The organism is uncultured Shimia sp., from assembly GCF_947493595.1.
Lineage (GTDB): Bacteria > Pseudomonadota > Alphaproteobacteria > Rhodobacterales > Rhodobacteraceae > Shimia.
The window spans coordinates 1-57,671 of sequence record NZ_CANLRL010000011.1 but is presented as its reverse complement, the minus strand read 5'-3'; the positions used below and the strand labels follow the sequence as shown (position 1 = coordinate 57,671).

At 54.7% G+C, this 57,671-nt stretch carries 53 protein-coding genes (1 of these 53 running past the window's edge); 30 read left to right on the top strand and 23 right to left on the bottom strand.

All coding sequences use genetic code 11. The features are described from left to right. Together Q0955_RS19540 and iolG are read left to right on the top strand one after the other, a co-directional pair. Positions 1–361: the end of a class II fructose-bisphosphate aldolase gene (locus Q0955_RS19540; protein ID WP_299428122.1), read on the top strand. Its footprint begins 470 nt before the window's first position; the window shows 361 of its 831 coding nt (coding positions 471–831); its start codon lies beyond the left edge, outside the window; it ends in the stop codon at positions 359–361. Next, complete coding sequence (gene iolG / locus Q0955_RS19535; RefSeq protein WP_299428119.1) at positions 362–1,351, top strand: inositol 2-dehydrogenase; 990 nt, start codon at positions 362–364, stop codon at positions 1,349–1,351. Positions 1,352–1,440: 89 nt separating this feature from the next. Here the strand turns inward: iolG and Q0955_RS19530 are convergent, their stop codons facing one another. Further along, entirely contained in the window at positions 1,441–2,619 is a 1,179-nt protein-coding gene (locus Q0955_RS19530; RefSeq protein ID WP_299428116.1) for a phytanoyl-CoA dioxygenase family protein, read from the bottom strand. A 79-nt stretch (positions 2,620–2,698) separates the two neighbouring features. On the opposite strand from Q0955_RS19530, the gene Q0955_RS19525 reads away from it, so the two are divergent. Continuing rightward, entirely contained in the window at positions 2,699–3,751 is a 1,053-nt protein-coding gene (locus Q0955_RS19525; protein ID WP_299428113.1) for a LacI family DNA-binding transcriptional regulator, read from the top strand. Positions 3,752–3,855: 104 nt separating this feature from the next. On the opposite strand, the gene Q0955_RS19520 is transcribed toward Q0955_RS19525, so the two are convergent. From Q0955_RS19520 to Q0955_RS19500, 5 genes are all read right to left on the bottom strand, one after another. Then, positions 3,856–5,007: a Gfo/Idh/MocA family oxidoreductase gene (locus Q0955_RS19520; protein WP_299428110.1), complete on the bottom strand. Its 1,152-nt coding sequence runs from the start codon at positions 5,005–5,007 to the stop codon at positions 3,856–3,858. Then, positions 5,007–6,062 carry a sugar phosphate isomerase/epimerase gene (locus Q0955_RS19515; protein ID WP_299428107.1) on the bottom strand — a complete coding sequence of 352 codons (1,056 nt, stop codon included), beginning with the start codon at positions 6,060–6,062 and terminating at the stop codon, positions 5,007–5,009. Before Q0955_RS19515 ends, Q0955_RS19520 begins: the two co-directional genes overlap by 1 nt. Before the next feature lie 70 nt (positions 6,063–6,132). Continuing rightward, positions 6,133–7,086, bottom strand: a complete 954-nt coding sequence (locus tag Q0955_RS19510) for a substrate-binding domain-containing protein (RefSeq protein WP_299428104.1) — start codon at positions 7,084–7,086, stop codon at positions 6,133–6,135. A gap of 120 nt (positions 7,087–7,206) precedes the next feature. After that, on the bottom strand, positions 7,207–8,208 hold the full coding sequence (locus tag Q0955_RS19505) for an ABC transporter permease (RefSeq protein WP_299428194.1): 1,002 nt from the start codon (positions 8,206–8,208) through the stop codon (positions 7,207–7,209). 11 nt (positions 8,209–8,219) lie between these two features. Next, positions 8,220–9,725 (bottom strand): sugar ABC transporter ATP-binding protein, encoded by a 1,506-nt coding sequence (locus Q0955_RS19500; RefSeq protein ID WP_299428191.1) that lies wholly within the window; start codon positions 9,723–9,725, stop codon positions 8,220–8,222. Between the two features lie 207 nt (positions 9,726–9,932). Between Q0955_RS19500 and Q0955_RS19495 the strand changes: the two genes are divergently transcribed. Next, the gene (locus Q0955_RS19495) at positions 9,933–10,961 is read left to right on the top strand and encodes a LacI family DNA-binding transcriptional regulator (protein ID WP_299428101.1); all 1,029 of its coding nucleotides are present in this window, start codon (positions 9,933–9,935) and stop codon (positions 10,959–10,961) included. Positions 10,962–11,010: 49 nt separating this feature from the next. Further along, a complete protein-coding gene (locus Q0955_RS19490; protein ID WP_299428098.1) occupies positions 11,011–11,151 on the top strand; it encodes a hypothetical protein in 141 nt (46 codons plus the stop codon). Between the two features lie 236 nt (positions 11,152–11,387). On the opposite strand, the gene Q0955_RS19485 is transcribed toward Q0955_RS19490, so the two are convergent. Together Q0955_RS19485 and Q0955_RS19480 are read right to left on the bottom strand one after the other, a co-directional pair. Next, on the bottom strand, positions 11,388–12,461 hold the full coding sequence (locus Q0955_RS19485; RefSeq protein ID WP_299428095.1) for an extracellular solute-binding protein: 1,074 nt from the start codon (positions 12,459–12,461) through the stop codon (positions 11,388–11,390). After that, positions 12,458–14,362: an ATP-binding protein gene (locus tag Q0955_RS19480; RefSeq protein WP_299428092.1), complete on the bottom strand. Its 1,905-nt coding sequence runs from the start codon at positions 14,360–14,362 to the stop codon at positions 12,458–12,460. The genes Q0955_RS19485 and Q0955_RS19480 overlap by 4 nt, the downstream gene beginning before the upstream one ends. A 478-nt stretch (positions 14,363–14,840) precedes the next feature. Here Q0955_RS19480 and Q0955_RS19475 point away from each other — a divergent pair, with 478 nt between their 5' ends. Continuing rightward, complete coding sequence (locus tag Q0955_RS19475) at positions 14,841–15,473, top strand: tyrosine-type recombinase/integrase (protein ID WP_299428089.1); 633 nt, start codon at positions 14,841–14,843, stop codon at positions 15,471–15,473. Between the two features lie 639 nt (positions 15,474–16,112). Here Q0955_RS19475 and ugpC read toward each other — a convergent pair. From ugpC to urtA, 11 genes are all read right to left on the bottom strand, one after another. Beyond that, entirely contained in the window at positions 16,113–17,162 is a 1,050-nt protein-coding gene (gene ugpC / locus Q0955_RS19470; RefSeq protein WP_299428086.1) for a sn-glycerol-3-phosphate ABC transporter ATP-binding protein UgpC, read from the bottom strand. Continuing rightward, positions 17,162–18,430, bottom strand: a complete 1,269-nt coding sequence (locus tag Q0955_RS19465; protein WP_299428083.1) for a hypothetical protein — start codon at positions 18,428–18,430, stop codon at positions 17,162–17,164. Before Q0955_RS19465 ends, ugpC begins: the two co-directional genes overlap by 1 nt. Further along, on the bottom strand, positions 18,427–19,635 hold the full coding sequence (locus tag Q0955_RS19460; RefSeq protein ID WP_299428079.1) for a carbohydrate ABC transporter permease: 1,209 nt from the start codon (positions 19,633–19,635) through the stop codon (positions 18,427–18,429). The genes Q0955_RS19465 and Q0955_RS19460 overlap by 4 nt, the downstream gene beginning before the upstream one ends. Further along, positions 19,632–20,873: a sugar ABC transporter permease gene (locus tag Q0955_RS19455; RefSeq protein ID WP_299428076.1), complete on the bottom strand. Its 1,242-nt coding sequence runs from the start codon at positions 20,871–20,873 to the stop codon at positions 19,632–19,634. The genes Q0955_RS19460 and Q0955_RS19455 overlap by 4 nt, the downstream gene beginning before the upstream one ends. An 81-nt stretch (positions 20,874–20,954) precedes the next feature. Continuing rightward, positions 20,955–22,307: an extracellular solute-binding protein gene (locus tag Q0955_RS19450; RefSeq protein ID WP_299428073.1), complete on the bottom strand. Its 1,353-nt coding sequence runs from the start codon at positions 22,305–22,307 to the stop codon at positions 20,955–20,957. Next, positions 22,304–23,386, bottom strand: coding sequence for a LacI family DNA-binding transcriptional regulator (locus Q0955_RS19445; RefSeq protein ID WP_299428070.1), 1,083 nt, complete (start codon positions 23,384–23,386; stop codon positions 22,304–22,306). Before Q0955_RS19445 ends, Q0955_RS19450 begins: the two co-directional genes overlap by 4 nt. Positions 23,387–23,673: 287 nt before the next feature. Further along, positions 23,674–24,369: an urea ABC transporter ATP-binding subunit UrtE gene (urtE, locus tag Q0955_RS19440; protein WP_299428067.1), complete on the bottom strand. Its 696-nt coding sequence runs from the start codon at positions 24,367–24,369 to the stop codon at positions 23,674–23,676. Between the two features lie 3 nt (positions 24,370–24,372). Beyond that, on the bottom strand, positions 24,373–25,113 hold the full coding sequence (gene urtD, locus Q0955_RS19435; protein WP_299428064.1) for an urea ABC transporter ATP-binding protein UrtD: 741 nt from the start codon (positions 25,111–25,113) through the stop codon (positions 24,373–24,375). Beyond that, positions 25,110–26,339, bottom strand: coding sequence for an urea ABC transporter permease subunit UrtC (urtC, locus tag Q0955_RS19430; RefSeq protein WP_299428061.1), 1,230 nt, complete (start codon positions 26,337–26,339; stop codon positions 25,110–25,112). Before urtC ends, urtD begins: the two co-directional genes overlap by 4 nt. 3 nt (positions 26,340–26,342) lie before the next feature. Then, complete coding sequence (gene urtB, locus Q0955_RS19425; RefSeq protein WP_299428058.1) at positions 26,343–28,298, bottom strand: urea ABC transporter permease subunit UrtB; 1,956 nt, start codon at positions 28,296–28,298, stop codon at positions 26,343–26,345. Between the two features lie 67 nt (positions 28,299–28,365). Then, positions 28,366–29,646 carry an urea ABC transporter substrate-binding protein gene (gene urtA / locus Q0955_RS19420; protein WP_299428055.1) on the bottom strand — a complete coding sequence of 427 codons (1,281 nt, stop codon included), beginning with the start codon at positions 29,644–29,646 and terminating at the stop codon, positions 28,366–28,368. A 550-nt stretch (positions 29,647–30,196) separates the two neighbouring features. On the opposite strand from urtA, the gene Q0955_RS19415 reads away from it, so the two are divergent. The 7 genes from Q0955_RS19415 to ureG all read left to right on the top strand — a co-directional run bounded on the left by Q0955_RS19415 (position 30,197) and on the right by ureG (position 35,136). Further along, a complete protein-coding gene (locus Q0955_RS19415; protein WP_299428052.1) occupies positions 30,197–30,868 on the top strand; it encodes an urease accessory protein UreD in 672 nt (223 codons plus the stop codon). A 1-nt stretch (position 30,869) separates the two neighbouring features. Further along, entirely contained in the window at positions 30,870–31,172 is a 303-nt protein-coding gene (locus tag Q0955_RS19410; protein WP_299428049.1) for an urease subunit gamma, read from the top strand. 178 nt (positions 31,173–31,350) lie between these two features. Continuing rightward, a complete protein-coding gene (locus Q0955_RS19405) occupies positions 31,351–31,683 on the top strand; it encodes an urease subunit beta (protein ID WP_299428188.1) in 333 nt (110 codons plus the stop codon). Beyond that, on the top strand, positions 31,658–33,418 hold the full coding sequence (ureC, locus tag Q0955_RS19400; protein WP_299428046.1) for an urease subunit alpha: 1,761 nt from the start codon (positions 31,658–31,660) through the stop codon (positions 33,416–33,418). The genes Q0955_RS19405 and ureC overlap by 26 nt, the downstream gene beginning before the upstream one ends. Before the next feature lie 11 nt (positions 33,419–33,429). Then, entirely contained in the window at positions 33,430–33,882 is a 453-nt protein-coding gene (ureE, locus tag Q0955_RS19395) for an urease accessory protein UreE (protein ID WP_299428043.1), read from the top strand. Continuing rightward, positions 33,866–34,510, top strand: a complete 645-nt coding sequence (locus Q0955_RS19390) for an urease accessory protein UreF (RefSeq protein WP_299428041.1) — start codon at positions 33,866–33,868, stop codon at positions 34,508–34,510. The genes ureE and Q0955_RS19390 overlap by 17 nt, the downstream gene beginning before the upstream one ends. Then, a complete protein-coding gene (gene ureG, locus Q0955_RS19385; protein WP_299428038.1) occupies positions 34,507–35,136 on the top strand; it encodes an urease accessory protein UreG in 630 nt (209 codons plus the stop codon). The genes Q0955_RS19390 and ureG overlap by 4 nt, the downstream gene beginning before the upstream one ends. Positions 35,137–35,660: 524 nt before the next feature. Here ureG and Q0955_RS19380 read toward each other — a convergent pair. After that, positions 35,661–36,671, bottom strand: a complete 1,011-nt coding sequence (locus Q0955_RS19380) for an IS110 family transposase (RefSeq protein WP_299428035.1) — start codon at positions 36,669–36,671, stop codon at positions 35,661–35,663. Between the two features lie 997 nt (positions 36,672–37,668). Between Q0955_RS19380 and Q0955_RS19375 the strand changes: the two genes are divergently transcribed. Beyond that, the gene (locus tag Q0955_RS19375; protein ID WP_299428032.1) at positions 37,669–38,388 is read left to right on the top strand and encodes a LuxR C-terminal-related transcriptional regulator; all 720 of its coding nucleotides are present in this window, start codon (positions 37,669–37,671) and stop codon (positions 38,386–38,388) included. Here Q0955_RS19375 and Q0955_RS19370 read toward each other — a convergent pair. Then, positions 38,370–39,137, bottom strand: coding sequence for an aldolase/citrate lyase family protein (locus tag Q0955_RS19370; protein ID WP_299428029.1), 768 nt, complete (start codon positions 39,135–39,137; stop codon positions 38,370–38,372). The genes Q0955_RS19375 and Q0955_RS19370 overlap by 19 nt on opposite strands. A 139-nt stretch (positions 39,138–39,276) precedes the next feature. Here Q0955_RS19370 and Q0955_RS19365 point away from each other — a divergent pair, with 139 nt between their 5' ends. From Q0955_RS19365 to Q0955_RS19315, 11 genes are all read left to right on the top strand, one after another. Further along, a complete protein-coding gene (locus Q0955_RS19365; RefSeq protein WP_299428026.1) occupies positions 39,277–40,188 on the top strand; it encodes a proline iminopeptidase-family hydrolase in 912 nt (303 codons plus the stop codon). Further along, entirely contained in the window at positions 40,188–41,003 is an 816-nt protein-coding gene (locus Q0955_RS19360; RefSeq protein ID WP_299428023.1) for a carbon-nitrogen hydrolase family protein, read from the top strand. Before Q0955_RS19365 ends, Q0955_RS19360 begins: the two co-directional genes overlap by 1 nt. Positions 41,004–41,120: 117 nt before the next feature. Further along, on the top strand, positions 41,121–41,948 hold the full coding sequence (locus tag Q0955_RS19355; RefSeq protein ID WP_299428020.1) for an alpha/beta hydrolase: 828 nt from the start codon (positions 41,121–41,123) through the stop codon (positions 41,946–41,948). Beyond that, a complete protein-coding gene (locus Q0955_RS19350) occupies positions 41,948–43,039 on the top strand; it encodes an ABC transporter substrate-binding protein (RefSeq protein ID WP_299428017.1) in 1,092 nt (363 codons plus the stop codon). The genes Q0955_RS19355 and Q0955_RS19350 overlap by 1 nt, the downstream gene beginning before the upstream one ends. Positions 43,040–43,102: 63 nt before the next feature. After that, complete coding sequence (locus Q0955_RS19345) at positions 43,103–44,836, top strand: iron ABC transporter permease (protein WP_299428014.1); 1,734 nt, start codon at positions 43,103–43,105, stop codon at positions 44,834–44,836. Beyond that, the gene (locus tag Q0955_RS19340; protein WP_299428012.1) at positions 44,829–45,902 is read left to right on the top strand and encodes an ABC transporter ATP-binding protein; all 1,074 of its coding nucleotides are present in this window, start codon (positions 44,829–44,831) and stop codon (positions 45,900–45,902) included. Before Q0955_RS19345 ends, Q0955_RS19340 begins: the two co-directional genes overlap by 8 nt. A 9-nt stretch (positions 45,903–45,911) precedes the next feature. After that, positions 45,912–46,571, top strand: a complete 660-nt coding sequence (locus Q0955_RS19335) for a GntR family transcriptional regulator (RefSeq protein ID WP_299428009.1) — start codon at positions 45,912–45,914, stop codon at positions 46,569–46,571. An 873-nt stretch (positions 46,572–47,444) separates the two neighbouring features. Further along, a complete protein-coding gene (locus Q0955_RS19330) occupies positions 47,445–48,029 on the top strand; it encodes a sigma-70 family RNA polymerase sigma factor (RefSeq protein WP_299428185.1) in 585 nt (194 codons plus the stop codon). Next, the gene (locus tag Q0955_RS19325) at positions 48,026–48,661 is read left to right on the top strand and encodes a ChrR family anti-sigma-E factor (RefSeq protein ID WP_299428006.1); all 636 of its coding nucleotides are present in this window, start codon (positions 48,026–48,028) and stop codon (positions 48,659–48,661) included. The genes Q0955_RS19330 and Q0955_RS19325 overlap by 4 nt, the downstream gene beginning before the upstream one ends. A gap of 178 nt (positions 48,662–48,839) precedes the next feature. After that, complete coding sequence (locus Q0955_RS19320) at positions 48,840–49,355, top strand: fasciclin domain-containing protein (protein WP_299428003.1); 516 nt, start codon at positions 48,840–48,842, stop codon at positions 49,353–49,355. Positions 49,356–49,498: 143 nt separating this feature from the next. After that, a complete protein-coding gene (locus Q0955_RS19315; protein ID WP_299428000.1) occupies positions 49,499–49,969 on the top strand; it encodes a hypothetical protein in 471 nt (156 codons plus the stop codon). An 11-nt stretch (positions 49,970–49,980) separates the two neighbouring features. Here Q0955_RS19315 and Q0955_RS19310 read toward each other — a convergent pair whose 3' ends face one another. Both Q0955_RS19310 and Q0955_RS19305 read right to left on the bottom strand, forming a co-directional pair. Continuing rightward, entirely contained in the window at positions 49,981–50,706 is a 726-nt protein-coding gene (locus tag Q0955_RS19310) for an SDR family NAD(P)-dependent oxidoreductase (protein ID WP_299427997.1), read from the bottom strand. After that, positions 50,703–51,476 carry a DUF1365 domain-containing protein gene (locus Q0955_RS19305; RefSeq protein ID WP_299427995.1) on the bottom strand — a complete coding sequence of 258 codons (774 nt, stop codon included), beginning with the start codon at positions 51,474–51,476 and terminating at the stop codon, positions 50,703–50,705. Before Q0955_RS19305 ends, Q0955_RS19310 begins: the two co-directional genes overlap by 4 nt. A gap of 122 nt (positions 51,477–51,598) precedes the next feature. On the opposite strand from Q0955_RS19305, the gene Q0955_RS19300 reads away from it, so the two are divergent. From Q0955_RS19300 to Q0955_RS19280, 5 genes are all read left to right on the top strand, one after another. Then, positions 51,599–52,942, top strand: coding sequence for an FAD-dependent oxidoreductase (locus Q0955_RS19300; RefSeq protein ID WP_299428182.1), 1,344 nt, complete (start codon positions 51,599–51,601; stop codon positions 52,940–52,942). Next, on the top strand, positions 52,881–54,038 hold the full coding sequence (locus Q0955_RS19295) for a cyclopropane-fatty-acyl-phospholipid synthase family protein (protein ID WP_299427992.1): 1,158 nt from the start codon (positions 52,881–52,883) through the stop codon (positions 54,036–54,038). Before Q0955_RS19300 ends, Q0955_RS19295 begins: the two co-directional genes overlap by 62 nt. Positions 54,039–54,122: 84 nt before the next feature. Then, a complete protein-coding gene (locus Q0955_RS19290; RefSeq protein WP_299428179.1) occupies positions 54,123–55,349 on the top strand; it encodes an MFS transporter in 1,227 nt (408 codons plus the stop codon). Next, the gene (locus tag Q0955_RS19285; protein ID WP_299427989.1) at positions 55,346–55,906 is read left to right on the top strand and encodes a DUF3833 domain-containing protein; all 561 of its coding nucleotides are present in this window, start codon (positions 55,346–55,348) and stop codon (positions 55,904–55,906) included. The genes Q0955_RS19290 and Q0955_RS19285 overlap by 4 nt, the downstream gene beginning before the upstream one ends. A 693-nt stretch (positions 55,907–56,599) precedes the next feature. Then, on the top strand, positions 56,600–57,601 hold the full coding sequence (locus tag Q0955_RS19280) for a histidine kinase dimerization/phospho-acceptor domain-containing protein (protein WP_299427986.1): 1,002 nt from the start codon (positions 56,600–56,602) through the stop codon (positions 57,599–57,601). The last annotated feature ends 70 nt before the right edge of the window (positions 57,602–57,671 follow it).

Below are 57,671 nucleotides of genomic sequence, written 5' to 3'. Positions count from 1 at the left end.
CGCCAGGGACACTGGCGTTGACGCAATGGCGATTTCCGTCGGAAATGTGCATCTGCAACAAGATAAGGAAGGCGGTTTGGATGTTGCGCGCATCAACGCCATTGAAGCGCTGACCGATGTGCCATTGGTGATCCATGGCGGTTCCGGAGTGCCCGTGGCCCAACGACAAGCCTTGGCGCGCGGCTCCAAGATTTGCAAATTCAACATCGGAACGGAACTGCGTATGGCTTTTGGCGACGCGATGCGTGCGGCAGTAAACGCCGATCCAGCACGCTTTGATCGCGTGCAAATCCTGAAAGAGACCCACGATCCATTGGTGGCCAAAACCCGCCAAGTCTTGCGCAGCTTCAAGGGGGCATAGATGACACGTATCGGACTATTAGGTTGCGGCCGGATCGGCCAGGTGCACGCCCGATCCATCGCACAGATCGAAGGCGCCACCGTAACCGCCGTGGCCGACGCCTTCCCGGCGCCAGCTCAGGACTTGGCCAACCGGACAAACGCCAAGGTCATGGATGCCATGGAGCTGATCAACAGCGCGGATGTCGACGCGGTTGTCATAGGTACGCCAACTGACACCCACTACGATCTCATTCACGCCGCCGCCAAAGCGGGCAAAGCTATCTTTTGCGAGAAACCTGTGGACCTGTCTTCTGACAGAATTCGCGACTGCAAAGCTGTTGTCGAAACCGCGGGTGTGCCCTTCCTGACGGCCTTCAACAGGCGGTTTGACCCAAACTTCGCTGACTTGCGGGCGCGGCTGCAGCAAGGCCAGATTGGCGACTCAGAAATCATCACCATTCAATCTCGCGACCCCTCCCCGCCCCCGGTCAGCTACATCCAAAGCTCCGGTGGCATTTTCCGCGACATGATGATCCACGACTTGGACATGGCCCGCTTCCTGTTGGGAGAGAACCCCGTTCGCGTTTATGCTATCGGGTCTGCGCTCGTGGATCCCGAAATTGGCGACGCAGGTGATGTGGATACCGCCGCTGTCACGCTCTCCACAGCCAGCGGCAAAATCTGCCAGATCACCAACTCGCGTCGCGCCAGCTACGGGTACGATCAACGGATCGAAGTGCATGGATCACGTGGCATGTTGCGTGCCGAAAATGTGCACGAAACAACGGTAGAAATGGCGACCGAGGCTGGATTCGCACGGGCGCCGGTGCAACACTTCTTCTTGGAGCGGTATGAAGCGGCCTATCGTGCCGAAATGGCGCATTTTGTTGCCGCTGTGGAGAACAACACGCCACCAGCACCAAGCATTGAAGACGGTTTGCAAGCGCAGTTACTGGCGGATGCTGCAGATCAGTCCCTGAAAACTGGCGCGCCGGTTGATCTCATCTGACATTAAGTGAGCTTTCGCAGAAATCAAACGGGGCATCGTGTGAAACTCACGATGCCCCGCTCTGGTCCAATCTAGACACTCTGTGTCTCTCAGGGCGCCAGTTTCAAAGCTTTCATTTGCGTAAGCCTTGCACAGAACTGCTCTACACTCAGTCCTTCCTCAATAGCGCGCTGAAAGAAAGCGGCTTGTGTTTCTGGCGCCAGCCCATTTGACGGCGGATCGCGGTCCAGATTTGTCGGAAACGAGTAGCCCTCTGCGGTAGCTGCAATGGCTGCGGAGAGTTCAGTTTGTGTCAAAGTCCCTTCTGAGGAAGCCCGCACGGCATGAGGAAACACCAAACGGCACATCTTCTCTCGGTCAACAGTCTCCATAGCTCGCCCGAAGGCGGAAGACACTTGCAGCAGATTCACAAACCGATGGATATCCGCGCTACTGTTTGCCCCCGCCGCGTGAAACAGAGCTGGATTAAAAAACACTGCATCGCCCTTAGACAGCGGAAGCTGTACACAACGCTCCTCAAATACTGCCCGAAAGTCCTCACGCCGCCAGGCGGCATAGCCAGGCTTGTAGGTTTGCGAAAACGGCAACAGCTTGGTTGGGCCGCTTTCCAACGGCATGTCACAATGGGCCACTCCACCTTGAAGGGTTAAAACCGGCGACACCTCATGCACATGCGCTGGATAGGCTGCGCTCACATCTGCCGTTTGAAACCCAAGGTGATAATCGCGATGGGCCTGCTGCGCCGCACCGCCGGGATGCACCAGATTAACCTGTGCCGTCATTTGATAGTTTGGCCCCAGCCAAGCCTCACACACGGCCGCAATCGCCGGATTGGCAAAGTAGCGCATGAACACAACAGGGACAGCCTCGCAAAGCTTTTGTAGCGAGTTCCAGATACGATCATTGGCACCGGACGCTGCAAAGTGATCCGCGCCTCCTCCTGAGTTTTGCTTTTCCTGCTCAATAATACGTTCGTAAATCTCAGTGGCCTCATCCAGTACGCGAGTGTCACGATACGCCCCTTTCAGCACGACAATGCCGGCCCCACTTCGCAATACCCGCGCCCACTCCGCCATCACGGATCGGCGGCTCTCACCTTCTAAGGCGGCCTGAAGCTTACCGCCGTCATAGACGGGAATGTTCTTTTCGATTGCCATCGCCAGCGGCACGTTTTCCGGGCGTGTCACCTGCTCAAGACATGTTTCAAAGTCTCTCACGTCGCATTTTTGTGGATCGTAGAATCCGGTTAAGTCATAAGTGTGCGCCATGCTGTTTCCTCCCTATTTGCACTCATTTTAGCGGGAGTGAGGATTGATTTTCGGCCTCAAACACATCAAAAAAACATCAATGACCCATCGCTTTCCCATCAAAGAAATTGCACGGCAAGCTGGCCTAGGCACCGCAACCATCGACAGGGTCCTGAACAATCGCGCCAATGTCAGTGCCCAGACCAAACAACGTGTAACCGCCGCAATCGAAGAGCTGACGGCACAAGAAGCACAGCTTGCCGCACGCGGGCGGCGCATGTTCTTTGACTTCGTGATCGAGGCCCCCGCGCGTTTCAGCCGCGAGGTCAAATCCGCAACTGAGGCCGTTTTGCCCCACATCAGTTCAGCAGTCTGTCGACCGCGCTTTCTGTTGCAGGAAATCATGCAAGAGGCCGAAGTTATCGCCGCGCTTGAGCGCATTCACAAACGGGGCAGTCATGGCGTGTGCCTGAAAGCCAAGGACACTCCCGCAATACGGTCCGCGGTGCACAAACTTCACGCGTCTAGGATTCCCGTGGTCACTTTGGTCACGGACCTCGGCGGCGGCGACAGGTTAGCTTACGTGGGCTTAGACAATGCAGGCGCCGGACGTACAGCCGCCTATCTCATTTCCAAAACTCTTGGGGACCGGTCCGGAACTGTTTTGGCAACCCGCAGCCACGAACACTTCGTGGGAGAGGAGGATCGCGAAATCGCTTTTCAAAAGGCCTTATTGCGGCTCAGTCCAAACCTGCGGGTTGTTTCTCTACAAGGCGGCGGCGGGATCGATTCAGAAACGGCAAGCCAACTCACTCAGAAACTGGAGAACGTCGTAGACCTGCAGGCTGTTTACTCAATGGGAGGCGGCAATAAGGCGATCCTTGAAAATCTTGAGCACTGTAGATTGAAACCACTCGTGTATGTGGCGCATGACCTGGATCGAGAGAACAAAGAGTTGCTGGTCAAAGACAAGATCAGCTTCGTTCTCCACCATGATCTGCAACGCGACATTCGCGCCGCGTTCGACCACTTTCTTGCCTTTCATGGGCTTATCGGAGACCCCGCAATGCAGGCGATTTCGACAACCCAAGTCCTCACGCCGATGAACGTGCCGGCAGATTTGCGACCTGAAGACCTCATCAGCCGATGCTGAGGGCAACCGCCTCACCAGAAACTCCCGGCTGCGGTCACCCGGAATGTCCCGCGTCCTGCACGCTTTCTCACCTTCGGTGAGATGACGAATGAAGTCATACGATCCTATTTGAGAGACACCCACGCCGAATTCCGCGCCGAGCTGCGCACACAGGCATCAATGAATCGCATGCCCGCCATGCCCTCCTCTAATCCGGGTAACGCAACGTGTTTGGAGCTTTGTTGACCGGTGCGTCCCGCCCGGATGCACTCCGCAGCCTCGAGGTAGATATTGGCAAAGCCCTCAAGATACCCCTCCGGATGACCACCGGGGGTGCGTGTCAAATGGTCCGGCTGCCCAGCAGCGCCCGCTCCGGCCCGCGTGAGTAGTCGGGTCGGTTCGCCAAAAGGCGTGTAGCGCATCACATTGGGGTTTTCCTGCCCCCATTCTATGCCGCTCTTGGAGCCGTAGACCCGCAACCGCAGCGCATTTTCGTTGCCTGGGGCAACTTGTGAACACCACAGCATGCCCCGCGCACCCTCCGCAAACCGCAGCATCACATGGGCGTTGTCATCCACTTGCCGCCCGTCAACAAAGCTCTGAAGGTCCGCACAGAGACTTTCCGGTGTCAGGCCAGTCACGAAACACGCAAGATTGAAGGCATGGGTGCCAATGTCCCCTGTGGACCCGCCTACCCCGGAACGCGCGGGATCAGTACGCCAGCTGGCCTGCTTGTTGTCTTCGGGCTGGGCCTCTGTCAGCCAGTCCTGCGGATACTCAACCTGCACCACACGAATGTCGCCCAAGTCTCCATTGACGACCATGTCCCGCGCTTGTCGGATCAGCGGATAACCAGTGTAGTTGTGGGTCAAAACAAACAGCGCGTCCGATTTCTCCACCGCTTGTGCCATCTTGCGCGCATCCGCCAAAGTGGAGGTCAATGGTTTGTCGCAGATCACATGGATACCGCGCTTCAGAAACTCCCGCGCCGCGGCCATATGCACATGGTTGGGTGTGACAATCGCCACAGCCTCAATGCCTTCTTTTAGTCGCGCCTCGCGGATCGCCATGGCTTTGAAGTCATCATAGGTCCGGTCTGGAGCAAGCCCCAGAGCTTTCCCCGACGCCTGCGCTTTTTCAGGCGTAGAGGACAGTGCGCCCGCAACAAGATCAAATTGCCCATCAATTCGCGCCGCGATGCGGTGCACAGCGCCGATAAAGGCATCGTTACCGCCGCCGACCATGCCCAACCGGATCGGTCTTTCAAACTCACTCATCACGAAATCCCCAGCATACGTTTGTTGGCGTCGTCATCGGTGCCACCATCGGCAAAATCGTCAAAGGCCGTTTCGGTCACGCGAATGATATGATCGCGCACAAACGCCGCTCCTTCGCGGGCGCCGTCTTCCGGGTGTTTCAGGCAGCATTCCCATTCCACAACGGCCCAACCATCAAAGTTGTTGGCCGCCATTTTACTGAAGACCTTGCCAAAATCGACCTGACCATCGCCAAGACTGCGGAACCGCCCAGCGCGATCTACCCAGCTTTGATAGCCCCCATAGACGCCCTGCTTACTGGTCGGATTGAACTCGGCATCTTTGACGTGGAACATCTTGATCCGGTCGGCGTAGTCATCGATATGGCCGACATAGTCCAAACACTGCAGCACGAAGTGGCTGGGGTCATAGAGCATGTTGCACCGCGCATGGTTGTCGACCCGTTCAAGGAACATCTCAAAGGTCACGCCATCGTGCAGGTCTTCGCCTGGGTGGATTTCATAACAAATATCCACGCCCATTTGATCCGCATGGTCCAGGATCGGCCGCCAGCGTTTTGCCAATTCGTCAAAGGCTGTGTCGATCAATCCCGGGGGCCGCTGTGGCCAGGGGTAAATATAGGGCCACGCCAAAGCGCCAGAAAATGTCGCGTGTGATGCGATGCCCAGATTGTAACTCGCGGTGATCGCCAGCTTCACCTGCTCCACGGCCCAAGCCTGCCGCGCCTTGGGATTGCCACGCACCTCTGGGGCGGCAAAGCCGTCAAAAGCTTCGTCATACGCCGGATGCACCGCGACCAACTGGCCTTGCAAATGTGTGGACAATTCTGTGATTTCGACGCCATTTTCGCGCGCTACGCCAACCAGCTCTTCGCAATAGCTCTGTGAACTGGCCGCGCGAGCGAGATCAAATAAGCGTCCGTCCCAGCTGGGCACCTGCACGCCCTTGTAGCCACAATCAGCGGCCCATTTGGTGATGCTGTCCCAGGAATTGAACGGGGCGTCGTCGCCAGCAAACTGCGCCAGAAACAGTGCGGGACCTTTGATTGTCTGCATGATTTTTCTCCTGTTTGAAGAAGAGGCCCCTTGGGAGAAAGGGCCTCTTCTCGGGTACCCGAATGGCGCTTTAGAACGGCGAATCCGGGAAGTAGAAGCTCGCCGCGTTCTCAGGTGTAATCAGCGTCGCACCGAGGATGTAGCGCCCAGCCACAGGGCCATTGGATTTGAACGCGGACACGGTCACATCCATCGCGGTGGCAATCATCGCCGGCGGATAGAGCACGTCGACCGGCACCAGTTCGTTGCCATCCATGATGCCTTTGATGGTCTCTTTCATGCCGGCGCCGCCGACAACAAACATGCCATCGCCATCACGGCCGGCCTGTTTCAACGCGGCAACAACACCAATCGCGATGTCATCATCCTGCGCCCAAACCGCGTCGATGTCTGGGAAGCGCGACAGGAAGTCCTGCATCACTTCGAAACCGTCATCACGGTTCCAGTTAGCGTGCTTGTGGTCCAAAACGTTGATGCCGGAGCCTTCGATTTCGGCCATGAAGGCATCAAAGCGCTCGTTGTCGATCAGCGTTGGAATGCCGCGCAGCACCACAATATTGTCGCCATCTTTGAGGCGGGTTTTCATATACTCCGCCGACACACGGCCCAGCTCCGGGTTGTTACCCGCAACATAGATGTCCTCAATGCCCGGCTGGCTTAAGCCACGATCCACAACTGTGATTAACGCGCCGGATTTTTTGACATTCAACACCGGATCGGTGAGCGGCTCACTTTCAAACGGCAGCACAACAAGTGCATCAATGCCATGCACAGACACAAGATCCTCAAGTGCACTTGCTTGCGCGGATGGATCTGGCGAATTCACCAGGATCAGATCCACATCCGGATAGAGTGCCTCCAGTCGTTCTTCAGCCTTTTCAGCATGCCAGTTCATACCAGCTGCCCAGGCGTGGGTTGGTGTTGGGTAGCTCACGCCGATCTTGATGGTATCGGCACTTGCCCAGCCGGTGAGGGCGATGGTGGCCGCAGTGGCCAAGGCCCCAAATTTGGTAAAGGTCTTCATGGTTTCCTCCCTAAAAGGTCTTTGACTTCCCTGTGATTTGGACGCACCTCTCCTCTCCGGTGACGTCCGGTTCTTTCGCGCAAAGCTCTGCGAGAAACTCTTTGTGTGGTGTGTCGGCGTTTAGTCTGCCGACTTATTGCGGCCCCAATCTCCGCGTTGCAGCCAGACGGCCACGATGATGATGAGGCCCTGCATGGTCCCGTTGAGATAGTTGGAGATCATGTCAGTGAAGTTCAGAATGTTGCCGATTGTGGTCAGGATGAGAGCGCCCAGAATGGTGCCGCCAATCCGGCCATAACCGCCCTTGAGCACGGTGCCGCCAATGATCACCGCGGCGATGGCTTCCAGCTCCCACAACACACCGGTTGAGGACGATGCGGAACCAAGGCGCGGCACATAAATGATGGTGGCCAGCGAGACGCAAAGACCCTGGATCACATAGGTCAGCGTTTTTACACGGTCGACTTTGATGGCCGAGTATTTTGCCACGCTCTCGTTGGAGCCAATGGCGGTACAGTAGCGGCCAAACGCTGTTCGGTTCAGCAGGAACCACCCTGCAATGGAGACAACGATGAACACCCAAACCGGAATAGGCAGGCCAAAGAAGCTGTCGTAGTAGACCGGGCGGTACACGCCACGGATGTCATAGTTGAGAGACAACGTGCCGCCGTCCGCAAAATAGGTCACCAGCGAGCGATAGATGCCCATGGTCCCCAGGGTCACAATGAAAGCTTCGATTTTGCCTTTGGTGGTCAAAAAACCGTTCACAAGGCCCGCGCCGAGGCCAAGAATGATGGAACATCCGCAGCCGATCAGCACCGTGGTGACCCCTGTGCCAAAGGTGTCCACCGCACTGTTCATCACGATGATCATCACCCCAGCGATGACGGCAGCCATCGAGCCTACGGATAGGTCAATCCCACCAGCGGTGATCACGAATGTCGCGCCAACCGCAATGATGCCAATGAAGGCTGAGCGCGTCAGCAAGTTGGTGATATTGCCCTCGCTCAAGAACGCTGGATTGAGCAGAAACCCAATTAAACAGAGGATGAGCAATGCAATGGCAGGGCCGGCGGCCTTAAGGTCAAAACCGCGCAACAGTGAAGGTTTGGCTGAATTCATGGTTGTCTCGGTCATTGTTGATGCTCCCGCTTCAGTCCTGCGGCGTAGCGCACGATTTCTGTTTCGTTGATATGATCGCCGGTCACGACCCCGGTGATTTCGCCCTCGCGCATCACCACCACACGGTGGCACAGGCCAATGATCTCCGGCATTTCAGAGGACACCACGATCACCGACACACCTTCAGCTGCGATTGCCGCAATGAAGTGATAGATTTGCTGTTTGGTGCCCACATCGATGCCCCGAGTTGGCTCATCAATGATCAAAACCCGCGGATCACATTCCATCACCTTGGCCAGCAACAGCTTTTGCTGATTGCCGCCGGACAGATCGCCAACCCTCACGTTGGGATCACGGGCCCGAATATCAAAGCGGCGAATGGCCCGCTCCAGTGCGGCGTCTTCCGCTTTGCGATCCACGCTCAGCCCTTTGACAAACTTCGGCAATGCAAAAAGGGACAGGTTGGGGCGCATCTTTTGTCCCAGCAACAGGCCTTTCTCTTTGCGGTCTTTGGTCAGGTAGACAACACCCGCGTCTCGCGCCTCTGCCACAGATCCAAATTGTGCGGAGGATCCATCAAAGGTGATGGCGCCACGCTCGCGCGGGATCAGGCCGCAAATGGCCTCAAAAACCGCTGTACGCCCGGCGCCGATCAACCCTGAAAACCCGAGGATTTCCCCTCTCCTAAGGTCAAAGCTGACATTGTGTACGCCGGGCGCCACCAGATCACGCACCTCAAGCACGCGATCTGCATCCACATCCACTTCGTTCATCGGCGGGTAAAAGTCGCTCAACTCGCGCCCCACCATCATTTGCGCCATTGTGTCTGGTGTCACGTCGCTTGCCGCGTGGGTGCCAATCCATTGCCCGTCCCGCAGCACGGTCACTTGATCGGAAATCGCACTGACTTCGGCCAGCTTGTGGGAGACAAAGACAATCGCGGTGCCGCGTGCCTTCAAGCGGCGCACCTGCGCGAAGAACAACTCGGTTTCCGCTTCGGTCAAAACCGCAGTTGGCTCGTCCATGATCAGAACGCGCGCATCGCGACTGATGGCTTTGACAATCTCAACCATCTGCTTTTGCGCAATCGAGAGATCAGAAATGCGGTCTTCAGGCGAAATGTCGAGGCCGATGTCATCCAGATAGCCGCGCACCATGGCGCGCATCGTGGCCCTATCCAACACGCCCCGGCTCATGATTTCGCGCCCAAGGAAAATGTTTTCCTCAACGGTCATCTGCTCGGCGAGATTGAGCTCTTGGTGGATCAGAACAATCCCCAAAGCCTCCGACTGACCATTGCCGGGCAACTCGGTGTCCACGCCGTCCAAGCGGATATGGCCAGACGTAGGCTGTAGGAACCCGGACAGGATTTTCATGAATGTCGACTTGCCCGCGCCATTCTCTCCAATAAGCGCGTGCACCTCTCCGGCGCGAATGTCCATGCTGACGCTGAACAGAACCGGGACCGAGCCAAATGACTTACTGATCCCGTCCGCCGACAAAATCGGCACACCTATAGACTGGCCATCCGGCACGTCGTCTCCTCCCTGAATTTTCACCCCACTCTGGGGGGTGTTGATTGATTTATGTAAACGTTTTCATTACCCATGTAAACCTTTACATCATGCACTGTAAACCTTTTCACGATGCCGCATTGCGGCTATAAGGCTTCTAACCGCCTTGTGCGCATAAACAAAAACACCAAACCAACAGGCGCGCCAAACGTGTCATTGCCACCCAAGAAATCTGCCACAATCGAGGACGTCGCCAAGCTTGCCGGTGTCTCCATTGCCACGGTCAGCCGCGCGATTCGGAACCCAGAAAAGGTGGCGGAGAGCACGCGCAAGAAGGTGACCAATGCCATCGCGCGCACCGGCTACACCGCCAATGTGATGGCGCAGAACCTGCGCATGAAACGCTCCAAAATGGTCATGGTGCTAACACCCTCCATTGCCGACCCGAATTTCCCAGGGGTCCTGATCGGCCTGGAAAAGGAAGCACACGCCCGCGGCTACGGCGTGTTGATCGGCAACACCGAGGGCGCGATTTCGCTGGAAGAGAACCATATGCGCTTTCTGGCAACGGGTGTGGCGGATGGGCTTGTTCTCCTAACCGGCCACCTGCCCGTCGCAGGCGCGCCGCAAGATCCGGTTACACAATTGCCCCCTCTGGTCGCTGTGGGCCGCCCATTGGAAACCGCCGAGACCGATTTTGTCGGTGTGGACGACGTGGCCGCCTCCAAAATGGCAACCGAATATCTGGTGTCTCTTGGCCATCGCCGCATCGTGTTTGTCGGCGGTGGCACCGGCGACGTGCTCTCCGATCTGCGCCACGAAGGCTATCGCAAAGGCCTGGCAGAATGCGCCGAAGAACTGGCCGATTGGCGCATCGAGGGCGATGGCAGCAGCGAAGGCGGCCGTGCTGCCGTGGAACGCCTTTTCATCAAGGACACCCTGCCCACAGCCTTCTTCTGCTTCAATGACAACACCGCCATTGGCGTGATCGCCGCCTTGCGCCTGCGTGGGTTTGATGTGCCACGCGATTTTTCCGTGATTGGCTTTGACGACATTCCCTTTGCCAGCAACATCACTCCGGCCCTGACCACGATCCGCCAACCGCGCAACAAGATTGGCGAGCGCGCCATGGCGATCCTTCTGGATGGGTTGGAAGGGCAAAGCACTGAGAAGGCCAGCGAACGACTGCACGGCGATCTTGTCGTCCGGGAAAGCTGCGGGCCTGCCGGGCGCAAATAGAACGGCCCGTTACCGGTCCACCTTCAATCCACTGGGCACCGCTTCCGGAATGCGGCTTAGCCAAAGCACGTCAGGCAATGTCAGCTCAGCCGCTTTCCACGCGGTGCGCACCTGGCGGATCGAGGTGATGCCGGATCATCCGATCCCGCGTCGGATACGCGCCATTGTGTCCGTAAAGCACAGTGACTGAGCATGGGCGTCCTGAAGCGATAAGCATCCACTGGGTCATCGGCTTCCCCCATCCACCCATCTCGCGTGTAAGGATCGAGCTTTCGGATGACAAATGGACGGGAATGTTAATACCGTTACCGCTGTCGTCTCAACTCAGACGGCTCTCAAACCGCTTTTCCAATTGGTGAACGCCCATTTGTGGGATAACTGTCCTGAAAAGAAGACGCAGATGTACTTCCTTTTGCTTCTTGCCCGCTACATTCCGAGCTGCAACTGGCGCCATCTCTTGTCGAGTGCTTCCTTTTCCGCTCCCGTAAACTGAGGCGCCAAATACAAGACCTCACGGATGTCCTCGGGCAGTGAAAGGGCCGGGTACTCAAATAGGGAGCTGTCTACGACATCCACAATCTCTTCCGAACTGATCGCGCCAAATAGATACTCAACCCCTAAGGCCAGGTTCTGTCTATTCATCAGGTGATTGATCGTCTTGTTGGCCAGCTCCAAATGTTTGGCATCGATCGGCATCACAATCACATCCGCCCAAATATTGGTCCCCTCCTTAGGGATCACATATTGAAAGCCCCCCTCTCCTTCGAGCATCGGCCCCAATCCCTCAGAGCTCCAAGTCAACGAGAGACAGATCTCCCCGTTCATTAGATCGTCATATTGCTCGGTGTTGAAGTCTGCGATGTAGGGCTCAATCGCAGTTAAAACTTCAAAAGCGGCGGCCAAATCTTCAGGATCTTTTGAGCGTGGGTTCTTTCCCAAATAGGCCAGCGCTGCGGCCACAACCTCTTCGTTTGAGTCCACTATTGTGATGCCGCAATCAGCCATGCGCTTGGCGTTCTCGGGATCGAAAATCAACGCCCAGCTGTCAGTTGGCGCGTCGGGAATGCGCGCCGCAACCTCTTCAATGTTATAAGCGACCCCAGTGGTTCCCCACATATATGGTACCAGGTAATCTCGCGCTTCGGGCACATTGGAAAACAAGAGGTCCTCCAAATATGGCAATGGCTTCACAATATCCGGAAAGTTCTCTGGAACAAGTTTTTGAACGCCACCACTTGCTATAATGCGCCCAACAGTCTCGCTGGATACGACAACAATATCATAACCGGTGCCGCGCGCGATAAGACGTGCCTCCGCCTCATTGGCATTTGCGTAGCTGTCAATTTCGATGCCAAAACCGGTATCCTCTTCCCAAGTTTCCAACACATCTTCGGCGACATAATCGGACCAGTTGTACACCAGCACCTTGTTGTCATGCGCCAAAGCGGGAAACGCGCCGACTCCAAAGCCGCAAGACAGAGAAAAAAGCGTTGTGGTCATGCGCATTGAGACGATCCTTCGGATTGGTTTGCTTGCTTGAAACAGTCGAGCCGCTCGAATTCAGCAATCAAAGCGGCCTTTTTTAGTGGCTTCGAAAGATAGCCGGACATGCCAGACGACAGCCCTTCCTCTCGATGCTCGTTCATGGCGTTGGCAGACAGCCCGACAATTGGTGTCGGTGGCGCTCCCTCCAACTTTTGATAGGCGCGAATGGCACGCGTGGCGTCCAGCCCATCCATGTTGGGCATACGGACATCCATCAAAACGAGGTCGAAACGCCCTGCTTTGAATTTGTTCAGCGCATCTGTCCCGTCAACGGCCGTTTCCACAGTCAAGCCCAGACCAGAGACCATTTTACTGGCGACCAGCAGGTTCACCTTGTTGTCATCCGCAAGCAGAACATGACCGGCCCACCGGCCTTCAAGCAGAGGTTCAGTGTGCGGCTTTAGCGAGCCCACTTTGCAGGTCACCGGACATTCGACGGTGAACGTAGACCCTTGCCCCAATTGAGACACCACTGAAAGCTCACCACCAATTTGTTCACAAAGCTTTTGGGCAATGGATAGCCCCAAGCCAGTGCCGCCGTATTTTGTTGTTGTAGAGCCGTCTGCCTGAGTAAATTGCTCAAAGATCTTCGACTGTGCATCTTCAGAAATACCAATCCCGGTATCCTCAACAGAAATAGACAGGCGCCCTTGGTCCCCGGGCTGTTGTAAGTGATGACGCTTCAAAAACACGGTTATCGCACCGTTGTCTGTAAATTTCAGCGCGTTATTCACCAGGTTGAGCAGAATTTGACGAACCGGTTTCCCGTAACCAGTGCACAGCCAGGGTTGTGCATCCGTTGGTGCCTCGAGGCTAAGTTTGATGCCCTTTCGGTGTGCTTGTGCTGAGAACAGTTCCAGGACTTCTTCACACATTTTCCGGGCATCATACGTCTCTTCGGTAAGCTCAACCTTTCCTGCTTCAATCTTGGCCAAATCCAACACGTCATTGATGATCTGCAGCAATGAGTTGCCGCTTTTCACGACCAGCTCAAGCATATGCTTGCGCTCAGGATCTGCCTCGCTTTCATGAAGCAATTCACTCACACCCATAACGCCATTAAGCGGCGTTCGAATTTCGTGGCTCATCGTTGCCAAAAAGGCCGATTTGGCTTGCGATGCGGCTTCGGCTTTTGCGCGATCATCCTCGGCTGCGCGCCGCGCTGTTACGGCCTCTTTGCGGGCGGATTCAGCCTCTTTTCGACTGGCTTCCAGCGCCGCGTGAGACCGCAAAACAAACCGCTCCATCGGCCGTTGCACAAAGGCGATCGTGATAAAAACGCCAAAGGCTCCAAGCACCAATGCCACTCGGGTGTAGAGTTTTTGTTTGGCGCCAGCTTCTTCTGCTGACGAGACCTCCAGCTGGTAAAGCTCCATGAACACGGGCAACGTTCGAGCACTCAACTCTTCTCCCAACTCTCCAGCCCGAACTTTCCTTCTGACCGGTGTCTCTGTATCACCAGCAATTCCCGCAATCTTCAGGATTTCATGAAACTCGGTGATGGGATTCAACGAAGATTGCGTGAGAACGCGTTTGCTTTCTCCGTCAAACAAACCACGCGCAAGCCTATCTTCAATTTCGCCGAGAGCGGCAGCTCCAACTCTGGAATTTCGCCTTAGGTTGCCTTCTGCAATATTCGCGCTCTGAGCACGTTCAGGATCGCTCAAATCAGAGAATGCCAGCGAAAGCTCGGAAGTGGAAACCAACAACTGCCCTAAGACCTGCGCGTTAACCGAGCTGCCCATGACGCCCTTGTGCCCCACCGAAGAAACGACAAAAGCGGAAATCCCTGCCGCGACAAGGATAGCCAGGGCAAGGCTACTGCGAAGGCGCAAATAACCGCGAATGGTCTTCATAGTCCGTAGGTCTCTCAGAGAGCAGTTATTCGGCGAGCCTAACTTCGAAAAACTAATAGTTTCCTATCCTGACTAAGTAACTGTCTATTTAGTCAGGCATGAGAAGAATGGCGATACCCTCTTGGGGCTGACAGCCGTCGCAGGATGTGTGCGGCGCCAACTACCATTATCGCTCGTTCGCGAGACTTTGCAGAGTCCGCTTGCTGCGAAAGGCTGCCAATTATGCATCTTGCGGCGTCAGTCGAATTGGGCTTGGAGCCGTCATTGGCCACGATCAGGATCAATGTCCGCCTCCGGAAAATCGCACAGACTTTGCAAAGTCAGCTATCTGCGCATTGCTGCCGTTTGTACCATGCGCAGCATCAGTCAGAATGGGATCGGAGCGGACCTCGGAGGCCGTGCAGAATCCTGTGATATGGTAGCCAGGTCAACCTCGGGTTGTCGCCGTGGGAGGGAGTGGCGGACCGGAGGATCCACCATGCAAACACCAAACTTACCCGCTATTCGAGCATGTCGCCCTGCCTGGAACAAAGGCCGCATTGTTGGACAGAAACGTCCGCTACTGCCCAAGCATGTCTGGGCAATTCGCGTTCGACTTGAGATCGCTGAAAATCATCGCGACCTAGCTTTGTTCAATCTTGCCATCGACAGCAAGCTTAGGGGGTGCGATCTGGTCAAACTGATGGTGGCGGACGTTTTCGCCGCGGGTCAAGTCAAGGAGCGGGCCTCGATAATTCAAAGCAAAACGCAGAAATCTGTCCGCTTTGAGATTACCGAGGGAACACGGAAGTCTATTTTGAGATGGATGGAAGAGCCGCTTGTGATCGGCTCCGAATTCCTTTGGCCGGGGCGATTTCACGAACGGCTTCATATTTCGACCAGGCAATACGCGCGCCTTGTCCGAGACTGGGTGAAATCGATAGGGCTGGAGCCGAGCGCGTATGGAACTCAATCAATGCGACGGACGAAGGTTGCACAGATCTACCGGAAGACCGGTAACCTACGGGCTGTTCAGCTCTTGCTTGGACACACCAAGATGGACAGCACAGTCCGATACCTCGGTGTAGAACTGGAAGATGCGTTGTCGATCTCCGAGGCGGTAGAAATCTAAATCACAGGGCCGCCCTCACAGACGGCCCTAAGCCGCCGTTTACCGGGTCCCTAAGTGCTGCATTGCAGCTTTCCTTAAGCTGCCGTTGGCGCATTGGTGCAGCAATTTAGTGGGTTCGAGGTCGGCAATGCGGACCAAGGCGCCATTGATCTCAACTTACACAATGACAGCTTTCAGCCCAAAGCGGAAATGGCCAGCTGAAACGCCGGACTGTAAGGAGAATTTTGCCGCAAGCTGAACGATTGACCGGAATCCGCCCCAATGTGCCGAGCGAAGTGAACGGCCCAACCCGGACGTTGAACGGTATGTGGAACGTTGTATTTCGGCGTTCCAAAAGCTGCCATTCAATACAAGTTGCAGAATTACAAATCGCGCAAGATCCCGCGCGGAATTGCAACTTGATCAAGTCAGGTCTTTATCATCGGTTCCTAAAGTCAGCACCTAAGCAGACACCATTTTCACGGCAACCCTTGAAAGGTGCGATGTGCTCAAAGGGCGGTCGTTCTGCAACTTTTACACCTTGGTTTCAACCAGTCCTTAGCTGATAGTAAACGGGTTAAAACTCTAGTCTCTCGTGCTTATCGACCGGCATAAATCCTTTTCGGTGACATTGACGCGGCGTAGATGCGGGCTCTGAATTCAATCCACCGCTCTTCCCTCTCTATCGAAGAAATGAATTCGGTCAGTCGGGAAACTCAAGCCAACTCTGTCGCCTGATTTCAAACTCGTTTCTCCAGAAACGCGGGCCGTTAATTTCCCAAACGCGCCACAGTCCAAGATGACAAAACAGTCAGCGCCAAGATACTCGACGACATCAATCACACTGTCCAACGCGCCCTCTCCAACAGACATAATTTCCATGTGTTCAGGGCGAATGCCAAGCTGGGTAGCTTCGCCCGCACCGTGATAGTCGCCGCCACGCCCGCCAGGGAGGCTATACGAAGACCCTTTTACGCTGCATGGAATGACATTCATCTTTGGTGAGCCAATAAACTGCGCCACAAATAGATTGGCCGGACGTTCATAGAGTTCGCGTGGCGACCCGACCTGGGCAACTGTGCCGAACTCCAAGACCACGATCTTGTCCGCAAGCGTCATGGCTTCGACCTGATCGTGCGTCACATAGATCATCGTTGATCCAAGGGATTGATGAAGTTTGGCAATTTCGTAACGCATCTCCACACGGAGCGCCGCGTCCAAATTCGACAATGGCTCATCAAATAAGAAGGCCGTTGGGTCGCGCACTATTGACCGCCCGATCGCAACCCTCTGACGTTGGCCGCCAGACAGGTCCTTGGGGCGTCGATCGAGGTATTGCTCCAGCTTCAGCACACTGGCTGCATGATTGACTTTATCGTCGATCTCAGTTTTGGGGGCGCCTGCAGTTTTGAGCGAAAACCCCATGTTGTCACGCACGCTCATATGCGGATAGAGCGCATAACTTTGGAACACCATTGTCAGGCCACGTTTTGCCGGTGGCTCGGCCGTCACGTCGCGACCGTCGATCCTAATGGCCCCGCGTGAGGTCTCCTCTAAGCCGCCGATCATCCGCAGCAATGTGGATTTTCCGCAACCGGACGGACCGACAAAAATGACAAATTCGCCGTCCTCGATGTCAAGATCGATGCCTTTGATGACTTGGACATCGCCAAACCATTTTTCGACGCCTTCAAGTTTAATCGATCCCATTAGAACGCTCCTTTTGGACGTGACGGTGAGGCCCAGCCCAGCCATACAGCCGCAGTCCAGGTGAATGTGCCTCCACCTGCGGCGTCTCCTGTAAGAGGGTCGAAATACTCGGCAAATCCATGTTCGCGGATCAAGTCAGCCGTGGATGTGCGCAGGCTTTCTGCTCTTTCAACAAGGCCGCAGTCCTGTAAGCCAATCCCGATGAGCGCGTTCATGATGCCCCACGTAGGCCCTCTCCAATAGCGTTTGGGATCAAACCGGTCGGAGCTTGGGTCGTGGCTGGGAACCGGATAGGTGCAGACCGACGTGATGCGGTCATATTGCGCTTCCATGGCGGGTTTTTGTATCCCGGCATACCAACACAGAAAAGAGGCGTTGGATACGCAATTGGCCCATTGGCCCGAGCGGACATCACGGGCATCATAGCTGCCAAGATCGGCGTTCCAGAGCGTCTCGGCACCCGCTTCCAAGATGGCGATCGCAGCTTCGATTTCGCTGACGTCTTCTTTCAGTATACGGCCTAGCGCCGCTAGGTCACGCTGTGCGCGCAAAAGCGTGAATGTCATAGTCGGGTCGGCCACGCGAAAGGGGTTTTGCTCCAGCAAGGCAGCTTCATCCCAGTTTAAACGACGACCAAGTCGCACCAGCCAGACATACCTGTCGTAATCATACTTCGTGGGGCGCATCTCTGGATCAACGTGGGAGGTGTCTCGACGTGTGTAGTCCCCAACATCCTTGGGATCGATGCCCGCCATCGCCCCATCCCAATCTGGCGTGTTATCTCGCCCCGCTTCCCACGGATGTGTGATACAGACTGCGCCCTGATCCAGACGCCACTCCATGAACCACCGGTGCCACGCCAGCATTTTCGGAAATAGTCGAGCCACCACTGGCAGGCCCGCCTCTGGATCAAGATCATAAATCCGCCGCGCGAAACTCGCGGCGACTGGTGGCTGGCTGATGCCTGATGAGGCCACGGGCCCTATGCCGCCCCACACCTCGGGTCCCGGAAAGTACCCCGGATCGGGGCGATGAAACAGAATGTGAGGCACCATGCCATTGCCCCATTGGCCTGAGAACAAAGTCTCAATTTCATCCCAGCCTCTTTCGACATCGAAGGTGGCAAATCCCCAGGCGGCAAAGGCGCTGTCCCAGTTCCATTGATAGGGGTATAATCCAGCGGTCGGCACGGTGTATCCGCCGCGATCATTGCCGCGCAAAATCGCGCGCGCTTGTTCATCCATATCTGGCATAGCTTGCGCGTTCATCCTTTCACGCTCCCTGCAGTAAGACCTTTGGTCATGAATTTCTCCAACCCGAGGAACAGAACCATGACCGGCACGGTCGCAAGGACCGCCCCTGCCATCAGATGTTCGCGGGGAATTTCTGAGCTGTTAAGCATGGCGACGCCACGCGTTAGTGTGAATTTCGAAGGATCGTCCAACAGCATGAAAGCCAAGAGGAACTCATTCCAGGCAATCATGAAGACATACAGGCTCACCGATGCCAGCGCGGGCAAAGCCAAAGGCAGTGTGATTTTCCAGATAACCTGCAGGCGGTTCAAACCGTCCATAAGACCGGCCTCTTCCACCTCCGGCGGCAGGCCACGAAAATAGCCTTGCAACATATAGAGCGCCACGGGGATCGTTGTGACCGGATAGATCAGAATGATGCCTACCACCGTGTTGCGCAGGCCAGTGACGGAAAACGCGATGTAGATTGGCAACGCCAAAACGATCATTGGCACCATGTAGATCAGGAGAATTGAGCGCGAAAAGGCCTTTTGACCGCGAAAATTCAAGCGTGCGACGGCGTAAGCCCCTGGAATGGAGAACGCGAGCGTTATCAAAACTGTCAGCACAGAGACATAGAAACTGGTCCACATATAGGTGCCAAAATTGAAGTCTCGGAACAGCTCATAGTAGCTGCGAAACAGCACCGCGCCTTTGCCCAGGTCCAGCGAGAAATCCAGCGGATTTTGCAGCAGATCTGATTGCGACTTCAGCGAGGTCATCACCATTACATAGAACGGGATCAACACGATTGCGGTGAAGAAAACATAGCCAAACCCGGTCAAAAAACGGATCCAGGCCTCCTCCATTTCATGCCGAGACAAGCTTCCAAATGGAACGTCAACCATGATCGCGACAATTGACCAGCCCACCACAAGAGCAAGCATGATTGCGACAAATCCCTGAGATGTTGCAGTGCTTTGCATCACGGTCGGGCCGAAACCTGTGAGCGAAGTTGCAAAAACCAGAGCTGAGATCATGGCAATTTTTGTGATTTTGTTTTGCGACGTCACTGCGATCCAACCTGCCAAGGCACCCAAAACCAATGATGATGCCAACGCTGGTCTAAACGCGTCGCCGGTGGCGAAAGACATTGTGACCGAAATGGTGGTCGCGAGGACAAAGAGCCAAATTGCGCCGATGACGGGGCCACTCACATATCCATACCGTAAGAGGCTCATAGCCCTTCCTCCCGGCTGATAAACTTGAAGAAGAAAACACTGAACACCAACAAACAGCCAAAGATGATAACCGCCACGGCAGCACCAGCACCGATATTTGAGACCGCAAACGCTTGTTCATAGACGTTGACGGTCAATGTGCGTGTTCCTGCGTTTCCGCCAGTCAATAGGAAGATGTCGTCAAACTTGTTGAACGTCCAAATGAATCGCAGCAGGAAGAGGACCGACAGAATGCCCAACAACATTGGCAAACTCAGGTACCAAAACTTCTGAAACGGCGAGGCCCCGTCCATATCCGCCGCCTCGTACATATCGGTGTCGATGGATTGAAGCCGCGCAAGGATGAACAGAAAACTGAGCGGAAAATAGCGCCAGATTTCGAACACAGTCACCATGATGAGCGCGAGCGGCCGCTGTCCAAAGAAGTTGATGGCCTCACTGGTTACCCCCATCTGCAGAAGCAGCGCATTCGCCGACCCCGAGAACGGATCAAACAGGTTGACCCAGGTAAATGCCACCGCGATCACTGGGGCCACATATGGAAACAGGTAGAGCCCGCGCAGGATGCCCTGCCCCCGGAAACTCTTGTTCAAAAGCAGTGCCGCGAACAGACCTAAAAGCAATGCCCCGACCGTGCCAAACACGGTGTAGAAGATCGTAACCCACATCACCGACCAGAATTCGTCCCCGTCAAAAACCTTGGCAAAGTTGTCGAGCGTGAACTCAAAGTTTGTCAGGATCGACTCTGCATCGCCGCGCACCTGCGGTTTGGTGCCTTCGGCGGCGTCTTCCGCCATATCTTTGTCGGCGCCATCAGCCAACACAACCGGCACACGCAGCCGTTCATTGAAACCGGGTTCTAAAGTGCCCAGCTCACAGGCAAATACGGTGCCATCCAAATCACATCCCGAAGGTAAGTCGCCGGCAACAATCAGACTTTCAGGCCAGGTGTCACGTATCGTGACGTCGGTTATTTCCGTGTCTTGGCTCGAATTTCGCAACCGATATTCGATCCGCAAGTCGTCTCCCGATCCACGCAAGCTCTCGCGCAACACGGGTGCAGGAGGCCGCAGGTCGGCGAGCCCAATGGGCTTAAAACTGATCCAGAAAATCGCAAGCAACGGTAAAATCACCACCAACGACACCATCGTGATCGTTGGTAGCAGCAAAGACCACGCCAGCCGGGCTTCGCGCTTTGCCAGCGGGCCGCGCCCTTTAGGAGGGGTTGCAATGTTCATGAAGGTCTCCGGTCAACCCATTGGTCGGAATAATTGGTATCCCCCCCCGACGGATGTCGGAGCAGGGTACCGTGCCACATTCTACTCGACGGCAGAAAGTTGCTCGTTCATGGCAGCGACAGCGGCCGCGGCATCAATTTCGCCGTCGATATACTGACGCACCACGCGGTTGATGACTTGGCTGTTGATCATTTTGGACGCGAGTCCCAGCTGACCTTCGGCAACACCCCAACGCTTGGCGACATCCAATCCACCAACAATTTCATTGATCATTGCTTGATCGTATAGGTCACCAAGAGGCGCTTTACGGTCCACACCAACAGGCAACATCGACCAGGCTTCTGAGAATTTTGATGGCTCATCTGCCGTGCCGCGACGCACCGGGAACTTGCCTTCCGGCGCAATGGAAAGCGTTTGGGTGTAGCCTTCATCCATCGAGAACTTCACAAAATCCATGGCCAGATCGGTGTCAGCGTCATTGGTGATACCAAAGTAACGCACATCGCCCCATGCGGCCCCATCTGGGTTCGACGGTCCAGAGAAATTGGTTACGATGCCAGTCTTTGATGCCAGCTCGGACGAGGTCGGGTCGTCATTGATTGTGGGCGGAGCGCTGTCGCGCAAACCGGCCAGCTCATCCAGAATAAACGGTGACCAGATGATCATCGCAGCTTGGCCCGCAAAGAACAGCTCGCGTGATTGTTTCCAGTACAGTTCGCCGGGAGGAGAGGCTTCGGCAATGGCTTTGTAGAATTCGAGCACCTCGGTGGTTGCAGCCGGATCAAGCGCCGCAGCCCCGTCATAGCTCACCGGTGAAACGCCATTGGCGAGGAACACATGCTCCAGCACCTGCGACATGAAGTTTTCATCCACTTTTGTTGCGGCAACAAAACCGTACATTTCTGGTGGGTTGTGAAGCTTCTCCAATGCGGCGACAACATTGGCAAAAGACGTCGGTGCCTCCAGGCCAGCTTCTTCGAACTTATCCGCACGGTAGACAATCATTTGGGTCCAGCCATCCACTGGTACAGAAGCGACCCCACCTTCAACAGCTGCCATCGCAAGTGGACCAGGTGCAAACGTGCCTTGGCCAAGTCCTTCGACAACTTCTGATGCAGCCTCGGTATCCAAGATACCGGCTTCTGCCCACGGCAGCGCATATTGCAGCGGATGGTAAATCACATCAGGCAAATCGCCGGCGGCAAATGCAGCCGTCGCACGTGTGCCCAAATCGGATTCTGTCACCGGAATGACCTGCACTTCGGTGCCGGTGGCCGCCTGAAACTCAGCCGCCATTTCCTGTTGCTTAGCAAGCCGTTCAGGTTGCTCCTCGGTTGTCCAGAACCGGATCGTACCCGCATTGACGGCACCCGACACCATCACCAGCGCAAGTGCTGCGCTGCTCAATAATTTGGTTTTTCTCTGAAGTTTCATGTTGGTTCCTCCCATTGGACTTCACGTTTTTGTATGTCCTTTAGACACTGCGCCAATTCGGCGGGTGTCAGACGTGGAGGCCCATCTGACCCCCGCTCAACGAGCGTGGCCGGAGCCAACTCGCGAAGTTCTTCCGGAGCAGCGCCCCGAATTCGTTTGATCAATAATGATGCGAGCCGGTCCCCCGCCTGACGGCTGTTGACCGCAAAGGTCGTGAGGGCAGGGTTTGCATAGGCGCCTTCAGGTATGCCGTCATAAGCAATCACTGAAAAATCGCTGCCAATGTGCAGTCCCAAGTCTTGCGCCACCCGGTAAGCACCAAGTGCGGCGCGATCCACAGCAAAGGTGATCGCTGTGGGTGGTTCTGCCATCATCAAAAGGGACCGCGTAGCAGCCTCTCCACCGTCATGCGTAATTGCAGGCGCCGTGATCAAGGCTGGGTCAATTGAGAGGCCGGCGGCGGCCAAACCGTCGCGATACCCGCCAATGCGCAGCTTGGAATAGGTGTATTCGCTGCCGCCCGGTACGTGCGCAATCCGCTTGTGCCCTTGGCTCGCAAGGCGTGCCGTTGCCGCACGCATCGCGTCTTCGCCTTTGATGTCGTACCAAGAACATCCTGTCGGATCTTCGGTACGCCCGAACATGATAAACGGGATGTTTTGCGCACGTAGTGCCTCAACACGCTTGTCGCGTGACCGCGTGCGCGGAAGAATGAACCCGTCCGCTTTATGCTCGTCGACAAGACGCGACAGCGTTTCCTGCACCCCGCGTTCGGTTTCGGAGGTTGCAATTGTGACGGTCCAATTCTCGGCACTCGCTGCTTGAGTGACCCCTGCGATGAAATCCGCAAGAAATGGGCGCGCGCTGTCTTCGTTGTCAACCTGAAGCACCAGCCCAAGCGACCGCACCCGTCCAGTACGAATTGCTTGAGCATGGCTGAGCGGGCGATAGCCAAGACGCTCCGCCGCCCGACTGATGCGCAACCGTGTGGAATCCGAAATATCGGTATAGCCGTTCAACGCTCGACTTACCGTGCTTTTGGTCACGCCAAGATGGTTGGCAACATCCGCAATTGTCACCCGTCTGCGGGCACGCCGCGGCTGTTCATTAGATGTTTTTGTCGTACCAGTCTGCACGAGTCATCCTCCCTTGGATGACTAGAAAAGTTTCCGAAACCGGTTTCGGCAAGAAGTTTTGGCGACTTTTTGCAAAATGGCTGAAACGGCCTTTGGCGGTTGGTGCAAAATGGATCAAAAATCAGAGATCAGAAGCCTTGCGGCTTAGTTGGTTAATTGGTCTTCTGCGGTTGAGGTATTTTTCCTCTCTCCATTGGGTCGCTCGGCTCTTTCACCGCCCAGGCTTCCACTCACACAGAAACACCCTTCAGCAGGTCTTCTTTTGCAACAGCGCCTTTTTTGCCAGCCATCATGACTTCGCCACGACGTAAGACCACGAACCTATCTGCCAACCCATAGGCAAACTCAAAATATTGCTCCACAAGAACAATCGCCATATCGCCTTTGTCTCGCAGCTGCCCGATCACTTCACCGATGTGCTGGATGATATTGGGCTGAATGCCTTCTGTGGGCTCGTCCAAGAGAAGCAATCGCGGCTTGGTGATCAACGCCCTCGCAATCGCCAACTGCTGTTGCTGTCCGCCGGACAGATCCCCGCCACGCCGGTTCTGCATTTCCTTAAGAACCGGGAAAAGTGCAAAAATCTCATCCGGTATGAAATGCTCGGCAGGTGGCAAACAAACAAACCCGGTTTCCAGGTTTTCGCGCACTGTCAGAAGAGGAAAAATCTCCCGTCCCTGCGGCACATAGCCGATCCCCTTATGTGCCAGCTTGTGTGCTGGCAAAACATCCAGAACTTCGCCCGCCAGCTCGATGTTGCCGCCCGATCTCGGGTGGGTGCCAGAAATGGCCTTGATCAGGCTGGTCTTACCAACACCGTTGGTGCCCATCACGCAAGTCACTTCGCCGAGGTCAGCTTGCATCGAAACTCCGTTGAGAATTTGAGAGTGCCCGTAGTGCAAGGTAAGGTCTTGAAGTTTCAACATAGTTCAGCGCCCCAGATAGACATCGATGACGTTTTGATTGGAGGTGACATGGTCAAGACTGCCTTCGGCCAAAACCGACCCTTCGTGTAGTACGGTCACTTTGCAATTCAGGCGGCGTACAAATTCCATGTCATGTTCGACCACCACCACAGCACGGGTTTTAGCCGCTTCCAGCAACAGGTCGGTGGTGTGTTCGCGTTCTTGAGGTGTCATGCCAGCTGCCGGTTCATCCACCAGCAACAAACGCGGTTCCTGCGCCAGTAACATGCCAATTTCCAGCCATTGCTTTTGTCCGTGGCTCAACTCACCGGATTTGCGGCTCAGCGCGTCCAGCAAACCGATTTCCTGTGCCAGGTTGGCCGTTTTCTCAAGGTCTGCTGTGCTGGGTCGATACATCAGCACTGACAACCAGCCACGCGGCTTTTTCAGCGCTATCAGCAAGTTCTCTTGAACCGTCTGATCTTCGAACACCGTAGGTTTCTGGAACTTTCGGCCAATCCCAGCTTGGGCAATTTTTGCTTCATTCATTTTCAGAAGAGACTGGGATTTGTCCCCCCAGATCACCCGGCCCTCGTCCGGCCTGGTTTTTCCGGTTACGATATCCATAAAGGTGGTTTTGCCCGCCCCGTTGGGCCCGATAACCGCGCGCAGCTCAGCGTCACCAATCTGGAACGATAGGTTGTTGATGGCACGAAAACCGTCAAAGGTGACTGACACGCCGGAAACTTCAAGGAGCGTATTCATTGGCTGGCCTCCTGTTCGCGCAAGGCGCCGTCATCAGGACCCAGGTTTGCGCCATGACGATTGGGGCTTTTGCGTTGCGTCAGAAGATCCACCAGCCCTCCCATGCCCTTGGGCGTAAACAGGGTGACAGCGACAAAAGACAAACCCAAAAGCACCAGCCACCAGTCCACCCATTTGATTGTGTAGAACCCCAGCGGAATGTCCGGTGCCTGGCCTCCGGTAAACCACGTGCTAAGAAGGCTGACAAATGCCGCACCAATGACAGCACCGTAAAGCCGCCCACGCCCACCAATTGCCACCCAAACCGCCAGATAGATCGACGCTATAGGTGCGATTTCAGCGGGATTGATGATCCCTGCCTGCGGGTAGTAGAGCGCGCCAGCGATGGCGGCGATACAGGCGGTGAATGTGAAGACCACCAGCTTGTAGGTCTCGACCGAATAGCCAAGAAAGCGCACCCGCGCCTCGTTGTCTCGGATGCCAAGAATAACAGAGCCAAGTTTGCCGGAAACAACCCAAGCCGCCAGCAGATATCCAAGGCCAAGGGCCAAAGCTGAGGCCCAGAGGAACCACAGGGACACCTCGTCCTGAGACGCAGCCACACCCGGTAGGTTCTGCAGGCCTGAGAGCCCGTTGTTGCCACGCAGGCCGCTGTCGTTTTGGAAGAGATACAAAGCCAGTGCCAATGTCATCGCCTGGGTCAGGATTGATAGGTAAACCCCGGTGACGCGGCTTCGGAAGGCGAGCCAACCAAACACCAGTGCCAACAATCCTGGTACCAGAACCACCATTGCAAGCTGTAGAAACAGACTGTCGGAAAAGGCCCAGATCAGAGGGAAATCACTGGAACCGACCACGCCGAAGATCTGGTTCCCAATGCCATCAATGATTTCGGATTTGGTGGGGGGGATTTCTGTTTGGCTGAGCGACTCGACCACGATCAGACGGGTGCGCTCATACATCAGCCACATGCCAATCATGTAGCCCCCCAGGCCAAAGAAGGCGAAATGGCCAAGCGACAGGATACCGGTAAATCCCCAGATCAAGTCCATGGCCACGGCGACCAGACACAAGCAAAGCGTCTTACCCAGTGTTTTGACAAAGCTGGTTGAAACAACCCCGACGCCGAAACCTTCAGACAGAACCGTCACAATCAAAGTGAACAAGGCCAGACAGGCAAGAAAAATCAGAACCGAAGGGTTCTTGGCAATGAAAGACCGTTGCATGGATCAATCCCCCACCGCGCGGCCTTTGAGGGCGATGATGCCCCTTGGCCGGAATTGAATAAATATGATGATGAAGGCGATCATGTAGGTCTGTGCGGCGAGCGTGTTTGACGGGTTCAGCCACTCGATCCCTTTTTGGAAGAAGCCGATCATCGCAGCGCCCGCAAGCGTACCCCAGATGTTGCCTACCCCGCCGACCACCACGGTCATGAAGCTTTGCACAATGTAATCATTGCCCAGCTCGGACGTGACTTTGGCGAAGAGACCGATAGCGACACCGGCGATGCCGGCAATGCCTGACCCAAAGCCGAAGGTCAGCATATTCACTTTGCCGGGGTTGATCCCCATTGAGGCCGCCATGCGCGGGTTTTGGGTCACTGCGCGGGTTTCTAGCCCCAGCCTCGTGCGCTTCATGATGAATAGGAAAACACCAAGGAAAACGAGCGCAAGGATGAAGATGGCGATACGAATAAAACTGATCGAGACGACATCGTTCACTACGAGTGCACCATCGAGCCAGCCCGGCGCGGTCAAAGGGCGGGCTTGCGTGCCAAAGATGTTTTTTGCCAGCTGTTGCAACGCAATTGAGATGCCAAAGGTTGCAAGCAGCGTTTCCAGTGGGCGGTCATAAAGCCATCGGATCACCAACCGCTCCATTGCCACACCGGCAGCAAAGGTCACGGCGAAGGCCATTGGGATTGCGACAATGATCGACAAGGTGTGATCCGGGATGATCTGTTGCACCACGTAGCCCGTATAGGCGCCCATCATGATGAATTCGCCATGCGCCATATTGATCACGCCCATGACGCCAAAGGTGATTGCGAGGCCGATTGCCGCGAGAAAATAGATCGACGCCAAGGACAGCGCGTCAAGTGTCAGGTCGAGGGCTTGGTTCAATCCGACCTTCAGGTTGATGGCCTTCAACGCATCGGTGGCCGCCGTTGTCACCTCAGCTGAAGGTTCTGCAAAAGTTTCGAAGAAGACATGGCTTGCAAGCGCGGTGTCCATGTCCGCTTGCGTGATAAGGGGGGGCACTTTTCCGGCGTCCGCGAGCGCCGCGTAGGCAGCATTGCGTGCCGCGTCGGTGTCCAGCTGAGCCACCGGAATGCCGCCAACACGGCCGCCTTCTATATTGGCGGCCAGTGCTGAGCGCATATCGCCAGACGAAACCAGCGCTGGAGCCATGCCTTTGGCCACCAATAGGTCATAGGCGTCGGCCTTGGAAAACTGATCAGTACCGGGCTCCAGTGTTGCGGCCACGTTTACACCGGTTGGAATGTCCCCGGTCGCTACATTGAGTGTTTTTGCCACCAACGGGTTGAGTGTCGCACGGACATCGACACCAAGTTCGCCTGACATATCTTCGATGGCATCGACACGCGTTTTGGTGTCTTGATCGTAGCCAATGGTGAGCAAGCGCTCGAGCCGTTGTTTCTGCGCCTTCAGAGTCGGATCGGGTTCACTGTCAATCGAGGTGCGCAATGGGGCCAGAAGCGCGGGACCGGGGTCTCGTTGAATTGAGGTCAGTGCATCTTGCCGTTTGGCCGCGTCCGGATCCATCAATTGAAACTGGACCAACGCTGTCGCAATCATGGCGCGGACGCCGCTGTTTGGTTTAAGTTGTTTCAGGTCACTCTTGGGATAGCTTCCAACAACATCTCCGCTGTCAAAATCTGTGAGCAGGTAGCTTTTGGTGTCGGTCTTCTCTCCGACAAAGAATAGGCCGTCAGACTTGCGCATCCATATATTTTTGGCGGCCCATGTCTCAAGCATGAGCTGAGCGTGTGGTGATCCACTGCTAGCGATTGCATCAATCACCGGGCCAATGGTCTTACGCGAGCTCTTGGCAATTTCTGCCTGATACTCTTGCAAGATGGGCTGGATGTTCGCGTCCTGCGCAGTGGCCGTTAGGCACGACAACAGAAGGGCAAACCCCGCAAAGTATAGTCTGATCATGTCGGAAGTGTCCGCGTCATTTATATGGAAGAGGGCCGAGTGTCGGCCCTCTTCACAAGAGCTCGTCTTAGTAGTTTGACAGCGTTTGAACGCAGGTCTGGGTCTCGGTGTTGTACATGCCGCAGTCCAGATCTTTCCAGTCTGACATCAGCACAGCTGACTCAGGCAGGAAATCAGTCCAGGCGTCACCGGGGACTTCACTTGTCTGGCTGATGATATCAAACTGTCCGTCGTCTTGGATTTCGCCAATCAGGACGGGCTTGGCCAAGTGGTGGTTTGGCAACATCACCGCGGTCCCGCCTGTCAGGTTCGGGTATTCTTGTCCGTACATGGCAGACCGCACGGCATCTACGTCAGTAGACCCAGCTTCTGTTGCCGCATTCACCCACATGTTGAACCCGATGAAGTGGGCCTCCATTGGATCGTTGGTGACACGCTCCTCACCCATTGTGGCTTTCCAATTTTTCACAAACTCGGCGTTCACCTCAGCATCCGCAGACTGGAAGTAGTTCCACGCTGCGAGGTGACCCACGAGATTAGAGGTATCGAGGCCTGCCAGTTCTTCTTCCCCCACGGAGAAGGCGACAACTGGAATATCGTCGGCAGACACACCCGCCGCGGCCAGTTCTTTGTAGAAGCCGATGTTGGCGTCACCGTTGATGGTTGAAATCACGCCGACCTTTTTGCCGTCAGCACCAAGAGCCACAACATCAGCCACGATTTTGGACCAGTCAGAGTGGCCAAACGGCGTGTAGTTCACAAACAAGTCACTATCGGAAACGCCTTTGCCTTTGAGATAGCTTTCGAGAATGTTGTTTGTGGTGCGTGGGTACACATAGTCTGTTCCCAGCAGGGCAAATTTCTCGACACCCAGCTCATCCAGGAAATAATCTGTGGCCGGGATGGCTTGCTGGTTTGGCGCGGCACCGGTGTAGAACACGTTCTTAGAAGATTCTTCGCCTTCATACTGCACCGGATAGAACAGCAGACCGTTCAGTTCTTCAATCACCGGCAGTACCGATTTACGTGACACTGACGTCCAGTTTCCAAAGATCACGTCAACATCATGCACCGTCAGCAACTCGCGCGCTTTTTCGGCAAACAGCGGCCAATCTGAAGCAGGGTCGACGACCACAGCTTCCAGCTGCTTACCGAGCAGACCGCCTTTTGCATTCTGCTGATCAATCAGCATCAACATGGTGTCTTTCAAAGTGGTCTCAGAGATCGCCATTGTGCCAGAAAGGGAGTGCAGAACGCCAACTTTGATGGTGTCTTCGTCAGCCATGGCGGTACCGGCCAGTGACGCAAAGACGATTGATCCGGCGAGTGTGGATTTGAGAAAATTCATATTAGCCTCCAGGCAGGGCGCGGGAGAGAGACCTTGCACATATGTGCCGATTTCTCTTACCTGTCCCCGCAACGTCATGTTGCAATTCGTGTGGCGGCCGCTTCGAGGTCCAATTCGTATGGTCGTCACACACCTCCGGTTTTTGACAGCGTGTCTCCGGCAGGTGTCCAATCGATTCTGCATTGCCGCGAAATAAGCAAACCTGAGGCACTGCAATTCCTTAACGGCCTTCGCGTATGCTTTTTTTTTGAGCTAAAATCACGGTGAGCGCGTAAAAAATAGACGATCGCTCTTGCGCAAGGCCGCAACGCTGCCAATTTGGATGGCGTTTTGCCCTCTAGACGTCAGAACCAAGAACAGTTCTACGCACCAAGAGGATTCGCCGATCACACGTCTGGCAGACATATCGCCCCTCCAAACGATGCACCCTCCGCGCGCGAAGGGCACGTTGCGCGTGGGCACAAAAATGGTTGGGAATCGTTCTGTTTTAGATGACCTTCACCAAGCCGGGTCGTTCAGATGTTTGTTCCCAAAATCCTGCAGGGCAGCGATGGATGTCGTCCTGTTGAACACTGCGGGCGGGATCACAGGCGGCGACCAATTCACTTTCTCGGGTCATTTGGCAAAGGACACCACGCTCACCTTGACGACCCAAGCTTGCGAACGGGCTTACAAGGCGCAACCCAATCAGACTGGTCAGATCCGCAACCGCCTTCGGGTCGAAGTGGGAGCACGGCTCAATTGGTTGCCTCAAGAAACCATTCTGTTCAACGGGAGTGCGTTGGACCGTCGCCTGAGCATTGATCTGGATCCAGGCGCATCTCTGCTCATGGTCGAGCCTTTGGTCTTTGGCCGCCCTGCAATGGGTGAAGTGCTGACCGATGTTCGGTTTCGCGACCGGATTGATATCCGGCGCGCGGGCACGCCGCTCTTTAAAGATGCGATGTCTTTGGCTGGAAATGTGCAGGCGCATCTGGATAGGCCATTTATCGGTAACGGCGCTGGGGCGATGGCTCTGGTGGTTTTGGTTGCAAAAGATGCGGAGCGGCACCTGGCCTCGCTGCGAGAGATGCTTTCGGAAACCGGCGGTGTGAGCCTGCTCCAACAGGATGTGTTGGTCCTGCGCCTGCTTGCGGAAGACGATTTCACCCTCAGAAAAACCCTGCTGCCGGTTCTGCGAGAGCTGCATGGTGGCGACCTTCCTCGATGCTGGATGATCTGACATGAATCTAACCCCAAGAGAAAAAGACAAACTGTTGATTGCCATGGCTGCCGAAGTGGCCCGCAAGCGCTTGGCACGGGGTGTTAAACTCAATCACCCAGAAGCCATCGCCTTGATTACCGACAGTGTAGTGGAAGGCGCGCGTGATGGCCGGTCAGTGGCCGATATGATGGAAGCGGGTGCACAGGTTGTCTCAGCCGACCAATGCATGGAGGGCATCCCGGAGATGATCCACGAAGTGCAGGTCGAAGCCACTTTCCCGGATGGCACCAAGCTTGTCACCGTTCACAAACCAATTCGTTAGAGGAGCTAGAGCCAATGAAACATATGGTACCGTTTTTGGGTGGGTTCTTAGCATCTCCAGCCATGGCCCATTCCGGAGCACATCCCCATAGTCATGGGGAGTACGCTTGGATCGCCGTGGTTCTGTCCGCAGTGATCGTGGGTGGGACGATGACTGCCGTGCGGAAACGGCGGCGCACATGATTCCCGGTGAAACATTTCCCGCCGAAGGCTCGCTCACGCTCAACGCCGGGCGCAGTGCGCGTATGGTGTTGGTGGCCAATACCGGCGATCGCCCCGTGCAGGTGGGCAGTCACTATCATTTTGCCGAAGCAAATCCAGCGCTGGAATTTGATCGTCATGTGGCCTTGGGCAGACGCTTGGACATTCCTGCGGGCACAGCCGTCCGCTTTGAACCCGGACAACGCCGGGAGGTGATGTTGGTGCCCTTTATGGGGCGGAGACACATCTATGGCTTTAATCAACACATCATGGGAGCGCTGAAAGATGCCGGGCAAGATAAGCCGGAGTGACTATGCTGCTATGTTCGGCCCCACTGTGGGCGACAAAGTGCGGCTGGCGGACACGGACCTCATAATTGAGGTTGAAAAAGATCTGATCGTGGAGCGCGCCACTGCGGCGCAATTCAGTGCAACGGGTTTGCGAGAGGATGTTTACGGAGAAGAGGTGAAGTTTGGTGGTGGCAAAGTCATTCGCGATGGGATGGGACAGTCGCAAGCCACACGCGCTGAAGGGGCCGTGGACACAGTTATCACCAATGCGCTGATCGTCGATCACTCTGGCATTTACAAAGCGGACGTCGGCCTAAAAGATGGCCGCATTCATAAGATTGGCAAAGCTGGAAACCCGGACACGCAGCCGGGGGTCGATGTCATCGTTGGGCCGGGCACCGAGATCATTGCGGGGGAAAACCGCATTCTGACTGCCGGTGGTTTTGACAGCCATATCCATTTCATCTGTCCTCAGCAGATCGAGGATGCGCTGCATTCCGGACTAACTACAATGTTGGGCGGCGGCACTGGGCCAGCGCATGGCACCTTGGCGACCACCTGTACCCCGGGTCCTTGGCATATCGGACGGATGTTACAGGCTGCGGATGCCTTCCCAATGAACCTCGCCTTTGCCGGCAAGGGCAACGCGTCCCTTCCGGCTGGCTTGGAGGAACAAATTCTTGGGGGCGCCTGCGCTTTGAAGTTACACGAGGACTGGGGGACAACGCCTGCCGCCATCGACTGCTGCCTCTCAGTGGCTGATGACTTGGACGTCCAGGTGATGATCCACACGGACACGCTCAATGAATCCGGTTTTGTTGAGAACACTGTGGCAGCCCTAAAAGGCCGCACAATCCATGCCTTTCACACCGAAGGTGCAGGTGGTGGTCACGCGCCGGATATCATCAAGATCTGTGGCGAAGAGCACGTCTTGCCGTCCTCAACCAATCCCACCCGCCCTTTTACAGTGAACACTCTGGAAGAGCATCTCGATATGCTGATGGTCTGTCACCACCTCGACAAGTCGATCCCGGAAGATGTCGCCTTTGCGGAAAGCCGGATACGCCGCGAAACCATCGCTGCTGAGGATATTCTGCACGACATGGGGGCGTTTTCGATTATCGCCTCGGACAGTCAAGCCATGGGCCGTGTCGGCGAAGTGTTGATCCGCACTTGGCAGACAGCCGATAAGATGAAGAAACAGCGCGGCAGACTGTCTGAGGAAACGGGAAACAACGACAATTACCGCGTGCGCCGCTACATTGCCAAATACACTATCAACCCCGCAATTGCGCATGGTATTGCCCATGAAATTGGCAGTATTGAAGTTGGCAAACGTGCAGATTTGGTGCTGTGGGATCCGGCCTTCTTTGGTGTAAAACCTGAGATGGTTTTACTTGGCGGTAGCATCGTTATGGCGCAGATGGGTGACCCCAACGCTTCGATCCCAACGCCGCAACCTGTCTACTCCCGTCCGATGTTTGGAGCTTATGGGCGCTCGGTTGAAAACTCCGCCGTCTGCTTTGTCAGCGAGGCCGCGCAAGACGCCGGAATTGGCGCGCGATTGGGCCTCGCCAAAGACACGGTCGCGGTAAAAAACACCCGTAACATTGGCAAATCCGATCTGCTTCTGAACACGGTAACTCCCGAGGTTGAAGTGGATCCTGAAACCTACGAGGTGCGTGCTGACGGCGAGCTTCTCACCTGCCAACCCGCCGAGGTTCTCCCCATGGCACAACGCTATTTCATGTTCTGAAGGTGCATCCAATGACCACGCTTCCCCCTAGCCGCCAAATTCGCAAACCCGGCCACTGGTCCGGTGCCTATGATTGTGTAACGCTCAACTACGATGACCGGTTCCTACGGCGCAAAATGTTGTCGACAGTGCGTGCCGAACAGTTCCTTGTTGATTTGGCGCATACAACGTCACTTGATCATGGGGACGCATTTGCCTTGGAAGACGGTCGCTTAATTGAGGTTGTTGCCGCCAAAGAAGACTTGCTGGAGGTCTCAGGTGACGACCTGCCGCGCCTTGCGTGGCATATCGGAAACCGCCATACGCCCTGCCAAATCGAGGAAGGTCGGCTGCTCATTCAGCGCGACCATGTTATCCGCGATATGCTGGACAAGATTGGCGCCACAGTACGTGAAGTAGTCGAGCCCTTCACGCCGGAAGGCGGGGCCTATGGGCACGGACGCACCCATGGCCACAGCCACTGATATCCTCACCCTCACGCAATGGTTTTCGCCTGCCTTTCCGGTAGGCGCTTTCACCTATTCACATGGTTTGGAATGGGCCATTGATGCCGGAGAGGTGGTCAACCCAGAGCAAGTTGTCATGTGGATTACCGATGTGTTGCAACATGGCGCGGGATGGAACGACAGTCTGTTCATCGGCGCAGCTTACAGCGTAAGCGCCGATGATTTGTGCGAAATCGACGCCCTTAACTGCGCGTTTGCTGCATCAGCAGAGCGACTGAAGGAAACTCGCCTTCAGGGCGCTGCGTTTTGTGATGTGGCGGGTGAGATTTGGGCCTTAGACTTAGAACGACTGACCTACCCGGTTGCCGTTGGCCGCGCCGCGCAGCTGAAAGGCTTACCGCTTGAACTCACCATCCAAGTCTACTTGCAAGCCTTCGTGTCCAATCTCGCGGCGGTCGCGATGCGCCTTGTGCCCCTTGGTCAAACAGACGGGCAGAAACTGATCCGCGCGTTGACCCCGTTGTGTTGCGCGATCGCGGAGAGCGCGACGACCGCCACTCTGGACGACTTGGCCAGTTCGAACTTCTTGACGGATATCGCAGCGATGAAACACGAAACTCAATACTCAAGGATTTTCCGCACATGACACAGATGAATGGTCCACTTCGCGTCGGTATCGGTGGCCCTGTTGGCGCCGGTAAAACGACGCTCACGGCAGCTCTGAGCGAAGCGTTGCGGGACACCCACTCAATAGGTGTTATCACCAATGACATTTACACGCAGGAAGATGCTGAGGCGTTGATGCGCATGCAGATTTTACCACAGGAGCGTATTATCGGGGTTGAGACCGGCGGGTGTCCTCACACCGCAATCCGCGAGGACGCGTCGATTAACCTTGCCGCCATCGCCGAGATGGTCGATCGGCATCCGGATGTCGAAGTTGTTTTGATTGAAAGCGGTGGCGACAACTTATCGGCCACTTTCAGTCCGGAGTTAGCAGATGTGACGCTCTATGTGATCGACGTTGCCGCAGGCGAAGAAATTCCCCGTAAAGGCGGGCCAGCCATCACCAAATCCGATATCCTGGTCATCAATAAAACCGACCTTTCTCCCTATGTGGGGGCGTCGCTGGAGGTCATGGACCGGGACGCAAAGAGGATGCGTGGCGAGCGGCCATTTGTCTTTGCCTCGCTGTGCAATCGTGAAGGCGTGGATGAGATTGTAGCCCTGCTTGCAAGTGTCGGTGGGCTGGCTACTTCAAGGCCAAGGTAGACACAATGGCAGTGTCTGATGTTCCGTTGGGTGCTATCTGCGTTTGCGACACAATGTCTAAGCTTGGTAAGGACTGAAATTGCCAGCGGGCGCTTGGCGAAGAAACCGACTGGCTGCCCCCTTGCAAGTTAACGGGCTTGGGCTGTCCGTTCGCTGAATGCGGTCACCTGCCTTAGATCGACAAGGGGCGAAAAGGTAGGAGCAAAGCGCTGCCTGAATGTCAGCTCCTTAGGCTTGGCTGTGAATTTCTCGTGAGCGCTGCGAATGCTCGCTTCTCTAATTGGGTGTCTGGGTCAAGCTCGTTTTCCTTCTTTTGAATGATCAAGGATCGCATATCCGGGTCACGCTTCTCTTCGCAGTCTGGTTTGGCGTTCGAAGTGCGCCGCTGCATGCATGTGTCGGAATGGAAGTGGAGAGCCCCGCTTTCCGGCGCGCTTCAAATTGCGCAGCAGACATTTTCGGCTTCATCCACGAACCTCGTCCGGATTGGACAATCCCGTCAGGTTAGTTGGTAGGCTACTTGTTCATGCCGTGCCTCCAACTTGTTCCTGACGGAATTCAGTGCCGTCGATCCACATACGATGAAGCAGAACGGCAAGTTTGCGGGCAACGGCGACAACTGCGCGTCGTCGACCTTTAGTACGCATCAGCCGCATGCCCCAAGATTTGATCTGTGACCCTGCCATCGTTCGCATCAACAAAGCATTAGCCGTTGCATATAATGTCGCCCGAACATCCCGGTCTCCAGCCTTCGATATTCGACCAGGATTATCGTGCTCCCCTGACTGAAAGCGCCTTGGTGTAAGACCAAAATGCGCAGCGACAGTACGAGAACGCCTGAACCGGCTCGGATCATCAACTGCCGCCTTTAAGGTGAGCGCCGCAATCGGGCCAACACCTGGTACGGTCATCATACGCATGCAAACGTCATCCTGAGTTGCCGCACGTTTCACACGCCGATCCAGTTCTAAGTCGTGTTGGAACAAGACCGCCCGCGCGTCGAGCAACGGAATGACCGCGTGCGCAAGGACATCGTCCATCTCGATCATGGGCCGCACCAGACCATCAAAGGATCCGTGTTTCCCTGTTCGGGGCACCCGCACACCAAAGATCTTCAGCAGCCCTCGTCCTTCGTTTGCCAGATCCATCGTCTTCTTGAGTAACGCTTTTCGCGTGTTCAAAAGCGCCCTCAACCCGTGGGCCTTCCGGCTCTTCATGTGAACAGGGCTGAACCAGCCTGTCCGTAAAATCTGGGCAATGCCTTTTGCATCTGTCTTGTCGGTTTTGTTCCGCATGGCAGACAACGCGGCGCTCACCTGACGCGCCTCCATACAGACGACATCGAACCCAGCTGATTGCAAACCAAAGAACAGATGTTGGCTCATTGCTCCGGCTTCAAAACCAACGCGCTCTATTGGTCGCTCAAAAGCGGTAAGACAGGCGGCGATGTCCTCGTTCGCATGGCAGCTCTCGCTCGAGCTAAACCTTGCCTTTGTTATCAATGATGCAAAGCGCACACGTTCGGAGCGACACATTTAATCCAACGTAAAATTCCATCTTCTGTCTCCCTTGTTCACGGTCATCCTGTGATCCTATCGGGAGCTCGACCAAAGCGCAGGGTCAGCCCAATTACGCATGCTTTCCGCCCTTTCTAACGGCTTCTGTTGTCGGCACCAACCGGTCATTCACAACACTGTAGTGCGCGGCGGCACAGCTTTTCCTAGACCAGACATTCGTGCGTCCTGCAGCATTTCAGCATGCCGAGTGGCTCCAATGCGAGACAATGCTGGCTTTTGCTACATCTGCTCCTACGGCTGATTTCAGCCCGAAGAAGACATTCGATTTCTGCAGGTCTGGGCGGTTTTCGGACATTCGCTGCATATAGCCCTGAGGTCTGCTAAGCGGGTCGAAACCGTTATTGATTTCAACTTGGACAATGGCAGCAATGCGCAGAAAGCGCGCTTTGCAAGCTCGGAAGCCTTTGTCACCCTTCAGATTGTGAACCGGCTCATCGCCGCCGTTCTCCCCAAGGCCATCGATCGGCAGACACTGCCTTAAAGCTAACGCCTTCGTTCATATTTTTGAGCGGGAAGTAGTTTTTTGTTTATTCTACGCGAGCGGTTGCGTTTTAGCCGGATGTTGTTGTCATGCTTTAGTGTTTCAAAAACTCGCTGCATGTCTTGCCCCATCAACACCAACCTTGCTTTGTGGGTGCGTTAGTTGAGTTTTCTAGTCTGCTTGAAGGGCGAATAGAAACGTCGGGGTGCAAGAAGCTGTTCTCGTCGCCAACGATGTGCGAACCACTCTATGGAAAATTATGTACCCCTTCCTCCAACGATTTAATGTCAATATCTGTGAACTTCGAGCAAGGCGCTTTCGGCAATAACAAGATTTGTTAAACGTTCGAATTTCCCTCTTTGCAGCGGACGACGGAACGTAATAACCTAGGCTTACATCAAGTCCAGGGAAACTTGATTTTGCTTGCGTTATCCAAGTGCGCTCCTTGGAGCGGGGGCGCGCGAAGAGGGTAACATGTCACAAGTCTCAATTTCAGATGCAATTGGTGACGCTGCTGAAAAGTTCTGCGGTCTTGGCGCATCCAGCATGATCTATGATTATGCACCAATGCTCCAAAATCACCGACCGACCGAAGTTGCATTGCCAGCATTGATTGAGGGGAGGGGATTGCCAGAGCAGATGATCCCCGACTGGTGCGGACTAAACCTGTTTCCTGACGATCCCGTTCAGGTCCACGCCATGCGCACATCCCGCCCATTTTGTTGGACCTACCATCCAGGTGAAAGCTCCCCAATCGCGCCTGCATTGAACAATAACATCGGGCACAGTGTGGCGAAGCGTCTGTTAGAATGGGGGTTGGGGCGAGGGATGACACTTCCGTTGCATTTGCCCAAACGTGGCTTTGCAACGGTGACAGCCTTTTTGACCGGGCCTGTTTCTCAGATGCCATCATTTGAGGCGTTGGCCGCTTTTACACTGGAGGCCCATATCCTGCAGGAACGGTTACTGCCGCAAATAGAGGCAGTGCGACCGCATATCCCGCATTTGACACCCCGCGAAGTTGAATGCCTGTATTGGACTTCTGAGGGGTATTCTTCCAAGCAGATCGCCCATCGCCTGAACCTCTCTGAATCTATGATTGTAAAGCACTTGCAATCGGCTTCACGTCGGCTGTCAGCACGCAACCGCACCCATGCGGTGGTACTTGCAGAGCGCTATGGCCTATTGGGTTGAACGACAGAAGCAGCACCTGCTCTGAGAAGAGAGACATCGCTGGTGTGGCTGACCAGGTGATAGCCGCGTTTTTGCAGGTCCAGCGGGCTCTCGCCAGGCAAGGCAGCGCCGCCCAGGCATTTTCCGGTTGCGAGAATGCGACGTTCTGCATTTGCGAGCGCTTGTTGGAGATTCGGGTGGTTCAGGTCCCCAAAGCGGCCAATGTCCGTGGTTAAATCCAACGGACCAAGAAACAGCATGTCAATTCCAGGCAGTTTTCCAATATCCTCAATGGCATCCAGTCCACTTTGGCATTCCAGCATAACCGACACCAACAGCCGCCTGTTTGCATTTTTTGCGTAATGGGGATCTTCGCCGTAATTGGCGGCACGTGATACAGTAAACTGCGCCCCGCGTCGTCCCAAGGGGGCATAGCGACAGGTTTCCACGATTTTGGCAGCTTGCGTGGTTGACCTCACATCCGCGATCACAACGCCATCAAAGCCTGCATCCAACATAGGCTTCAGAGCCGCCGGACTATCATCCTTGGTTCTAATCAAGACATGGGCGTCGCAAACGCTTCGAATTGCCCGAAGCTCTGCCAGAGCAGAGGCATGATCCGCGGCCGCATGCTCTCGATCAACAATCAGCACTGGGAAGCCGGCAATCCCCATTATCTCAGCAATGTCGGGATTACCGAGAAACAGAAACGCGCCGGATGTTTGCGCCCCTTGTAACAGTTGCTCTCGTAGTGACACTTGATCGGTCATGTCGCAGCCTTATTTTTTGGGCTTTGAGCATAGATCACGGGGGCCAGGCGTCAGGTTGTAAGATCTTACACCTACCCAGCAAGGTGAAACAGCGACAGGATGTTCCCTAGGTGCCCGCAATGGCACGAGGAGGACAAACGTGTTGGACAATATCCGGCAATCTGAAGGGCTTTGCCCGTTCGGGGAATTTGAAACTTGGTACCGTGTGACCGGTGATCTGGGGGCTGGCGCTGTGCCTTTGGTGATAGCGCATGGTGGGCCAGGCTGTACCCACGATTACGTCGACTCCTATAAAGCCATTGCGAGTACTGGCAGGGCAGTTGTGCACTATGATCAGCTTGGCAACGGCAAATCCACGCACCTTCCTGATGCTCCAGCTGATTTTTGGACTGTTGATCTCTTCCTAAGCGAGTTGGACAACCTGCTAGCCCATTTGGGAATAAAGTCTCGCTACGCGTTGCTCGGGCAAAGTTGGGGCGGAATGTTGAGCGCTGAGCACGCTGTACGTCAGCCCCCAGGTTTGCAAGCTCTGATAATCGCAAATTCTCCGAGTTCCTTTCCCCTGTGGGTGGAGGAAGCCAACCGGTTACGGCGCGAGATGCCAAACGATCTTCATGCACGTCTGTGTGAATTTGAGGCGTCCGAAGACTATGCGAACCCAGTCTACCAAGCAGCCACAGAAGAGTTCTATCGGCGTCACGTATGTCGGGTCTCACCTTGGCCTGAGGAGGTTGCACGTACCTTTGCCGCGATTGACGCGGATCCAACCGTCTACCACACGATGAACGGACCGACAGAGTTCCATGTTGTGGGCACATTGAAAGACTGGTCAATTAATGATCGCCTACATGCAGTGTCGGTGCCCACAATGGTCCTGACAGGACGGTTTGATGAGGCGACAGAACGAACGGCAGAGGCTTACGCCAATAATATACCTGATGCCGAGTGGCTCATACTTGGGAAGTCCAGCCATATGCCGCATATCGAGGAACATGCGCTGTGCATGGCGGTGACAAATGATTTTCTGAAACGAAAGCTGGGAGAATACTAATGCGTGTTGCAGCGATTCAGCTTTGTTCAACGACAGATATTCTGGAAAACAACTCGGCGATTGAGACTAAAGTACGTCAGGCCGCAAAAGAAGGTGCTCAGCTGGTTAGCTTGCCAGAAGCCGCCAATGTTTTGCACCCGGACCAATATCAATACCTAGAGCTTTGTTCAGCGGAGGCCGAAGATACCACTTTGGCACTTTGCAAAGACCTCGCTTCGGAACTTGGCATTTGGGTGCATACAGGATCTTTGCTTTTCTTGAGCAAGAAGGGCGACAAAATCCACAATCGCGCCCACATACTCGCACCAAATGGCCAGGCCGTTGCGGTTTATGACAAAATCCATCGGTTTGACGTGGCTTTAGGGGGGGCAGGAGACTTTTTGGAAAGCAACGTCGTTGCGGCCAGTACTACCGGACCCGTTGTTGCCAACCTTGGCGAGGTTTGCCTTGGGATGTCGATTTGCTACGACTTACGATTTCCAAAGCTTTTTCAGTCTCTTGCCCAAGCCGGGGCAAATGTGCTTTTGATACCGGCCTCCTTTTCTACGATTACCGGCCCGCTACACTGGGAGGCGCTGTTGACAGCCCGCGCAATTGAAACAGGGTGTTTTGTTATTGCGGCGGCGCAATGTGGTGAGCGGGATGGAATGGCGACGCATGGGCATTCCATGATCATTTCCCCAATGGGTGAAGTGCTTGCCCAGCTTCAGGACGCGCCGGGGACAATACTTTCCGATGTCGACCCAGATCTTGTCACGCAAACCAGAAAACGATTGCCTTGTTTGCAACAAGGCATGCCTGACTACACCGTATGACCGAACTTCTAGCTAACACAGGTGAACAATGCATTTTTGCGCTCGATCCAAATTGGCGCCGATTTTATTGCCAAAACCAACGCCAAACCTTTTGGGCAACCAAGACCGGGAAAAAAAATGACCTGCTCTCAGATCCTGAACACCCAATCAGGCCTAAAATGGAGACAGTTGCCGGACACGCACTGGTGGTACGGTCTGCGCCCGGCGCAGCGCGCCAATGCCCCTGTTTTGTTGCTGGTCCATGGTAGCGACCGGGACGTCGAGGGCATGGCTGCGCCGTTTCTCGAAGGCAACGACCTGAATGTTATCGCGCCACTGTTTCCCAAGGATGTCGAGCGTCAAGACACGGCGGATGACTACAAGTTTCTGTCCGAAAGCTCGACGGATTACGTTGCTTTGCTGGATGCCATCCGCGGCGATGCCCAGCGGTTTCTGAATGTGCCCAGTACGGACAGTTACCTGTTTGGCTTTTCTGGAGGAGCACAATTTGCGCATCGCTACGCGCTCTTTCGCGCCGAAACGCTCTGCGGTCTCATTGTCGGCGCTCCCGGGGCTGTGACGCTGCTGCGGCCAGACATTCAGTGGTGGCCCGGACTGGCGGGCGCCGAGCAGGCAACAGGGTATCCGCCACAGCTGGCCGCATTGAAGCGCCTGCAAATTTCAATTTTGGTTGGTAACGATGACTTGTCCCAAGGCCTCGTGGATCGCCCCGCTGGCAGCCGGTTTGGTTCGGCGCAGTCGGGCATGGCCGGGGCAACCCGGCTTGCACGCTGCCAGTCTCTTGCTGAAGATCTCGCTCAAAACGGGTGTGATGTTTCTTTCACCGTTCTCCCCGACGTAGGGCATCAGCTTGCCCCCTGCGCCAAGGCTGCCGCGTATGATTTGCGTGGATGGCTTAACAAAAAACAGGCAAGCCTTTCATCAATTCCCAACAGGAGTCACTAATGAAAACGTTTCTACTATCCAGTGCTGTTGCGCTTACCGCTGCTTCTTCGGCCGTCGCAGAAGGCTTTCCGGCTGGATACCCCGCAGACTACGGATCAATGGTCGAGGCTGCCAAAGAGCAGGGAGAGATTTTGATCTATACAAACCTCTCTGACAAAAACCTGGGACCCGTGGTTGAAGCCTTTAACGCCACTTATCCTGAGATTAAGATTTCGACGGTTGAGATGGGACCTTCTGAAGCCTTCTCTCGCTACGAAGCAGAAGTGGGAACCGGGATCAAAAGTGCTGATTTGATTATCGCCAATTCGATCCCTGATTGGGTTCGTGCCGCAGACGCTGGTCTGCTCAAGGATTACGCTTCCCCGGAGAAAGCCAATGTCCCCGCGTGGTCGGTGCCTAAGCCTGGCTTGTTTACCTTTTCATCAGATCCGATGGTCACAATCTACAATAAGCTGACGGTGCCGAACGAGCTGCAAGTGAACACCATGGGGGAATACTTCGACAACATCGTGGCGCACCCGGATGTGTTTGAAGGCAAAGTCGGAAGTTACGATGGCCGCTATGCCTTTGGCGGGTCCATCGGATACGCCTTTGCACGTCACCATGGCGATGCTGCATGGAACTGGTTTGAGACTGCCGGCCCGATGACACGCCCAGGTGGCGGCGCGGGAGGCATGATCGAACGTACGCTGACAGGGGAGCTGGCCTCATCCTTCTTTGTGTCTGGCCCCGTTGTGTTGAGCAAATTGGATAGCGGCATTGGCGAAGTAATTGGTTGGAACTTCCCGGCAGATGGAACACCGGTTTTCTTGCGCGGGATGGGGATCACAGCCAAAGCTGAACACGACGCTGCAGCAAAAGTGTTCCTCGACTTTGTACTGTCCGAAGAAGGCCAATACGCAGTTGCTGACGGAAAGCTGACGGCCTACCGCCCTGGTGTGAAACCTGAAAGCGAAACGTCCTATTCCTTGGACGAAGTTATCGAAGCCATTGGCGGTGAAGAGAACATGATCTTTATCGATTATGACGATGACATGGTCAAAAACTTCGAAGCCTTTAATGACCGTTGGGGTCAGGCATTCAATATGTAATCGCCACTGTGGGACCTGCAACGCAAGCAGGTCCCACGCTTTGGCTTTCTAAAGGATTTGACGATGGCCGATGTAAATGCCCCGTCTTTCACCCCCACCGCTCCCCCCAGGTTTAGTTTCAATCGAGCTAAGGCCGCGCAATGGTTCATTTTTCTCATTACCGCTGCGCTCATGCTGGCACCGGCTCTCCCCATCCTGTTGCAGGTTTTTATAGACCGACCGCTTTACGCTGAAGGCTGGGAATTTACATTTGCCAATTTGGTTGAGCTTGTGTCTTCGGAGGAGATCGGCCGGATTGCTGTAACAACCGGAGTGTTTGCGCTGTTCACGGTGATCATTGCCGAAGTTGTCGGCATTGGAGCTGCTTTGCTAATCGGGCGAACCGATATGCCCGGCCGCAAACTGATGGGCGATGTGCTGATGTGGCCACTTTATCTGTCGCATCTGATTTTTGCGCTAGGCTGGGTGGTTATTTACGGCCCCTCTGGTTTCTTTACGCAATTCATTGCGCAGCAAGCAGGCGGCGCTCCGTGGAACCTTTATTCAATTGCAGGGATGGCCGTTGTTGCCGGTATTTCACAAGCGCCGCTGGCATATTTATATTGCCTTTATGGTGCAGTGCGGTCTGTTGATTCCACGCTGGAAAGTGCCGCGCGCACAGTTGGTGCCGGTCCTTTGCAAGTGTTGAGGACTGTGACACTGCCGTTGATGGTGCCTTCCATTGTAACGTCCTCGGCGCTCAATCTGGTCATCGCAGTTGAAACGCTGTCAATTCCGTTGTTTTTGGCGCGCCCTGCACGGATCGATACGTTGTCGACCTTTCTGTATGGTGAAGGGATTTCGGCGGCAGAACCCAATCATGGGCTGGTGGCTGCGTCGTCACTTTTGTTGATGCTGCTTGTCGGTTCTACCTTGTTTGTCCAGAGGTTGTTGCTGCAAAACGGCCATCGCTACGAGACCGTCAAGGGCAAAGGCTCTCGCCCGATGCTCCTGTCACTCGGAAAATTACGCTGGCCGATGGCCTTCTTTTTCGGAACCTTGCTCTTCGTGACCGTGGTTGTGCCAATAGCCGGGATTATTCTGCGCGCTTTCACGAGTTTCTTGTCGCCATTGGTGCCTTTGAACAAAGTCATGACGCTCAACAACTTCCAGGTGCTGTTTGGTAGCGAGTCCAATCTGCGCGCCATAACAAACACGGTTGAAATCGCACTGATATCCGCGGCCTTAGGCACCATTCTAGCGGTTGCAGTGGCGCTGGTGGTGCAGCGTTCCAACTTCCGCTTCGGTGGCACGCTGGAGGCCTTGGCCTACTCCCCTCGGGTGGTCCCTGGGCTGATCATCGGCTTGGGCGTGTTCTACGCCGCTGTCATCCTGCCGCCAATGGGCTGGCTGCGCGGCAATATTGGCATCATCGTTGTGGGCTATGTGATGGCCACCTTGCCTCTGGCACTTGGGGTGGTGCAGCCCGCAATTGTGCAAATTTCCCGTGATCTGGATCGTGCAGCCCGCACGGTTGGCGCTGACTGGGTGAACGCCATGCGTCTCATCATGATCCCGCTGTTAAAGCCGGCTTTGCTCGGTAGTTTTATCCTGTTGTTTGTGTTCCACCTGAAATCTTACATCATCGCCATCTTCTTGATGGCCCCCGGATTGGAAGTCATGGGGGTAACAATGTTGTCGCTTTGGACCAACGGTGACGTTGGAGAGTTGGCGGCATTTGCCACTCTTCAGATTGTGATGGTCGCCGTGCTGCTGATCCTTGCCCGTGTCCTCTTCAAGGTAAAAATCTATGACTAAACTTACCCTCACAAACCTGACACGTCAGTATGGCACCGCTAAGGCCATCGACGGCATCAATCTCACCGTAGAAGAGGGAGAGTTCCTGACACTGCTTGGCCCCTCAGGGTGCGGAAAATCGACCACCCTATCCGCCATCGCAGGGCTGGATCGTCCAACGGAAGGGAGCATCACTTTTGGGGACCGCATCCTTTTTGACAGTAAAAGTGACACCTACCTTCCACCAGAAGCCCGTGGCTTTGGTGTGGTTTTTCAATCGTATGCTTTGTGGCCACACCTGTCCGTCGAAGACAATGTGGGTATGTCTCTCAAGCTTCGCAAAATTGGGGCAGCCGAGAGGAAAAAGCGCATCGCTGAGGCCCTGGAACTGGTCGAGTTGGGGCCATTTGCCAAACGATATCCGGGGGAGTTGTCCGGTGGGCAGCAACAACGGGTTGCACTGGCAAGGGCGATTGTTTTCCGCCCCCCATTGCTGCTTCTTGATGAGCCTCTGTCCAATCTTGATGCTCAGTTGCGGCAACAAGCACGGGTCTGGCTGAAAGAAATTCAGCGCGAATTGGGACTGACAACAATCTACGTAACCCATGATCAGGACGAAGCTCTTGCCATGTCCGACCGGATTGTGGTGATGCGAAAAGGCAAAGTGGTGCAACTTGGAACACCCGAACAGATTTATGCTGCTCCAGAGCATCCGTTTTCCGCTACGTTCATCGGGAATGCCAATAGAATTGAGGTCAATGGGGGAAACACACATGCCTCCGGAGAGTGTGTGGTGATGTTGAATGATGGCCAGCAAGTAAAGGCTATCACGCCTGAGCCCCAATTATCCCAAGGCCAGCAAATTCTAACTGTGCGGACCCACAAAATCAGCTGTGAGCCTCTTCCGGATGCGACCGAATTAGCTGTGAATTTTGGAGCCGAGAGCTACTTGGGAAACCATTACGAGCAAGTGGCGAAGGTTGCGGATACGGCGCTGAGGCTGACATTGGACAAACCAATGCCAGTCGGGCCGGGAAAAATTTGGCTTCGGCATGAAGATGCAATAGTTTTTGGCCCAGAACAGTGAGGTCAATCTATGACAAATAGCGAAGCAAACCTTCCTGACCTGGATACTGCTGTATCTGTCAAAGATAGGTTGCGCGAAGACATCGTCCTGGGCGTTTTACGCCCGGGAGAATGGTTGCGTCAGGTTGACTTGCAAGAACGGTATAACTGCACTCAATCAGCTGCCCGCGCTGCTTTGGCTGAGCTAAAGGCAGCCACGGTTGTAATCCATGTCAAAAACCGCGGTTTTAGAGTTGCGGAAACGTCCCGCAACCTGCGCGAAGACACCACCAAAGTACGGCTAATGCTTGAATTACCTGCGGTGAAAATGCTGGTGAATGAGGCTACCGCAGCTGATATTGCCAATATCCGCAGAGCGGCTGAGGATTTTGCCAAAGCAATCGAAACAGCTCCACCGCATGAAATTCGCCGTTTGAATCATGTCTTCCATCGGGCGATGTACGAGCCGTTGCAAAATGCAACGTTGACAGAACTCATCAACGATCTGCGAGAACGGGACTTGCCTGGAAATTGGTCAGGTTGGCGAGTGATCGGGAACATTCGAAAAAGCAACGAAGATCACTTTTTGATGGTCCAAGCTCTTGAAGATCGAGATGTTTCTGAAATTCAAAAGGTACTGAAGCGACATCTTTTGGCCTGGCAGGACGAGGTACCCCACCAGAGCCTTTGAAAGGGCGTGTGCCTTCAGTTCGCCCCGGAGAGGCGGGAGCGACAACAGACCTTGAAGGGGAAAAGTGGGGGCGCAGCGTGTGTCTTAAGCCGCGCGACGACTTCTCGCGGAGCATGCCACACACAAGCCACACGATATTACTGTTAACGATGATATTTTGCAGCTACTCTGGCTTCTGCTCAACTCACACATTCTGAATGCCAAGAATTGATAGTTTTGACAGCCTAATTCAATTGCTCGTGACATGCCGCCGCGAGAAGGGAGGCCATGATTGCTTCTTGAAGGGATCGATTGTTAGGCGCCTGTAGTGTGAAAGGCAAATGTGAGCCGTTCCGTTAGTGTTCACAAATTCCACTTTCAGCGCTGTGCCGCCATCGGTGGCTCATGCAGCATCCAGCATCGCGGTGGCTGTATTGGAGGGGCAGCTTTCGGGAAGGCGTCCCTGAAACTTCGCGCCTGCAACAGAGCACATTAAATGCAACGAGCGTACGCATTGGGCTGGCAGGAGGCATTGGGGCAGTTTCCTGCAAAGTCGGCTCTGTCCCGCAATCTGCAAGTTCGAGCCGGGCAAAACTTCGGTAGTGCGGCGAAGGTCCGGTCTGGCGAAGCTCCACCGCGGCGTTTGCCTATTTCGGCAACGGCAGGTTTGGGCCGTTCACTACTTTGGGAGGCAAGGCGGATAGTGGAAGTTCGCTGCCACTGCACAAAAACCCGACAGAGGATTGAAAGCGGCCATTCGAGGAGAGACTTTGGTTGCTTCAATTGCAGGCTGGGTGGGACTTAAAAAGTGATCCGCTTCTTAGGCGTCCGCGTAAACAAGATATGTTGACACAGACCATAGATCGCCAGAACCTCGCAAACAGCGAAAAAGTGATGCCTCGGCGCGAAAGTGAACCCGTGTCTCAAGTCAAAACCGAATACTCGAACGAAACGATTTGGATGCTTGCGGTGCGTGACAACCGCGATCGCGATGCCTTCGCTGCCTTGTTCGACCATTTTGCGCCGCGCCTGAAAGGCTTTATCATTAAAGGTGGTGTAAGCCCGCAGCAGGCGGAGGAGATTGTTCAAGACGTGATGCTGACGATCTGGCGAAAAGCCGACATGTTCGATCCTCATCGAGCTCAAGTGTCAGCTTGGATCTACCAGATAGCGCGCAATCGCCGGATTGACATCGCACGCAAGGAAAACCGCCCTATGCCGGAGGCGTTAAAAGAAGAACCGGAGCTTGAGCCAGACGCCAGTCAAATCCTAGGTTTAGAGCAGGAGACAACGCAGCTGAAACAAGCTCTTGCGTCTCTCAAACCAGAGCAGCGCGAGGTGATAGAGAAAGCCTACTTGGGCGAGCTGACGCATCAAGAAATCAGCACGCAGACCGGCCTGCCACTCGGAACAATCAAATCGCGCATCCGGCTCGGATTGCAGCGGTTACGCCATGAACTAAAGGACCTCACACAATGAGTGCCATAACCCATCACGTGCCGGACGCCATTTTGGCAGCCTATGCAGCTGGAAGCCTGCCACAGGCCTTTGCAGTGGCCGTGGCCAGCCATGTTTCCCTGTGCGCTCACTGCCGCGCGGCGCTTGAAGCGCATCAGGCCGTTGGCGGTGTGATTTTGGAAGACACCAAGGCTGTGGCGGTGTCGGCCAGTTTAAAGGACAGCATTCTGGCGCAACTTGATGCGCCGTTTACGCCTGAACCAGTTTACGAACGGAATGGAATCTTTCCTGGCCCTGTTATGGAGATGATGCAGGGGCGTGCGCCGCGCTGGAAAAAACTGGGGATGGGCGTACGGCAGGATATTTTGTCAGCTGACGCTCACGGATCGGTTCGCTTGCTTTATATTCCGCCGGGACAAGCTGTGCCGGATCACAGCCATAATGGGTTGGAAATGACACTTGTCCTCCAAGGTAGCTTTAGCGATGAAACTGGTCGGTTTGGCGTCGGAGATCTGGAAATTGCCGACGAAACCGTAGAGCACACGCCTGTCGCAGATCCAGGTGCGGCCTGTGTTTGCCTGGCTGCCACAGACGCAAAACTGCGCTTCAATGCGCTTGTCCCCAGGCTATTGCAGCCGCTGTTTCGAATTTAATTTCAAAGCCAGCTGTATCGCTATTGAAACCACCGAAAGCTCGGTGGTTTCTTTTTATTTCAAACGCTTATTCACAGAACCGTGAGGTGAAAATCCAGCGGCGGCGGGGACGCGTACTCCTTGTACGAACCAAATTGAAAACCGTGCAATTCCTGCACATCGACAAGGAGTAACTCAAGTGACTTTGAACCTAAAGACATCCATCGCCGCCGCCGCACTGAGCGTATCGGCAGCTGCTGCGCACGCGAATACAATCGTCGACATTGCCGTCGGCGATGACCGTTTCTCAACTCTGGTGGCGGCTGTAACTGCTGCTGGTTTGGCCGAAACGCTGTCCGGTCCCGGGCCATTCACCGTATATGCCCCAGTCAATGATGCCTTTGCGGCGCTGCCCGCCGGTACAGTTGATACGCTGCTCAAACCTGAAAACAAACAGCAACTCACTGATGTGCTTTTGTACCATGTCGATGACCGTAAACTTACCGCAGATATGATCCCTGCTGGATCCAACTATTTCAAACCACTGCTTGCCAGCGAGCGGCTTTGCATCACGTCCGGGTCAGACGGGGTGATGATCGCAGACGGCACGGGAGAAATGGCAAATGTCGTGATTGCGAATATTGAGGCGGACAACGGGGTGATCCATGTTGTGGATAAAGTGTTGCTGCCCGGCACACGCCCAAACTGCCACTGATTGGCGGACACCTCTGAAAACCAGATGAACACGCATTCAGCCGGTGATCTTGCGGGATCACCGGCTACAGTGCATTAGGCCGCGACTGAACCGGAGAAAAATTGATCATGGCACCCCTCCAGAGAATATTTGTGTCTGACAAAATGCAGACGGACTACAGCTATGAACTGACCGCGCAGACCGGAGAAGGCTTCGCCCCGGATTTTCGTCCTCACTACACGCCAGAAGAGATGCTAAGACTTGGCGTTTTTGAGGGGAAATATCTTTCCGACTGTACCAATGAGTTTCCAGACTCTTGGTTCTCTGACGCCAAAATCAGCGATCAGCCAGATGTGAGCTTGAACCATTTTGGCATCAAAAGCCGTCAACCGTTGAATGTTTGGCGCGAGAAAGGTTGGATTTACGGGCCAGACCCTCGCGGGTGGTTTCAATGGTATTGCCGATACTATTTAGGGCGCCGACTGGCTGAGATTGACCGAGTACAAATTGGCCGCTGGAAGGCATTTGCTCGACACGCTGGACAGGTTCGAGCCAATTGTTACCCAGGCGATGTGTTTTGCAGGCCGCGGCAGCGACAAGCATTACTCCAGTGGTCTTACGATCCCTTTATCTAAGACCTAACGCGCTATTTGCCGCGATAAACAAGAACATCAGGCAGACAGTCAAACGCGCGGATCACCCAAGAAAACGGTGCCGGGAAATCAGTGCGGAACCGTCGTTTTTGCATGGCTGCCACAACACGCTCTGCAGCCTTTTCCGGTGTCATCAGCATGGGCATGTAAAAGCCGTTTTTTTCCGTCAGACGGGTTTTGATAAACCCCGGATTTACCAATCTAACGGTGACGCCGGTGCCCTTTAAGTCAAGCCGCATGGTTTCTGCCAAGCTGACTAGGGCGGCTTTGCTGGCGCCGTATCCAACCGCGGCAGGCAGTCCACGATACCCAGACAAAGAGCCAATCAAAGTGATATCGCCTTGACCTCTTTCGACAAAATCAGGGACCACCTGTCCAAGAACCCGAAGCGCACCTGAGAAATTGACATCCGCCATTCGTAAGACGGCGTCGCTGTCCCAGTCCGTTGTTCGTATGGGCTCATAGGCCCCTGCATTATAGATCACTGCGTCAACAGGCCCCGCGATCTTGGCTGCCCATTTGACAGAGTCAATTTTGGACACGTCCAACGGCACCACCTTTGAATTCCGCATCAATCGGTGCAGGTCATCAAGCCGTCCTGTGTTGCGCGCTGATAGGATCAGCCGGGCACCTTTCTGATCCAACCTTTTTGCCAGAGCTCTCCCCAGACCTTCGCTGGCGCCGATAAGCCAAATCGTCTTCCCGTGAAAGTGGGTCATTTCTTAGCGTCCAGCACATCATGACCGTCGCTGATCAACCGATCCGGCGGGCGTTGTTTTTTGAGGAACGGAGCGCGTTTAAGATACAGGATCGCCGCCTGCCAATGGATCAACGCAAGAACGCGCATAGCTCCAAATGGGCGCCGGAGAGCAGCCCAAACCAGCGACCTGTTAGTTGCCGGTTGACGCGTACCAGTCAGGGTCGCCAGCACCCCCATGTCTTCGTTTCTGAACATGATCCGGATGTCGATTTCGCTGTCGGTCATGCCAAAGTTGAACTGATAGTGGCCGGCGATTTTTTGGAAGGGCGAAACATGCATGCGCTTTTCCGCAAACAGGGAGTCACCCTTGCCAATGGGGCCGAAATCTTCTTTGGCGCAGAAATAGCAATGTCGCTGACCGAAGGTGTTGTTGACCTCGGCCACAAAGGCACGTGGTATGCCATCAACCAAGGCGACCCAGAAGCTGACCGGATTAAAATGGAACCACAGGAAATTGGGTTGCGTCAGCAGCAAAACGTGTAGGTTGTCGGCAACAAACCCGCGATTTCGAAGCTCAGAGCGGAACCAGTCGGCCCCCTGACCGTCATCCCGTTCGCCGCCATGGCGATGATCCCACAGCGACCACAGATTGAACCGATTGCGCGACAGCAGGTGTGGTGTGTCAGCCTCAAAATCGGTCAACACGTAATCCACGCCGTAGGTGAACGCATTTTTCAAAGCGCCACGGCGAGCATGATGTGTTTGGGCCTGAATGTGTTCCAAAGTCATGACAATGTTACGCGCTCGCGTGCCGCTTGGATCACCTTGCCTGTCGGTTCCTCGAAAGAAAATTGATCCGAACACCAAGGCCTTACGTAACTCCTCCACAACAAAACAATGGCGAGGACAGTATGTACGATCAAAATCACGGCCCGCGTAAGAGGATAGCCATCGTCGGCGGCGGCATCGCGGGCCTTTCTGCTGCGTATTATCTGACCCCTTATCATGATGTGACTTTGTTTGAGGCTGCTCCGCGACTTGGCGGACACGCACGGACGGTGATGGCAGGAAAGCACGGCAATCAACCAGTCGATACGGGCTTCATTGTCTTCAACTACGCGACATATCCGTTCTTAACGCGTTTGTTTCGCGATCTCGATGTGCCGGTGATCAAAAGCGAGATGAGTTTTGGTGCCAGTATCGACGACGGCAAGTTGGAATATGGCCTGAACTCAATGAGCGCGATTACAGCTCAAAAAGCGAATGTGTTTCGTCCACAATTTCTCAAAATGATCGCTGACATTGTGCGCTTCGGAAAGTGTGCAGAGGCTGCGGCAGTCGATGATGAGAAGACCATTGGCGAACTGGTAGACGACCTAAAGCTGGGACAATGGTTTCGGAACAATTACCTGATGCCAATGTGCGGTGCGATTTGGTCAACCCCTGTGAGCGAAGTTGACCAGTTCCCAGCCAAGTCTCTGGTCAGGTTTTTCCGCAACCATGCGCTTTTGGCTGGTGCAAAAGAGCACCAATGGTGGACTGTTGATGGCGGTAGCATTGAGTACGTTCGGAGGCTGGAAGCCGCCTTGATCGCGCGGGGGTGTGACATTCGAAAGGGAACACCGGTTGCGCATGTCCAACGGGATGATTTTGGCGTTCACATCAACACCAAAAATGGCACGCTGCCCGCTTTTGACGAGTTGATCCTTGCCTGCCACTCAGACCAATCTCTGAAGATACTAGGGAACGATGCATCCAGCGAAGAAGCCGCAGCACTTGGCGCCATTCGCTACCAGCCCAACACCGCTGTATTACACTGTGACGTCAGACAAATGCCGCGACGCAAGGCCTGTTGGTCCAGCTGGTCTTACCATTCTCAAGACGGCGATATTGGTGTCACCTATTGGATGAACAAACTACAGGGCATCCCAGAAAATGATCCCCTGTTTGTGACCCTGAACCCAACCCGGGAAATTCCGCAGCAAGCCATATACGATGAAGTGCAGTTCCATCACCCGGTTTTTGACAAAGCTGCCCTACAGTCGCAGCAGAGCATCCGCGATATGCAAGGTCAGAACCATACTTGGTTTGCTGGCGCTTGGAATAGGCATGGGTTCCACGAAGATGGCATTGCCAGCGCGATGCGCATTGTGCGCGCACTTACCCCCCCACACTTAATAGAAGGATCGGACCATGCGGTTTACGGACAAGGCGCTGAAAACAAATTTCCTATCGACATGCGAGCAACTGCGTGATGGCCAGTTAACCCTGCGTACGCCAGAAGGCGCACGTTATCAATTTGGTCAATCCGGTCCAGAGGCGGAACTCACCATTCATGACTGGGCAGCCGTTTCGGCCATGGCGGCGCAGGGTCAGGTCGGTTTAGGCGAAAGCTATGTGCAAGGGTTGTGGGACACACCTTCTATTGAAGCCTTGATGTCTCTGGCGATGCGCAACCGGGACGCACTTGGCGCCTATGACCACGCCAGTCCGTTACATAAAGCCAAATTTCGCATGGTAGACACGATCTTGCGTAGAAACTCTCGGCGCGGGTCACGCAAGAACATTCGGTCGCACTATGACGTCGGCAATGAGTTTTATGCGCTGTGGCTTGACGACGGCATGACCTATTCTTCAGGGCTGTTTTCAGCAGGAGACACAGATCTGGCGCGGGCCCAAAGCCGCAAGAACGATCGGGTTTTGTCTCGGCTTGGTGATGGTGAGAGAGTCCTGGAAGTCGGCTGCGGCTGGGGCGGGTTTGCGGAACAAGCCAGCCAAGAGGGCCGGGACGTAACCGGCGTCACGATTTCGCACAACCAACACAGCTACGCGGAATGCCGCTTGGACGGCCGTGCAGACATCCAGCTGCGAGACTACCGAGACGTCCACGGCCAGTACGACAACATCGTTTCCATCGAAATGGTCGAGGCTGTTGGAGCCCGATACTGGCCAAATTACTTCTCCGCCCTCAAACGAAACTTGGCAGAAGGTGGACGGGTTCTGCTACAGGCGATCACCGTCAAAGACAGCTTTTTTGAGACCTACAGACACTCATCTGACTACATCCGCCAATATGTCTTTCCCGGCGGCATGCTGCTCTCTGACAGCGTGATTGAACGCCAAGCAAATCACGCTGGATTTGCGGTGCAGGACAGCTATGCCTTTGGGCAGGACTACGCGCAAACTTGTCGGATCTGGGCCCAACGTTTATGCGCTCAAAAACACCGGATTGAAGCGATGGGCTATACCGAAAACTTCTTCCGAAATTGGCAGTATTACCTTGAAATCTGTGCAGCATCGTTCGCGGTGGGACACACCAATGTCGTGCAAGTGGAACTGGCCCATGCCTAGTCTGTCACATGGCGATAATGGGCGACCTCCAACACGCCTCAACACCGGTTCCGACCAATGGAGGCGTCGTAGGGCATGTCATTGATGCACTACCCACGTGTCAGCCTCTATGCGTTGATGTTGGCGGCGGCGGGCATCCCTTTGTACATTCACCTGCCGCGGTTCGCATCGGTCAATCTTGGCATTGGGCTGGGAACCATAGGCACGATTTTGTTGGCCATTCGGCTGATTGATTTGCTTCAGGACCCACTGATTGGCTGGGGCATTGATCGGTGGCCGCAAGCCCAACGTGGCTTTGCACTGATTGCTGCTTTCGGACTGGCTGTCGGGTTTCCGCTGTTGTTCTCACTGACCAAAGGATCCAACACGGTGGTTTGGCTCGTCGGGATACTCGTGCTTTTGTTTTCTTCTTACAGCTTGGGCATGATTCTGATGTATGCGAGAAGCACAACGCTTGCCGCGACACCTGCGCCAGACGACGTAATGACAATGGCGACATTTCGAGAAGGCGGGATGCTGGCAGGCGTTGTGCTTGCTGCAATTGCGCCAGCTACTTTTGTGGCGCTGGGTGCGAGCACTCAAGGCTACCCCGCTTTCGGCGTGTTCCTGGGGGCACTTGCCGTCATATGCGCCACTGTATCGTTCCCTATATGGCAACGTCGACCGGTCGAGGGAAAGCCAATAAATGTCTCGGACCTTAGACACTCTGGTGCTTTACGCCTATTAGGCCTGGCACTGGTCAACAGCTTGCCGGTTGCTATCACCTCCACCTTGTTTCTTTTCTTTGTCGAAGATCGCCTGCAATTGCCAGGCAAAGCGGGCCCCCTGTTGATTTTGTTCTTTCTCAGTGCGGGCCTCAGTTTGCCTTTCTGGACAAAACTTAGCCAGAGACGTGGTGCAAAACAAACTCTGCTGCTTGCAATGCCGCTAGCGATCCTTGGATTTGTAGGGGCCGCGTTTCTATCAACTGGAGATTTGGTCGGCTTCGCTCTGATCTGCATCGCGTCCGGCGCAGCACTTGGCGCCGATATGGTGATCTTGCCAACGATGTTCTCGGTCGCCCTCAATCGGGTTGGATTGGAACCCTCGTTTGCCTTTGGAATCTGGTCTTTCGCCGGAAAACTAGGCCTCGCGCTCGCGGCCTTTATGGTCCTTCCGTTGCTGGAATACCAAGGTTTCGAACCCGGCACATCCAACACAGCCTCTGCACTTGCCAGCCTTAACATCTCCTACGCCATCGTCCCCTGCATCCTAAAGCTGGTTGCAATGGCTCTGGTTCTTACACTTCCATCAGAAGGCTCACCGACATGAATTTTTTGGTTGTTCTTCCTTGGCTAGTAGTCCTGGCCATGTGGGCTAAAACACTATTTTTCAGTTTTCGGTCCCAATCGCCTGAGGACTATGCCGACACGGCCCCCAAAGTGTCATTGAAATCTCATTTGTCCGGGCCGATCATTTCAGAAGGCGTGATCTTCGGGCCAACGGGAAAGGTGACAAACAGCTTTGTTGCCAAAATGGTCGGCGAGTGGGAAGGGGACACCGGCACATTGAGCGAAGAGTTCACTTACTCCAATGGCACACGTCAAAGCCGAAAGTGGTTTTTAAAACTGGGTGAAGGCAATACCTTCACCGCTAGGGCTGATGATATTATTGGAGAGGCTTATGGTGTTGTGTCCGGGTCGACCATCAAGATGAACTATCAAATTGTCCTTCCTGAGGCGTCTGGAGGCCACATTTTGTCAGTCACTGATTGGCTGTTCCTCACAGAAAATGGCGTCATCATGAATAGGTCCGAACTGCGCAAATTTGGAGTGAAGGTCGCAGAGTTGGTCGCCAACATGCGCCCCGCTCCTCCGCCAGCAAACTAGGCTCCCAACTGGGCCGGTGATCTGTTGCTGGAGGTCGGCCGCTTTCCTGTTTTTGGGTGGCTCGATTCTGGCATGCCCGCGTTCCTATCTGTAGCTCCAGGCTGAAGGCAGCGGGTCTGTGTTCGGATTTGTGTTTTTATTTTTTTGATGTCGGCTTTGGAACAGCCTCACTGCAGTAAGCGTGTGATTGCCAAATAGCGGCTTTGGGCTGGAAGCTGACCTAATCATTTTGGGCGGACAATGGTCATTCGCTGAATTTGCTCGGTAAGAGCCCCATTTTGAAGAAAGCAGCCATTCAAAGCTCCACAGAACTGCCGGTCATGGGGGAGTTTGCTCCAACAGTAGCTCTACGCAGGAAGCAGGCTTTGCAAAGTGCTGTGAACGGCCCTGAGCCGACCGTGCCCCTTAGTCCAGACGCCGCTCGCAGCTTCACTGAAGCGGCCATTCATGAAGGCCGCAGCATTTCGAGCGACCAGAGCCCGGAGTGCGGACACAAAAGCCGGTCCCATGGCCTCATGTTAAGACCTCTTTGAGCCAAAGCGAAACCGCTGTCCGCGCTGGAAGCAAATGCCTTAGAGGCGCCTTCAGAGCCAGACGCTGTGTTTTCTGATTTGTTGCTTTTTCTGGGCGCATGCTCCTTACTTGAGAAACTAAGCGGAACAAGAAGAAATTTATACGAAAGAAGGCCAATCCTTGCAGTCCATACTTGCAGAATTGGGTGCCATCGCAGACGTACCCGAAAACACGGATGAAGAACGTCTTAAGCATCGGTTTCTGATTGCGACGGGGATTGTTATGTCCAGCGGCGGGCTTCTCTGGGGGGGTGTCGCGACAGTTCTCAACCTGCATATGCAAAGTGCAATACCCTTCGGCTATGTTCTGATTACGGCAGTCAATTTTGCATTACTTTCCCGCACCAAGAACTTTGCTCTGGCACGGAGCATTCAGATCTTTGTCAGTATTCTTTTGCCGTTTTTGTTTCAGTGGTCGTTGGGCGGGCTGGTCCCATCGGGTGCAACCATGTTGTGGTCCATGTTGTGCCTGAGTGCGGCGCAATCTTTCGATGAACGCACACATTCGTTACGCTGGCTGGTCTTCTTTGTGCTGCTGACATTTGTGTCACTCATTATTGAGCTTCAAATCCCGGCTCCTGTTCATCTGTTTGAGGATCAAGAACTCCTCAGGCTTCCCTTGTATCTTTTCACCATGAACTTCCTTGCGGTATCGCTGGCAATTTTTGCATTGATCAGCATCTTCATGCAGCTTCGGCAAAAAATGGAAATGGAACTGGTTCAGAGGAACGAGGAATTGGCGCAATTTCAAAGTGCGCTGGTCCAAAGCGAGAAGATGGCGGCCATTGGTGAGTTGGTTGCCGGTGTTGCCCACGAACTGAATACGCCGCTCGGTGCGATCCGGGCCTCGAACGATAACCTGGACAGATCGATCAGCATCATTCTGTCGGGCTTGCCTGAACTCAATGAAACGGGCAATGAGGCCGAATTGTCTGGGCTGACGGATATGCTTCGTGGAATCGAAGGGGCAAATATCGCGCTGACAACCAGAGAAGAGCGTAGTCTTCGCAAAACACTAGCCCGTGAGTTGCAGGCACATGGTTTTGACGACCATTTGGAAAAAGCTGCCCAGATGGTCGAGATTGGCGTGTCAAATCTTAAGCACGGGCATCTGCCTGTCTGACGTCAGCGCTAATGGGTCCAAATAGGGCGATTTGATAAGGGAGTGTTTCTGGCTCATCGTAACCACTGAG

What these genes read in the sequence shown, in the direction of transcription:
- iolG (WP_299428119.1), top strand. Translation starts at nt 362, where the DNA reads ATGACACGTATCGGACTATTAGGTTGCGGCCGGATCGGCCAGGTGCAC.
- Q0955_RS19530 (WP_299428116.1), bottom strand. Translation starts at nt 2,619, where the DNA reads ATGGCGCACACTTATGACTTAACCGGATTCTACGATCCACAAAAATGC.
- Q0955_RS19525 (WP_299428113.1), top strand. Translation starts at nt 2,699, where the DNA reads ATGACCCATCGCTTTCCCATCAAAGAAATTGCACGGCAAGCTGGCCTA.
- Q0955_RS19520 (WP_299428110.1), bottom strand. Translation starts at nt 5,007, where the DNA reads ATGAGTGAGTTTGAAAGACCGATCCGGTTGGGCATGGTCGGCGGCGGT.
- Q0955_RS19515 (WP_299428107.1), bottom strand. Translation starts at nt 6,062, where the DNA reads ATGCAGACAATCAAAGGTCCCGCACTGTTTCTGGCGCAGTTTGCTGGC.
- Q0955_RS19510 (WP_299428104.1), bottom strand. Translation starts at nt 7,086, where the DNA reads ATGAAGACCTTTACCAAATTTGGGGCCTTGGCCACTGCGGCCACCATC.
- Q0955_RS19505 (WP_299428194.1), bottom strand. Translation starts at nt 8,208, where the DNA reads ATGAATTCAGCCAAACCTTCACTGTTGCGCGGTTTTGACCTTAAGGCC.
- Q0955_RS19490 (WP_299428098.1), top strand. Translation starts at nt 11,011, where the DNA reads ATGCGGCTTAGCCAAAGCACGTCAGGCAATGTCAGCTCAGCCGCTTTC.
- Q0955_RS19485 (WP_299428095.1), bottom strand. Translation starts at nt 12,461, where the DNA reads ATGACCACAACGCTTTTTTCTCTGTCTTGCGGCTTTGGAGTCGGCGCG.
- Q0955_RS19480 (WP_299428092.1), bottom strand. Translation starts at nt 14,362, where the DNA reads ATGAAGACCATTCGCGGTTATTTGCGCCTTCGCAGTAGCCTTGCCCTG.
- Q0955_RS19475 (WP_299428089.1), top strand. Translation starts at nt 14,841, where the DNA reads ATGCAAACACCAAACTTACCCGCTATTCGAGCATGTCGCCCTGCCTGG.
- ugpC (WP_299428086.1), bottom strand. Translation starts at nt 17,162, where the DNA reads ATGGGATCGATTAAACTTGAAGGCGTCGAAAAATGGTTTGGCGATGTC.
- Q0955_RS19465 (WP_299428083.1), bottom strand. Translation starts at nt 18,430, where the DNA reads ATGAACGCGCAAGCTATGCCAGATATGGATGAACAAGCGCGCGCGATT.
- Q0955_RS19460 (WP_299428079.1), bottom strand. Translation starts at nt 19,635, where the DNA reads ATGAGCCTCTTACGGTATGGATATGTGAGTGGCCCCGTCATCGGCGCA.
- Q0955_RS19455 (WP_299428076.1), bottom strand. Translation starts at nt 20,873, where the DNA reads ATGAACATTGCAACCCCTCCTAAAGGGCGCGGCCCGCTGGCAAAGCGC.
- Q0955_RS19450 (WP_299428073.1), bottom strand. Translation starts at nt 22,307, where the DNA reads ATGAAACTTCAGAGAAAAACCAAATTATTGAGCAGCGCAGCACTTGCG.
- urtE (WP_299428067.1), bottom strand. Translation starts at nt 24,369, where the DNA reads ATGTTGAAACTTCAAGACCTTACCTTGCACTACGGGCACTCTCAAATT.
- urtD (WP_299428064.1), bottom strand. Translation starts at nt 25,113, where the DNA reads ATGAATACGCTCCTTGAAGTTTCCGGCGTGTCAGTCACCTTTGACGGT.
- urtC (WP_299428061.1), bottom strand. Translation starts at nt 26,339, where the DNA reads ATGCAACGGTCTTTCATTGCCAAGAACCCTTCGGTTCTGATTTTTCTT.
- urtB (WP_299428058.1), bottom strand. Translation starts at nt 28,298, where the DNA reads ATGATCAGACTATACTTTGCGGGGTTTGCCCTTCTGTTGTCGTGCCTA.
- urtA (WP_299428055.1), bottom strand. Translation starts at nt 29,646, where the DNA reads ATGAATTTTCTCAAATCCACACTCGCCGGATCAATCGTCTTTGCGTCA.
- Q0955_RS19415 (WP_299428052.1), top strand. Translation starts at nt 30,197, where the DNA reads ATGGATGTCGTCCTGTTGAACACTGCGGGCGGGATCACAGGCGGCGAC.
- Q0955_RS19410 (WP_299428049.1), top strand. Translation starts at nt 30,870, where the DNA reads ATGAATCTAACCCCAAGAGAAAAAGACAAACTGTTGATTGCCATGGCT.
- Q0955_RS19405 (WP_299428188.1), top strand. Translation starts at nt 31,351, where the DNA reads ATGATTCCCGGTGAAACATTTCCCGCCGAAGGCTCGCTCACGCTCAAC.
- ureC (WP_299428046.1), top strand. Translation starts at nt 31,658, where the DNA reads ATGCCGGGCAAGATAAGCCGGAGTGACTATGCTGCTATGTTCGGCCCC.
- ureE (WP_299428043.1), top strand. Translation starts at nt 33,430, where the DNA reads ATGACCACGCTTCCCCCTAGCCGCCAAATTCGCAAACCCGGCCACTGG.
- Q0955_RS19390 (WP_299428041.1), top strand. Translation starts at nt 33,866, where the DNA reads ATGGCCACAGCCACTGATATCCTCACCCTCACGCAATGGTTTTCGCCT.
- ureG (WP_299428038.1), top strand. Translation starts at nt 34,507, where the DNA reads ATGACACAGATGAATGGTCCACTTCGCGTCGGTATCGGTGGCCCTGTT.
- Q0955_RS19380 (WP_299428035.1), bottom strand. Translation starts at nt 36,671, where the DNA reads ATGTGTCGCTCCGAACGTGTGCGCTTTGCATCATTGATAACAAAGGCA.
- Q0955_RS19375 (WP_299428032.1), top strand. Translation starts at nt 37,669, where the DNA reads ATGTCACAAGTCTCAATTTCAGATGCAATTGGTGACGCTGCTGAAAAG.
- Q0955_RS19370 (WP_299428029.1), bottom strand. Translation starts at nt 39,137, where the DNA reads ATGACCGATCAAGTGTCACTACGAGAGCAACTGTTACAAGGGGCGCAA.
- Q0955_RS19360 (WP_299428023.1), top strand. Translation starts at nt 40,188, where the DNA reads ATGCGTGTTGCAGCGATTCAGCTTTGTTCAACGACAGATATTCTGGAA.
- Q0955_RS19355 (WP_299428020.1), top strand. Translation starts at nt 41,121, where the DNA reads ATGACCTGCTCTCAGATCCTGAACACCCAATCAGGCCTAAAATGGAGA.
- Q0955_RS19350 (WP_299428017.1), top strand. Translation starts at nt 41,948, where the DNA reads ATGAAAACGTTTCTACTATCCAGTGCTGTTGCGCTTACCGCTGCTTCT.
- Q0955_RS19345 (WP_299428014.1), top strand. Translation starts at nt 43,103, where the DNA reads ATGGCCGATGTAAATGCCCCGTCTTTCACCCCCACCGCTCCCCCCAGG.
- Q0955_RS19340 (WP_299428012.1), top strand. Translation starts at nt 44,829, where the DNA reads ATGACTAAACTTACCCTCACAAACCTGACACGTCAGTATGGCACCGCT.
- Q0955_RS19335 (WP_299428009.1), top strand. Translation starts at nt 45,912, where the DNA reads ATGACAAATAGCGAAGCAAACCTTCCTGACCTGGATACTGCTGTATCT.
- Q0955_RS19330 (WP_299428185.1), top strand. Translation starts at nt 47,445, where the DNA reads ATGCCTCGGCGCGAAAGTGAACCCGTGTCTCAAGTCAAAACCGAATAC.
- Q0955_RS19325 (WP_299428006.1), top strand. Translation starts at nt 48,026, where the DNA reads ATGAGTGCCATAACCCATCACGTGCCGGACGCCATTTTGGCAGCCTAT.
- Q0955_RS19315 (WP_299428000.1), top strand. Translation starts at nt 49,499, where the DNA reads ATGCAGACGGACTACAGCTATGAACTGACCGCGCAGACCGGAGAAGGC.
- Q0955_RS19310 (WP_299427997.1), bottom strand. Translation starts at nt 50,706, where the DNA reads ATGACCCACTTTCACGGGAAGACGATTTGGCTTATCGGCGCCAGCGAA.
- Q0955_RS19305 (WP_299427995.1), bottom strand. Translation starts at nt 51,476, where the DNA reads ATGACTTTGGAACACATTCAGGCCCAAACACATCATGCTCGCCGTGGC.
- Q0955_RS19300 (WP_299428182.1), top strand. Translation starts at nt 51,599, where the DNA reads ATGTACGATCAAAATCACGGCCCGCGTAAGAGGATAGCCATCGTCGGC.
- Q0955_RS19295 (WP_299427992.1), top strand. Translation starts at nt 52,881, where the DNA reads ATGCGGTTTACGGACAAGGCGCTGAAAACAAATTTCCTATCGACATGC.
- Q0955_RS19290 (WP_299428179.1), top strand. Translation starts at nt 54,123, where the DNA reads ATGCACTACCCACGTGTCAGCCTCTATGCGTTGATGTTGGCGGCGGCG.
- Q0955_RS19285 (WP_299427989.1), top strand. Translation starts at nt 55,346, where the DNA reads ATGAATTTTTTGGTTGTTCTTCCTTGGCTAGTAGTCCTGGCCATGTGG.